At 72.3% G+C, this 55,629-nt stretch carries 53 protein-coding genes (2 of these 53 cut by a window edge); 33 read left to right on the top strand and 20 right to left on the bottom strand.

What is annotated here, in order from left to right:
• Nucleotides 1-610, bottom strand: partial view of an FAD-dependent oxidoreductase gene (locus ACF07V_RS07855; protein ID WP_392152155.1) — the 5' end (the start) only. The gene continues 1,058 nt to the left of window position 1, outside the view; 610 of the gene's 1,668 nt are visible here — the first part of the coding sequence; it begins with the start codon at nt 608-610; its stop codon lies beyond the left edge, outside the window.
• 231 nt (nt 611-841) lie between these two features.
• Here ACF07V_RS07855 and ACF07V_RS07850 point away from each other — a divergent pair, with 231 nt between their 5' ends.
• From ACF07V_RS07850 to ACF07V_RS07820, 7 genes are all read left to right on the top strand, one after another.
• Nucleotides 842-1,960 (top strand): SchA/CurD-like domain-containing protein, encoded by a 1,119-nt coding sequence (locus tag ACF07V_RS07850; RefSeq protein ID WP_392152153.1) that lies wholly within the window; start codon nt 842-844, stop codon nt 1,958-1,960.
• Nucleotides 1,961-2,070: 110 nt separating this feature from the next.
• Complete coding sequence (locus ACF07V_RS07845; RefSeq protein WP_351190717.1) at nt 2,071-2,475, top strand: cupin domain-containing protein; 405 nt, start codon at nt 2,071-2,073, stop codon at nt 2,473-2,475.
• Complete coding sequence (locus ACF07V_RS07840; RefSeq protein ID WP_392152151.1) at nt 2,472-3,740, top strand: beta-ketoacyl-[acyl-carrier-protein] synthase family protein; 1,269 nt, start codon at nt 2,472-2,474, stop codon at nt 3,738-3,740. The genes ACF07V_RS07845 and ACF07V_RS07840 overlap by 4 nt, the downstream gene beginning before the upstream one ends.
• The gene (locus ACF07V_RS07835; protein WP_392152149.1) at nt 3,737-4,987 is read left to right on the top strand and encodes a ketosynthase chain-length factor; all 1,251 of its coding nucleotides are present in this window, start codon (nt 3,737-3,739) and stop codon (nt 4,985-4,987) included. Before ACF07V_RS07840 ends, ACF07V_RS07835 begins: the two co-directional genes overlap by 4 nt.
• Nucleotides 4,988-5,013: 26 nt before the next feature.
• Nucleotides 5,014-5,271: an acyl carrier protein gene (locus tag ACF07V_RS07830; protein WP_392152147.1), complete on the top strand. Its 258-nt coding sequence runs from the start codon at nt 5,014-5,016 to the stop codon at nt 5,269-5,271.
• Nucleotide 5,272: 1 nt separating this feature from the next.
• Nucleotides 5,273-5,752: an SRPBCC family protein gene (locus ACF07V_RS07825; RefSeq protein ID WP_392152146.1), complete on the top strand. Its 480-nt coding sequence runs from the start codon at nt 5,273-5,275 to the stop codon at nt 5,750-5,752.
• A gap of 37 nt (nt 5,753-5,789) precedes the next feature.
• Complete coding sequence (locus ACF07V_RS07820) at nt 5,790-6,122, top strand: TcmI family type II polyketide cyclase (protein ID WP_030690533.1); 333 nt, start codon at nt 5,790-5,792, stop codon at nt 6,120-6,122.
• A gap of 84 nt (nt 6,123-6,206) precedes the next feature.
• On the opposite strand, the gene ACF07V_RS07815 is transcribed toward ACF07V_RS07820, so the two are convergent.
• Both ACF07V_RS07815 and ACF07V_RS07810 read right to left on the bottom strand, forming a co-directional pair.
• Complete coding sequence (locus tag ACF07V_RS07815) at nt 6,207-7,235, bottom strand: methyltransferase (protein ID WP_392152144.1); 1,029 nt, start codon at nt 7,233-7,235, stop codon at nt 6,207-6,209.
• 55 nt (nt 7,236-7,290) lie between these two features.
• Entirely contained in the window at nt 7,291-8,355 is a 1,065-nt protein-coding gene (locus ACF07V_RS07810; protein WP_392152142.1) for a nitrous oxide reductase family maturation protein NosD, read from the bottom strand.
• Nucleotides 8,356-8,677: 322 nt separating this feature from the next.
• On the opposite strand from ACF07V_RS07810, the gene ACF07V_RS07805 reads away from it, so the two are divergent.
• From ACF07V_RS07805 to ACF07V_RS07780, 6 genes are all read left to right on the top strand, one after another.
• Nucleotides 8,678-9,262 (top strand): sortase, encoded by a 585-nt coding sequence (locus ACF07V_RS07805; RefSeq protein ID WP_392152140.1) that lies wholly within the window; start codon nt 8,678-8,680, stop codon nt 9,260-9,262.
• Nucleotides 9,263-9,659: 397 nt separating this feature from the next.
• On the top strand, nt 9,660-11,096 hold the full coding sequence (locus ACF07V_RS07800) for an ATP-binding protein (protein ID WP_392152138.1): 1,437 nt from the start codon (nt 9,660-9,662) through the stop codon (nt 11,094-11,096).
• A 1-nt stretch (nt 11,097) separates the two neighbouring features.
• Nucleotides 11,098-11,505, top strand: coding sequence for a roadblock/LC7 domain-containing protein (locus ACF07V_RS07795; RefSeq protein WP_392152137.1), 408 nt, complete (start codon nt 11,098-11,100; stop codon nt 11,503-11,505).
• Nucleotides 11,502-11,858 carry a DUF742 domain-containing protein gene (locus ACF07V_RS07790; protein ID WP_392152135.1) on the top strand — a complete coding sequence of 119 codons (357 nt, stop codon included), beginning with the start codon at nt 11,502-11,504 and terminating at the stop codon, nt 11,856-11,858. The genes ACF07V_RS07795 and ACF07V_RS07790 overlap by 4 nt, the downstream gene beginning before the upstream one ends.
• Nucleotides 11,839-12,462: an ATP/GTP-binding protein gene (locus ACF07V_RS07785; RefSeq protein WP_392152133.1), complete on the top strand. Its 624-nt coding sequence runs from the start codon at nt 11,839-11,841 to the stop codon at nt 12,460-12,462. The genes ACF07V_RS07790 and ACF07V_RS07785 overlap by 20 nt, the downstream gene beginning before the upstream one ends.
• A complete protein-coding gene (locus ACF07V_RS07780) occupies nt 12,459-13,904 on the top strand; it encodes a cytochrome P450 (RefSeq protein WP_392152132.1) in 1,446 nt (481 codons plus the stop codon). Before ACF07V_RS07785 ends, ACF07V_RS07780 begins: the two co-directional genes overlap by 4 nt.
• Before the next feature lie 37 nt (nt 13,905-13,941).
• On the opposite strand, the gene ACF07V_RS07775 is transcribed toward ACF07V_RS07780, so the two are convergent.
• Nucleotides 13,942-14,973, bottom strand: coding sequence for a hypothetical protein (locus ACF07V_RS07775; RefSeq protein ID WP_392152130.1), 1,032 nt, complete (start codon nt 14,971-14,973; stop codon nt 13,942-13,944).
• A gap of 183 nt (nt 14,974-15,156) precedes the next feature.
• On the bottom strand, nt 15,157-16,221 hold the full coding sequence (locus ACF07V_RS07770; RefSeq protein WP_392152128.1) for a PucR family transcriptional regulator: 1,065 nt from the start codon (nt 16,219-16,221) through the stop codon (nt 15,157-15,159).
• Nucleotides 16,222-16,547: 326 nt separating this feature from the next.
• On the opposite strand from ACF07V_RS07770, the gene ACF07V_RS07765 reads away from it, so the two are divergent.
• Nucleotides 16,548-16,772 (top strand): hypothetical protein, encoded by a 225-nt coding sequence (locus ACF07V_RS07765; protein ID WP_392152126.1) that lies wholly within the window; start codon nt 16,548-16,550, stop codon nt 16,770-16,772.
• 19 nt (nt 16,773-16,791) lie between these two features.
• Here ACF07V_RS07765 and ACF07V_RS07760 read toward each other — a convergent pair whose 3' ends face one another.
• Both ACF07V_RS07760 and ACF07V_RS07755 read right to left on the bottom strand, forming a co-directional pair.
• On the bottom strand, nt 16,792-17,592 hold the full coding sequence (locus ACF07V_RS07760) for a crotonase/enoyl-CoA hydratase family protein (RefSeq protein ID WP_392152124.1): 801 nt from the start codon (nt 17,590-17,592) through the stop codon (nt 16,792-16,794).
• A 197-nt stretch (nt 17,593-17,789) separates the two neighbouring features.
• Complete coding sequence (locus tag ACF07V_RS07755) at nt 17,790-18,587, bottom strand: VOC family protein (RefSeq protein WP_392152122.1); 798 nt, start codon at nt 18,585-18,587, stop codon at nt 17,790-17,792.
• Between the two features lie 370 nt (nt 18,588-18,957).
• On the opposite strand from ACF07V_RS07755, the gene ACF07V_RS07750 reads away from it, so the two are divergent.
• Both ACF07V_RS07750 and ACF07V_RS07745 read left to right on the top strand, forming a co-directional pair.
• Nucleotides 18,958-20,361 carry a sulfatase gene (locus tag ACF07V_RS07750; protein ID WP_392152121.1) on the top strand — a complete coding sequence of 468 codons (1,404 nt, stop codon included), beginning with the start codon at nt 18,958-18,960 and terminating at the stop codon, nt 20,359-20,361.
• Nucleotides 20,362-20,486: 125 nt separating this feature from the next.
• Nucleotides 20,487-21,341: a formylglycine-generating enzyme family protein gene (locus ACF07V_RS07745; RefSeq protein WP_392152119.1), complete on the top strand. Its 855-nt coding sequence runs from the start codon at nt 20,487-20,489 to the stop codon at nt 21,339-21,341.
• A gap of 28 nt (nt 21,342-21,369) precedes the next feature.
• Here the strand turns inward: ACF07V_RS07745 and ACF07V_RS07740 are convergent, their stop codons facing one another.
• The gene (locus ACF07V_RS07740) at nt 21,370-22,290 is read right to left on the bottom strand and encodes a LysR family transcriptional regulator (protein ID WP_392152117.1); all 921 of its coding nucleotides are present in this window, start codon (nt 22,288-22,290) and stop codon (nt 21,370-21,372) included.
• 98 nt (nt 22,291-22,388) lie between these two features.
• On the opposite strand from ACF07V_RS07740, the gene ACF07V_RS07735 reads away from it, so the two are divergent.
• The 3 genes from ACF07V_RS07735 (at nt 22,389) to ACF07V_RS07725 (ending at nt 27,490) form a co-directional block, all read left to right on the top strand.
• Nucleotides 22,389-23,825 carry an MFS transporter gene (locus ACF07V_RS07735; RefSeq protein WP_392152116.1) on the top strand — a complete coding sequence of 479 codons (1,437 nt, stop codon included), beginning with the start codon at nt 22,389-22,391 and terminating at the stop codon, nt 23,823-23,825.
• 217 nt (nt 23,826-24,042) lie between these two features.
• Nucleotides 24,043-25,299 carry a serine hydrolase domain-containing protein gene (locus ACF07V_RS07730; RefSeq protein WP_392152114.1) on the top strand — a complete coding sequence of 419 codons (1,257 nt, stop codon included), beginning with the start codon at nt 24,043-24,045 and terminating at the stop codon, nt 25,297-25,299.
• A gap of 304 nt (nt 25,300-25,603) precedes the next feature.
• Nucleotides 25,604-27,490: an AMP-dependent synthetase/ligase gene (locus ACF07V_RS07725; RefSeq protein ID WP_392152112.1), complete on the top strand. Its 1,887-nt coding sequence runs from the start codon at nt 25,604-25,606 to the stop codon at nt 27,488-27,490.
• A 43-nt stretch (nt 27,491-27,533) separates the two neighbouring features.
• Here the strand turns inward: ACF07V_RS07725 and ACF07V_RS07720 are convergent, their stop codons facing one another.
• Nucleotides 27,534-27,698, bottom strand: a complete 165-nt coding sequence (locus tag ACF07V_RS07720) for a hypothetical protein (RefSeq protein ID WP_392152111.1) — start codon at nt 27,696-27,698, stop codon at nt 27,534-27,536.
• Nucleotides 27,695-28,249, bottom strand: a complete 555-nt coding sequence (locus ACF07V_RS07715) for a helix-turn-helix domain-containing protein (RefSeq protein ID WP_392152109.1) — start codon at nt 28,247-28,249, stop codon at nt 27,695-27,697. Before ACF07V_RS07715 ends, ACF07V_RS07720 begins: the two co-directional genes overlap by 4 nt.
• A 173-nt stretch (nt 28,250-28,422) precedes the next feature.
• Here ACF07V_RS07715 and ACF07V_RS07710 point away from each other — a divergent pair, with 173 nt between their 5' ends.
• Together ACF07V_RS07710 and ACF07V_RS07705 are read left to right on the top strand one after the other, a co-directional pair.
• Nucleotides 28,423-29,547: an aryl-sulfate sulfotransferase gene (locus ACF07V_RS07710; protein WP_392152108.1), complete on the top strand. Its 1,125-nt coding sequence runs from the start codon at nt 28,423-28,425 to the stop codon at nt 29,545-29,547.
• Nucleotides 29,544-30,890 (top strand): uracil-xanthine permease family protein, encoded by a 1,347-nt coding sequence (locus ACF07V_RS07705; protein ID WP_392152106.1) that lies wholly within the window; start codon nt 29,544-29,546, stop codon nt 30,888-30,890. The genes ACF07V_RS07710 and ACF07V_RS07705 overlap by 4 nt, the downstream gene beginning before the upstream one ends.
• Here ACF07V_RS07705 and ACF07V_RS07700 read toward each other — a convergent pair.
• The 7 genes from ACF07V_RS07700 to ACF07V_RS07670 all read right to left on the bottom strand — a co-directional run bounded on the left by ACF07V_RS07700 (nt 30,874) and on the right by ACF07V_RS07670 (nt 39,023).
• Complete coding sequence (locus tag ACF07V_RS07700) at nt 30,874-31,407, bottom strand: rhodanese-like domain-containing protein (protein ID WP_392152104.1); 534 nt, start codon at nt 31,405-31,407, stop codon at nt 30,874-30,876. The two genes, ACF07V_RS07705 and ACF07V_RS07700, sit on opposite strands and share 17 nt — an antisense overlap.
• Nucleotides 31,408-31,561: 154 nt before the next feature.
• Entirely contained in the window at nt 31,562-32,425 is an 864-nt protein-coding gene (locus tag ACF07V_RS07695; RefSeq protein ID WP_392152102.1) for a DUF1684 domain-containing protein, read from the bottom strand.
• A 246-nt stretch (nt 32,426-32,671) separates the two neighbouring features.
• Nucleotides 32,672-33,469 carry a hypothetical protein gene (locus ACF07V_RS07690; protein WP_392152100.1) on the bottom strand — a complete coding sequence of 266 codons (798 nt, stop codon included), beginning with the start codon at nt 33,467-33,469 and terminating at the stop codon, nt 32,672-32,674.
• A gap of 314 nt (nt 33,470-33,783) precedes the next feature.
• Nucleotides 33,784-34,227 carry a VOC family protein gene (locus tag ACF07V_RS07685; protein ID WP_392152098.1) on the bottom strand — a complete coding sequence of 148 codons (444 nt, stop codon included), beginning with the start codon at nt 34,225-34,227 and terminating at the stop codon, nt 33,784-33,786.
• Between the two features lie 149 nt (nt 34,228-34,376).
• A complete protein-coding gene (gene xdhC, locus ACF07V_RS07680; RefSeq protein WP_392152097.1) occupies nt 34,377-35,186 on the bottom strand; it encodes a xanthine dehydrogenase accessory protein XdhC in 810 nt (269 codons plus the stop codon).
• A gap of 1 nt (nt 35,187) precedes the next feature.
• Nucleotides 35,188-37,563 (bottom strand): xanthine dehydrogenase molybdopterin binding subunit, encoded by a 2,376-nt coding sequence (gene xdhB, locus ACF07V_RS07675; RefSeq protein ID WP_392152095.1) that lies wholly within the window; start codon nt 37,561-37,563, stop codon nt 35,188-35,190.
• Nucleotides 37,560-39,023, bottom strand: a complete 1,464-nt coding sequence (locus ACF07V_RS07670) for a xanthine dehydrogenase small subunit (RefSeq protein WP_392152093.1) — start codon at nt 39,021-39,023, stop codon at nt 37,560-37,562. Before ACF07V_RS07670 ends, xdhB begins: the two co-directional genes overlap by 4 nt.
• Before the next feature lie 474 nt (nt 39,024-39,497).
• On the opposite strand from ACF07V_RS07670, the gene ACF07V_RS07665 reads away from it, so the two are divergent.
• From ACF07V_RS07665 to ACF07V_RS07640, 6 genes are all read left to right on the top strand, one after another.
• Nucleotides 39,498-40,760 (top strand): flavin-containing monooxygenase, encoded by a 1,263-nt coding sequence (locus ACF07V_RS07665; protein ID WP_392152092.1) that lies wholly within the window; start codon nt 39,498-39,500, stop codon nt 40,758-40,760.
• Between the two features lie 10 nt (nt 40,761-40,770).
• A complete protein-coding gene (locus ACF07V_RS07660; protein WP_392152090.1) occupies nt 40,771-41,229 on the top strand; it encodes a RidA family protein in 459 nt (152 codons plus the stop codon).
• Nucleotides 41,226-41,900: a DUF1028 domain-containing protein gene (locus tag ACF07V_RS07655; protein ID WP_392152088.1), complete on the top strand. Its 675-nt coding sequence runs from the start codon at nt 41,226-41,228 to the stop codon at nt 41,898-41,900. Before ACF07V_RS07660 ends, ACF07V_RS07655 begins: the two co-directional genes overlap by 4 nt.
• Entirely contained in the window at nt 41,897-43,051 is a 1,155-nt protein-coding gene (locus ACF07V_RS07650; RefSeq protein ID WP_392152087.1) for a M20 family metallopeptidase, read from the top strand. The genes ACF07V_RS07655 and ACF07V_RS07650 overlap by 4 nt, the downstream gene beginning before the upstream one ends.
• Nucleotides 43,048-44,490: an aspartate ammonia-lyase gene (locus tag ACF07V_RS07645; RefSeq protein ID WP_392152085.1), complete on the top strand. Its 1,443-nt coding sequence runs from the start codon at nt 43,048-43,050 to the stop codon at nt 44,488-44,490. The genes ACF07V_RS07650 and ACF07V_RS07645 overlap by 4 nt, the downstream gene beginning before the upstream one ends.
• A gap of 64 nt (nt 44,491-44,554) precedes the next feature.
• Nucleotides 44,555-45,472, top strand: a complete 918-nt coding sequence (locus ACF07V_RS07640) for a LysR family transcriptional regulator (RefSeq protein WP_392152083.1) — start codon at nt 44,555-44,557, stop codon at nt 45,470-45,472.
• A 16-nt stretch (nt 45,473-45,488) separates the two neighbouring features.
• Here the strand turns inward: ACF07V_RS07640 and ACF07V_RS07635 are convergent, their stop codons facing one another.
• Nucleotides 45,489-46,106, bottom strand: a complete 618-nt coding sequence (locus ACF07V_RS07635) for a TetR/AcrR family transcriptional regulator (protein ID WP_392152081.1) — start codon at nt 46,104-46,106, stop codon at nt 45,489-45,491.
• Between the two features lie 234 nt (nt 46,107-46,340).
• Between ACF07V_RS07635 and ACF07V_RS07630 the strand changes: the two genes are divergently transcribed.
• The 5 genes from ACF07V_RS07630 to ACF07V_RS07610 all read left to right on the top strand — a co-directional run bounded on the left by ACF07V_RS07630 (nt 46,341) and on the right by ACF07V_RS07610 (nt 53,337).
• Nucleotides 46,341-47,813, top strand: a complete 1,473-nt coding sequence (locus ACF07V_RS07630) for an aldehyde dehydrogenase (protein ID WP_392152080.1) — start codon at nt 46,341-46,343, stop codon at nt 47,811-47,813.
• Between the two features lie 55 nt (nt 47,814-47,868).
• Entirely contained in the window at nt 47,869-49,236 is a 1,368-nt protein-coding gene (locus tag ACF07V_RS07625) for an aspartate aminotransferase family protein (RefSeq protein ID WP_392152078.1), read from the top strand.
• A gap of 113 nt (nt 49,237-49,349) precedes the next feature.
• Nucleotides 49,350-50,855, top strand: coding sequence for an APC family permease (locus ACF07V_RS07620; protein ID WP_392152077.1), 1,506 nt, complete (start codon nt 49,350-49,352; stop codon nt 50,853-50,855).
• Nucleotides 50,856-50,988: 133 nt separating this feature from the next.
• Entirely contained in the window at nt 50,989-52,179 is a 1,191-nt protein-coding gene (locus tag ACF07V_RS07615) for a cytochrome P450 (protein ID WP_392152076.1), read from the top strand.
• A gap of 204 nt (nt 52,180-52,383) precedes the next feature.
• On the top strand, nt 52,384-53,337 hold the full coding sequence (locus ACF07V_RS07610) for a nucleoside hydrolase (RefSeq protein ID WP_392152074.1): 954 nt from the start codon (nt 52,384-52,386) through the stop codon (nt 53,335-53,337).
• Here the strand turns inward: ACF07V_RS07610 and ACF07V_RS07605 are convergent.
• The gene (locus ACF07V_RS07605; protein ID WP_392152072.1) at nt 53,334-53,756 is read right to left on the bottom strand and encodes a MarR family winged helix-turn-helix transcriptional regulator; all 423 of its coding nucleotides are present in this window, start codon (nt 53,754-53,756) and stop codon (nt 53,334-53,336) included. The two genes, ACF07V_RS07610 and ACF07V_RS07605, sit on opposite strands and share 4 nt — an antisense overlap.
• Before the next feature lie 175 nt (nt 53,757-53,931).
• On the opposite strand from ACF07V_RS07605, the gene eno reads away from it, so the two are divergent.
• Nucleotides 53,932-55,239 (top strand): phosphopyruvate hydratase, encoded by a 1,308-nt coding sequence (gene eno, locus ACF07V_RS07600; RefSeq protein WP_392152070.1) that lies wholly within the window; start codon nt 53,932-53,934, stop codon nt 55,237-55,239.
• A 76-nt stretch (nt 55,240-55,315) separates the two neighbouring features.
• On the opposite strand, the gene ACF07V_RS07595 is transcribed toward eno, so the two are convergent.
• On the bottom strand, nt 55,316-55,629 hold the 3' portion of the coding sequence (locus ACF07V_RS07595; protein ID WP_392152069.1) for a S8 family serine peptidase. Its footprint extends 3,049 nt past the window's final position; only the last 314 of its 3,363 coding nucleotides appear in the window; the start codon falls outside the window, past its right edge; the stop codon is at nt 55,316-55,318.

The following is a 55,629-nucleotide window of genomic DNA, read 5'->3' as shown; positions in this document are numbered from 1 at the left end:
GGAACAGGTCGCCCGGGCCGGTCTGCCCGATCCCGAGCTCCTCACGGACGGGGCTGCGGGGGCCGTCCGCCGCGACGAGGTAGTCCGCCCGGATGGTGGTGTGCTCACCGGTCTCCCGGCTCTTGACCCGCGCGGTCACCCCTTCGGCGTCCTGCTCGAACGACATCAGCTCGGTCGAGTACCGCAGATCCCCGCCCAGCTCCCGCGCCCGCTCCAGCAGCACCGGTTCCAGGTCGTTCTGGCTGCACAGGCACCATTCGGCGGGGCTGAACCGCGCCAGGCCGCCACCGGGGTCGATCTCCTTGAACAGCCACTCGCCGGCGTCGCCCACCAGGGTCGGCGCCTGGAGGATCCCGTTGTTCGCCGACAGGACCTTCGCGGCCTCGTGGATCCGGTCCCGGACCCCGGCCCCGCGGAAGACCTCCATGGTCCGGACGTTGTTCCCGCGGCCGCGGGGATGGATCGAGGTGCCGGCATGGCGCTCGACGAGCGTGTGCGGCACGCCGAGACGTCCCAGGAAGAGCGAGGTGGACAGGCCCACGAGGGAGCCGCCCACGATGAGGACGGGCGTGCGGTGTCCGATCTCACCGGTCGCTTCGCTTCGGTTCATCGATGGCCTCCAGCGTCACCGGTGACGCGGGTCGGGGATGGGATGCACATGCCTGCCCTCCCGAGCCCCGGACCCTGCGCGGAGGGCACCCGAATGACGCACGGTTCACTCATCCGCTCCGTGGGGCTCGCGGAGAACGAGCGCCCGAGCCAACGTTCGGTACATGCGACCCCGGCCATCGGAGCCAGGCGGTCCCTCCCCGCACTCGCAGAACGAGAAGAGGTGCGCCGTATGACCACGGCACGCATATCGCAGTCGGTGTTCGACGGGTCCAGGCTTCGGGTGATCCTGCTGCTCGACCTGTACGACGGAGCCCAGCAGCAGTTCCTCGAGGCGTACGAGGTCATGCGCAAGCAGGTGGCCGGCGTCCCCGGACACATCAGCGACCAGCTCTGCCAGTCCATCGAGAACCCCTCGCAGTGGCTCATCACCAGCGAATGGGAGAGCGCCCCGCCCTTCCTCGCCTGGGTGAACAGCGAGGAACACGTCGAGATGGTCAAGCCCATGCACAGCTGCGTCCGGGACACCCGGTCCATGCGCTACAGCATCCTCCGGGAGACCGGCGCACAGCGGCCCCTCACGCCGGAGACGGCCACGGGCGAGCAGGTGGCGGCCCGCGTGGGCGACGGAGTGACCCGCCACGCGCTCACCTTCACCGTCAAGCCCGGCTCGGAGTCGAAGGTCGCGGAGCTCCTGGCCGGCTACGAGTCGCCCGCTGCCCAGGTCGACGAGAACACCCGGCTGCGCCGCACCTCCCTGTTCATGCACGGCAACCGGGTCGTGCGGGCCGTGGAGGTGGAGGGCGACCTCCTGTCCGCGCTGCGGCACGTCGCCCGGCAGCCCGGGGTGCGGGCCGTCGAGGAGGCCATCAACCCCTACCTGGAGCAGGACCGGGACCTCACCGACCCCGAGTCGGCCCGTGTCTTCTTCACCCGGGCGGCCCTGCCCGCCGTGCACCACGTGGTCTCCGCCCGGCCCGAACCGGCCGACCTGCGGCGCCACGCCCTGTACTACCCGGCCGTGGAAGGCCGCGGTTCGGACCTGGCCCGGCTCCTCGCCGAGCAGGACGCGGACGCAGCCGTCGACCCCGGCAGCCCCGTGTACGGCAGCACCGTCTTCCAGCGCGACGACGTCGTGGTGCGGCTCGTCGACGTCGAGGGCGACCTCGACCTCGACCCCGTCGCCGCCCTCGGCATCAAGGGCGCCGGGAAGGCGAAGGCGCTGGAGCGTCTCCTCGACGGGCCCGCGATCGGCGTGGAGGGGTCGCTGGACAGCGAGCGCAACCTCAACCGGCTCCTGTCGCACGCCGACATGCTGCCCGTCACCGATCGCCGCGCGGCCGACTCCTGAGAGGACGGCCCCGGGGCCACCGGCCCGACCCGCTCGCGAGAGCCCGGTGCACCGGGCCACCGGCACCGACCGTCCGTCACATCTCACCGCAACACTCGGAGGTATCAACCATGCTCGAGCAGACTCGGCTCATCGTGAACCTGAGCGACACGGAGCCCAACCGCAGACGCGGGGGTGACGTGCGGGCCATGCTCACGCCCGCCACGGTGAAATCGACCAGCGGCTTCATGGGGATGGCCATCGCCCAGCCGGGCGAGCGCATCGCCGAGCACTACCACCCGTACTCCGAGGAGTTCGTGTACGTCGTCTCGGGCCGGTTCGAGGTGGACCTGGACGGCGAGACCCACCCGCTCGTGCCCGACCAGGGCCTCCTGATCCCCATCGGCGTCCGGCACCGCTTCCGCAACGTCGGCGACGTGGAGGCCCGCATGGTCTTCCACCTGGGGCCGCTCGCCCCGCACCCGAGCCTCGGCCACGTCGACACCGAGGAGGCCGTCGAGGGGGCGCTCGAGTGACCCGGCGCGTGGCCGTCACCGGCATCGGCGTGGTCGCCCCGGGCGGCGCCGGAACGGCGGCGTTCTGGGACCTCCTCGCCCAGGGGCGTACGGCGACCCGCGGCATCACCCTGTTCGACCCCGCCGGCCTGCGCTCCCGCATCGCCGCCGAGTGCGACTTCGATCCGTACGCCCACGGTCTGCCCCCCGACCTGATCCAACACACGGACAGGTACGTCCAGTTCGCCGCGGTCGCCGCCGGAGAAGCCGTACGCGACTCCGGACTCGACACCGTCACCGAGGACCCCTGGCGCGTCGGCGTCAGCCTCGGCAGTGCCGTCGGCGGCACCACCCGCCTGGAGCACGACTACGTCCTGGTCAGCGAGCGCGGACAGCGCTGGGACGTGGACCACCGCGCGGCCGACCCCAAGCTGCACCTGGCGTTCTCGCCGAGCACGCTCGCCGCGGTGGTCGCCGAGCAGTTCGGGGCCCGCGGCCCGGTGCAGACCGTCTCCACCGGCTGCACCTCCGGCCTCGACGCCGTCGGCTACGCCTTCCACACCATCGAGGAGGGCCGGGCGGACGTCGTCATAGCCGGGGCGTCGGACTCGCCGATCTCCCCGATCACCATGGCCTGCTTCGACGCCATCAAGGCCACGTCCCCCGACAACGACGACCCCGAGCACGCCTCCAAGCCCTTCGACAACCGCCGCAACGGCTTCGTCATGGGAGAGGGCGCGGCCGTCCTCGTCCTGGAGGAGTACGAGCACGCCAGGGCCAGGGACGCGCACATCTACTGCGAGATCAGCGGCTACGCCACCTACGGGAACGCGTACCACATGACCGGTCTGACCGGCGAAGGACTCGAAATGGCCCGGGCCATCGACACCGCGCTCGACCAGGCCAGGATCGACCCCACGTCGATCGACTACGTCAACGCGCACGGCTCCGGCACCCGCCAGAACGACCGGCACGAGACCGCCGCCGTCAAGCGGTCCCTGGGCTCCCACGCGTACGACACGCCCATGAGCTCCATCAAATCCATGGTGGGCCACTCGCTCGGGGCGATCGGCGCGATAGAGGTCGCCGCCTGCGTGCTCGCCCTGCAGCACCAGGTGGTGCCCCCGACCGCCAACTACGAGATCCCCGACCCCGAGTGCGACCTGGACTACGTGCCGCGCACCGCCCGCCCCCGGAAGCTGAGGAACGTGCTCTCCGTCGGCAGCGGCTTCGGAGGCTTCCAGTCCGCCGTGCTCCTGACCGGGCCGGGCGGGAGGACACGATGAGCACACAGCGGCCACCGCGGGCGGTCGTCACCGGCATCGGTGTGATCGCCCCCAACGGACTGCGCTCCGACGCGTACTGGAAGTCCGTCCGGGAAGGCCTCGTCGTTCTCGACCGGATCACCCGCGAGGGCTGTGAACACCTGCCCCTCAGGGTCGCCGGCCAGGTCGAGGGCTTCGACGCCTCCGCCCTGATCGACGAGCGCTTCCTCGTCCAGACCGACCGGTTCACCCACTACGCCATGGCGGCGGCCTCGCTCGCCCTCGACGAGGCCGGCCTCAACCACGACGAAGGACCCGAGGAGCCCTTCTCCGTCGGCGTCGTCACCGCCGCGGGCTCGGGCGGCGGCGAGTTCGGCCAGCGCGAGCTGCAGAAGCTCTGGGGGCAGGGCTCCAAGTTCGTCGGCCCGTACCAGTCCATCGCCTGGTTCTACGCCGCGAGCACCGGCCAGATCTCCATCCGGCACGGCTTCAAGGGCCCGTGCGGGGTGGTCGCCAGCGACGAGGCCGGCGGCCTCGACTCCCTCGCCCACGCCGCCCGCGCCGTCCGGCGCGGGACCGGCGCGGTCGTCGTCGGAGCCGCCGAGGCGCCCCTCGCCCCGTACTCGATGGTGTGCCAGCTCGGCTACCCCGAGCTCAGCACCGTCGACGACCCGGACCGGGCCTACCGTCCCTTCACGGCGAAGGCCTGCGGCTTCGTCCCCGCCGAGGGCGGCGCCATGCTCGTCGTCGAGGACGAGGCCCACGCCCTCGACCGGGGCGCGACCGTACGGGCCACGATCGCCGGCCACGGCGCCACCTTCACCGGCGCCTCCCGCTGGGCGGAGTCCCGGGAGGGACTCGCCCGCGCCATCCGGGTCGCCCTCGACGAGGCCGGCTGCGCCCCCGAGGAGATCGACGTGGTCTTCCCCGACGCCCTCGGCGTACCGGAGGCGGACCGCGCCGAGGCCCTGGCGATCGCGGACGCCCTGGGCGCGCACGCCACGCGCGTCCCCGTGACGGCGCCCAAGACCGGCTACGGCCGGGCCTACTGCGGGGCACCCGTCCTGGACACCGCCGCCGCCGTGTTCGCCATGGAACACGGCCTGGTGCCCCCCACACCCAACGTGTTCGACATCGACTGCGACCTCGACGTGGTCATGTCCGCAGCCCGGCCCGCCGAGCTGCGCACGGCCCTCGTCCTCAGCAGGGGACTCATGGGATCCAACGCGGCGCTCGTCGTGCGCCGCGTTGGCGAACTCGCCCGGTAGTTCCGGGCGAGGAAGGAGAAACGAAGATGATCACCACCGAACTCACCTTCGGCGACCTGGCCACGCTGATGAAGCAGTCGGCCGGCGTGAGCGTCGACCCCAACCAGCTCGAAGAGGCCCCCGAGACCCCCTTCAGCGGCCTCGGCGTCGACTCGCTCGGCCTGCTCGGCATCGTCGGCGAGCTGGAGAACCGACACGGCGTGGCGCTGCCCACCGACGCCGAACGCTGCAAGACCCCGGCCGAGTTCATCGCCCTCGTCAACAACGCCCTCGCAGGAGTCTGACGTGTCAGGACACACCGACAACAGCATCACCATCGCCGCCCCCCTCGATCTCGTCTGGGACATGACCAACGACATCGAGAACTGGCCGCGGCTCTTCAGCGAGTACGCCTCCGTCGAGGTCCTCGAACGGAAGGGCGACACCACCAAGTTCCGCCTGACCATGCACCCCGACGAGAACGGGAAGGTCTGGAGCTGGGTGTCGGAACGCACCATGGACCGGGAGAACCGGAAGGTGCGCGCCCGCCGCGTCGAGACCGGCCCGTTCGCGCACATGAACATCGCCTGGGAGTACACGGAGCTGCCCGGCGGCGTCCAGATGCGGTGGGTCCAGGACTTCGCGATGAAGCCGGACGCCCCCGTCGACGACGCGTGGATGACGGACAACATCAACCGCAACTCCCGCACCCAGATGGCCCTCATCCGGGACCGTCTCGTCCTGGCCGCGCGCGAGGGCCGGGGCGCGCCGGTCACCCCGGCCTGACGGGCCGGGGGAAGGCCCGGTCCCAGAAAGGAAAACGATGCACCACGCACTGATCGTCGCCCGTATGGCGCCCGGCTCGGCGCCCGCGATCGCGGACGTGTTCGCCGACTCCGACCGCGGCGAACTGCCGCACCTGGTGGGGGTCGCCCGGCGCAGCCTGTTCCAGTTCGGCGACGTCTACCTGCACCTGATCGAGTCCGAGCAGGACCCGGCGCCCAACGTCGCCAGGCTGGCCGGACACCCCGAGTTCCGCGGCGTCAGCGAGCGTCTCTCGGCGTACGTCAGCGCGTACGACCCGACGACCTGGCGCAGCCCCAAGGACGCCATGGCGCACTGCTTCTACCGTTGGGAGCGTGACGCCGGCTCCTGAGCCGGGAACCCGGTGAAACCCGAGGCCGCCCGCCCCGCGAAAGACGCGGAGCGGGCGGCCTGAGTTCTGCCCCGGGATTCCGGATCAGCCGGGCACGGTGCACTCGAAGGCGTGGAGGTACGCGTTGACCGGGCGGATCTCGCCGATGACGAGCCCGGCGTCCGTGAGCCGCTCCACCATGCTCTGGCGGGTGTGCTTGGCGCCGCCGACGTTGAGCAGCAGCAGGAGGTCCATGGCCGTCGTGAACCTCATCGAGGGGGTGTCGTCCACGAGGTTCTCGATGACGACGACGCGGGCGCCGGGGTTCGCGGCCTTCCGGACGTTCGCCAGGCACCTGCGGGTGCTGTCGTCGTCCCACTCCAGGATGTTCTTGATGACGTAGACGTCGGCCCGGACCGGGATGGACTCGCGGCAGTCGCCGGGCTCGATCCGGACCCGGGAGGCCAGCGAACCGCCCTCCCGCAGCCGCGGATCGGCGTTGCCGACCACCGCCGGCAGGTCGAGCAGCGTGCCGTGCAGCGTGGGGTGCTTCTCCAGGAGGCTCGCCAGGACGTGGCCCTGTCCGCCGCCGATGTCCGCGACCGAGGACGCCCCGCGGAGATCGAGGAGGTCGGCGACGTCCTCGGCGGACTGCCTGCTCGACGTGGTCATGGCCCGGTTGAAGACGTACGCGGACTCGGGCGCCTCCTCGTTGAGGTACGAGAAGAACTCCCGCTCGTACACGTCCTCGAAGACGTTGCGGCCGGAGCGGACGGCCTCGTCGAGCTTGGGCCACACGTCCCAGGTCCAGGGCTCCGTGCACCACAGCGCGATGTAGCGCAGGCTGTGCGGATCGTCCTCGCGCAGCAGCCGGGACATCTCCGTGTGCGCGAAGGTGCCGTCGGGCTGCTCGGTGAAGACGCCCTGGCAGGACAGGGCGCGCAACAGCCGCCGCAGGGTGCGCGGTTCGGTCTTCACCTTGGCCGCGAGGTCCTCCGCGGTCATGGGCGTGTCTTCCAGCGCGTCGGCGACGCCCAGGCGGGCGGCCGCGCGCACGGCGGCGGCGCACGCCGCGCCGAAGACGAGTTCTCTCAGCCGCATGGGCGGCGGGGGAGCGGAATCGACGGTCGTCATCTGTTTCGCCTTGCCTTTGCTGTCGTGCGGGAGGAGTGCGGGAGGGGTTGGGGGCTCAGCACATGCCCGCGGGTTCGGAGACTCCGCAGGTGTTGTGGCGGAAGGTGTTGCTCTTGCCGATGTCCCGGTTCGCCAGGTCGGCGGTGCCGTTGCGCAGCACCACGTTGTCGTGGATCTCGATCCGCTCGTTGGGGACGCCCACGAAGCTCTTGAAGAGCACGATGCCGCCGGACAGCGGCGAGTTGCCCACGTTGTCCTCGACCCGGTTGTGCGCGACGACCGTGTCCTCGGCGCCGGTGACCACGATGCCCGAGCCCTGGAGGAAGGGCAGGCGGGGGGTCTTCGGGCACAGCTTGTTGTTCTCGTGGATGTGGTTCTGGCGCAGGGTCATCGCCCCGGCGCGCGGCGTGGACTCGTCGCCCACCACGAACACGGCGGCGCAGTTGCCCGTGGCCTCGTTGTGGTCGACGGTCAGGTTCCGCAGGCGCCGGACGGTGATGCCGATCCGGTTGCCGGAGACGCGGTTGCCGCTGACGACCGTGCCGTGGGTGTCGGTGGCTCCTCCTTCCTCGGTGACGGTGTTGGCCAGGAACAGGCCCGCGTCCCCGTTGCCCCGGGCGGTGTTGTGGCGCAGCACGCCCCGTACGGAACGCTCCTGGGCGATGCCCCAGGTGCCGTTGGACTCGGCGGTGACCCGCCGGACCTCCAGGCGGTCGGTCCACTTGGCCCACAGGCCGTTCTTGGCGAAGCCCCGGAGGGTCAGCGAGCGCACGGTCACGCCCTCGACGGGGCGGGCCTCGGTGCCGGTCACACAGATGCCGTTGCCCGCCTGCGCGCAGGTGTCGGCGCCCGGGGTGGCGGCCGGTACGAGGACGGTGGGGAAGACGGTCGAACCACGGAGCGTGAGGTGCGGCGTGGTGATGCGGACGCTCTCCCGGTACGTGCCGGGGGCGAGGATGATCGTGTCGCCGGGGCGCGCGGAGTCCACGGCCTTCTGGATCGATTCGCCCGGCTTCACCCGGTGCACCGACCCGTTGGCGGCCGAGGGTGCGGCGGCGCCGAGCCCCGAGGCCGTGAGGGCCGCGGTGCACGCCAGGAGGGCGATCTGTCGTTTCGTCATATCGCGAAGTTATGAGTGCCCGTTCCGGCCCGCCACCGCTGATCCCCCGGGCGGGCCGGGGCCGGGCGGGGCCCCCGGTGGGCGCCCGTCCGGGCGCTGGTCCGTTCGCGTGCGGGGCAGGATCACCCGGGGGGCGGTACGTCCACGACGGTGACCTGCTGTGACGGGACCGGGCGGGCCCGGCCGTGCGGCCGACCGGAGGACGGCCGAACGCGCTCCCCGTGTTGCGGGGCGTGCGCACCGGCCTTTGCCTCGTGCACGGAGCACAGCACAGGTGCCGCGCGAAGAAGCCGGCCGGAAGGCTCCACCGAAGGAGAGAAGCATGCGTCGCGTACGCACCGGTCTGCAGGTCGGTCTGATCGTCGGTGCCGTCGTCCTGTCCGCCCCCACGGCACTCGCAGCCCCCGGGGACCAGGATGTCCGGATCACCCCGCTGAACGCGGCTCCCGGAACCACCGTCACGGTCACCACCACCGCCTGCGGCAAGGAGACCTACGGCAAGGGAGAGTCGGAGGCGGGCGGCAAGTTCCATCTGCTGCCGGGCAACCGGCAGGGAGTCCTGGTGGGCGAGTTCGTGGTGCCCGAGGGCGCCTCGTCCGGCGTGGACACGGTCACACTGAAGTGCCCGCCGCGGATCAAGCAGACCGTCACGTACCGCATCTCCGGCCGGCCCCACGGCGGCGTCGAGGCGGGCTTCGGCTGGGCCGCCGGTGCCGCGGACCGGGCCGGAACCGTCACGTCGGCCGGTGCCGCCGGTGCCGCCGGGTCCGTCGCGACCGCCGCGGAGCCCGCGGACGACTCGACGGGCACCCCGCTCGCGGCGGGCGGTCTGCTGCTCGCCGGCGCCCTGGCGGGCGGCGCGGTCCACCTCCGGCGGCGCGCCCGGCGGGCCCGCGCCTCGGCCTGACGGCCGCCCGGCCCGGAGCCGTGTCCGCCCCCGATCCTCGTCGCACGCCTGTGACATGGATCGGGGGCGGATCCATAGGTACAGACGCCAGAACGTGATCGGTCCCGCGCATTTCCGTTCGGCGAATGGTCGTTTTATAGAGGGGAATTGACCGCTGGAGGCTGTCCTTCCAGCAAGGTCACATGGCGAACCCGAACTGACTATGCTCCCCGATGTGTTGCGCCGTGCTCACAGCGAGTCACCGCCGCGCAATGCATCACCTCAGTCCGTTCATTTCAGACGGTTTAGGGACCCCCTGATGGTTCGTGCAGGTTCAATTCCCAGATCCCGGCCGACCTCGGTCGCCCGGGTTTGGCTCCTCCCGCCCGGAGTTCTGGCCGTAGCCTCCGCCATAGCGTTGTTCATCTCGCCCGCGCAGATACGGACACCGGTCGCCTGGTGCGGACTCGCCGCGGTCCTCCTGACGGTCGCCACCTCGGCCACCGCCGCGCGCCGAACACGCGCGGCGGAAGCCGAGCGGCACACCCGGGCGAGGGTCGAGGCGGCGGAGCAGCACGCCCAGCGCGAGGCCGCGCTCCTCGGACGCCTGGCGGACCAGCGGGCCACCGTCCTCTGGCTCGCCGAGGAACTCCTCCCCGCGGCCGTCGCCCGGCTGCAGAAGGGCACCCCCTCCTCGGAGGTCATCAACGCCGTCGCCTTCGGGAAGCACCTCGACCCGGACTACGCCGACGCGCTCAGGGCGGCGCTGCGGACCTCCCTGGAGGCCGTGGAGGCCGAGGAGCACACCCGCGACGCCTCCCAGCGCGCCCTCGTGGCGGTCGCGCGCCGGGTCCAGGCGATCGTGCACCAGCTCACCAAGGACCTCCACGCCATGCAGATCCTGCACGGCAACGACCTCGTGGTCTCCCGGGGGCTGCAGAACGTCGACCACCGGAACGCCCTGATCGGCCGCCTCGCGGCCAGCATCGCGGTCCTCGGCGACGCCCGGCCCGGGCGCCAGTGGTCCAAGGCGATCCCGCTCTACGACATCCTGCGCGGGGCCATGTCCCGCATCGTGGACTACCCCCGGGTGAAGCTGCAGTCGGTGGCCGAGGTCGCGGTGATCGGCCCCGGCGCCGAGCCGCTGATGCACCTCCTCGCCGAACTCCTCGACAACGCCACGACGTTCTCCCCGCCGCACACCCCGGTCGAGGTGACCGCGAGCGAGGTGCCCTCCGGCATCGCGATCGAGATCGAGGACCGCGGCGTCGGCCTCACCGAAGAGGTCAGGCAGCGCGTCGAACGGGTCATGGCCCAGTCGCAGACCGGCATCAACCTGTCGGGCCTGGGCGAGCTCACCCAGATCGGCCTCCCGGTCGTCAGCCGACTGGCCCGCGAGCACGGCTGCCAGGTCGACCTGCGCACCTCCGCATACGGAGGCGTACGGGCCGTGGTGCTCGTCCCCGGCCGTCTGATCACCACCGTGCCCCAGGGCTCCCTGCTGACCCCGGAGATCCTCCGGAAGCGCCGTGCGGGTGCCCCCCTCCTGCCCCGGCCGACCCCGGCGCCCGACGCCGGCACGGACTCCGTCGAGGTCAGGAAGACCGCCAACGGACTTCCACAGCGACGACGGGAGTCCCCCTCGCCCGTGCTCCCGCAGCGACGACGCGAGTCGCCGGTGCCGACGCCGATCCTCCAGACGGGGCCCGCGCCCGCCGATCCGGCGGCCTCCCCGGCCACCTCCCGCCAGCCGGGACTGATGTGGGAGGCGTTCAACGGCACCAAGAGCGGCGACGACAGAGCGGTCGCCGACCCTTCCCCTTCCCCCAGCGATCCGTCAGATGAGGACGAGTAACATGCAGCCACTGCCGAACATGGACTGGATGCTCACGGACCTGGTGAGCAGCGTCCCGTACGTGCGACACGTGGTCGTCCTGTCGTCGGACGGCCTGTGCATCGGGCAGGCGAACACGGCCCCCGACACCGCCGACGCGATCGCCGCCGCCTGCTCCGGCATCCAGAGCCTGGCGCGGGCCATCGCGCAGATGTTCCCGCAGGGGGACGGATCGACGCACATGGTCGGGATCGAGGCCGACGGCGGCTACTTCTCCCTGATGGCGGCCGGCCCCGGGGCCTACCTCGCGGTCCTCGCCGACCCCGAGGTGGACGCCGGACTCCTGGGCAACCGCATGCGCACGCTGGTGATCCGCATCGGCCAGCACATGACCAGCCCGCCCCGTGAGGACGTCGGGCAGGCGATGTGACATCGGAGAACCAGGGCCCCTGGCGTGAAGGCACACCCGTTCCGCTCTATGTCGTTACCGGAGGCTCGGACCTCGCGGCCGGGAACTTCAACCTGGTCACCCTCATCGCGACGAGGTCCGAGCCCGACCCCGCCATGCAGCCCGAGCAATCGGCCATCCTCACCCTGTGCACGTACCCGCTCTCGGTGGCCGAGGTCTCCGCGTACCTCAGCCTTCCCTTCAGCGTCGTCACCGTGCTGCTCGCCCAACTCGTCGAGGAGGAGCGGGTCGAGGCCATCGCGCCCGTACCCGTCGCGGCCTATCCCGAACGCGGCCTACTGGAGGCGGTGATCCATGGACTACGCAAACTCTGACGTACTCGAGGCCGGCCGGCGCGACACCGCGCTGCCGCTGCCGCACGGTGCCAGAGGAGTCAAGGTCGTGGTCGTCGGCGGCTTCGGCGTCGGCAAGACGACCATGGTCGGGGCGGTGAGCGAGATCCCGCCCCTGACCACCGAGGAGACCATGACGCAGGCGGGCGTCGGGATCGACGACAACCCCGGCGCCAAAGGCAAGAAGACCACGACCGTCGCGATGGACTTCGGCCGGATCAGCATCAACCAGGAGCTGATCCTCTATCTGTTCGGCACGCCCGGACAGGAGCGCTTCTGGTTCCTCTGGAACGGCATCTTCGAAGGCGCGCTCGGCGCCGTCGTCCTCGTCGACACCCGCAGGATCGAGGTCTCCTTCGAGGTCATCACCCGGCTCGAAGACCGCCGCGTCCCGTTCGTCGTGGCCGTCAACGCCTTCCCGGAGGCCCCGCAGTACCCCCTGACAGATCTGCGCACCGCTCTGGCCCTCAGCGAATCCGTGCCCATCGTCACCTGTGACGCACGGGACCGGGCGTCCTGCCGCGACACCCTGCTCGCGCTGATGGGCTACCTGTGCACCCTCGCCGCCGCCCAGGAGACCGCATGACCGTCCCACCCACCGAACACGCCACCGCACAGCCCGGCGCCGTCCCGCCCCCGGGCTGCCCGGCCCACATCGGAGACGGCCCCGGCGGGGCCACCCGGCTCTACGGCCCCGCCGCCGCCACGGACCCGATGGGTCTGTACGAGGAGCTGCGCGCCGCCCACGGCCCGGTGGCGCCCGTCCTGCTCGACGGCGACGTCCGCGCCTGGCTCGTCCTCGGATACCTGGAGAACCGGGACGTGGCCAGCCGCCCGACCCAGTTCTCCCGCGACCCCCGCGTCTGGCACGGCTGGCGGAGCGGGGAGATCGACCCCGCCACCTCCCCGCTCGTCCCGATGATCGGCTGGCGCCCCGACTGCGTCTGCGCCGACGGCGAGGAGCACCAGCGGCTGCGCGGGGCGGTCACGGCCGGCCTCAGCCAGTTCGACCACCGGGGCGTCCGCCGCCTCATCACCCGCTTCGCCCACCAGCTGATCGACACGTTCTGCGAGAGCGGCGAGGCGGAACTGGTGGAGCGGTTCACCGAGCACCTGCCCATGCTCACCCTCATCCATCTCCTCGGGATGTCGGACGAGTCGGCCCCCGAGCTCGTGCGCGCGGCCCGTGACCTCTTCAAGGCGACCGAGACCTCGCTCGCCAGCAACGCCTACGTGCTGGAGTGCCTCGAACGGCTCGTCGTCGAGAAGCGCGCCGACCCGGGCCACGACATCGCCTCCGCGCTGATGGCCCACCCGGCGGGGCTCACCGACGAGGAGGTCCAGCACCACCTGCGGCTGATCCTGCTCGCCGGCTACGAGACGACCGCCAACCTCATGTCCAACGTCATGCGCATGGTCGTCACCGACCCCCGGTTCCGCGGCTCGCTCGCGGGCGGTCAGATGACCCTGCCGGAGGCGGTGGAGCAGGTCCTCTGGGACGAGCCGCCGCTCATGGTGTGCCCCGGCCGCTGGGCCAACGGCGACACCACGCTCGGGGGGCAGCAGATCAAGGCGGGGGACATGCTCCTGCTCGGCCTGGCCGCGGGCAACGTCGACCAGGCGATCCGTCCGGACGCCGACACCCCCGTGCACCACAACCGCGCGCACCTGTCCTTCAGCGCCGGTACGCACGAATGCCCCGGCCAGGACATCGGCCGCATCATCGCCGACGCGGGCATCGACATCCTGCTCACCCGGCTCCCCGACATCGCCCTGGCCATCCCCGAGGAGGACCTCAGCTGGCGTTCCTCCACCTGGGCCCGGCATCTCACGGCCCTGCCCGTGACCTTCGCCCCGCGCCCGCCCCAGGCCGACGACGTCCCCGCCCCGCTCCCGGCCCCGCCGGCCCGGAGCGATGGCCGGCCCGCGGCGTCCCCGGCCTCGGCGACCGACCCGGGGACGGCGGCGAGGCCCGAGCGCCGGGCCTCGTGGCTGACGCGCGTCCTGCGATTCCTGCGCCGGAAGTAGCGGAAGGGAGGAGCGCGCCGGATCGGCCCCGCTGCCCTCACTCCGGGAACGCGACGTCCCCGGAGGCGTAGCGGGGTGCTCCGGTGTACCAGGCGTGGAGGCCGGAGAGGAATCCGCAGGCTCCCCGGAGCCAGCTCTCCAGTTCGGCCCGCTCGTCGCGGTCGAGGCCTGACCGGTGGACGAGCAGCGGGAGTTCGCTCCGTCTCAGGTGCTCGAACTCCCGCAGGCGGGCGTTCACCAGATGGAGTGCGGCGGGTACGGCGGCGCGCAGGGTGATGCCCAGGGAGGTTCCGACGACCAGAACCAGATTGTTGACATCGTTCTCCTCGTGCACTTCCCTTTCATAGGACGCGATGTCGTTCGCGAGCCCCATGAAATCCATGAAGGCGTCGAGCAGGGCACGGACGGTCCGCGTGTGCCGAATCTGTTCGGGTATTCGCGCGCCGGTGGCCAATTCCACGGAATAGGGGGCCGTATAGGCGGCGAAGCTCTCCCGGCGGAACGGGGCGTAATCGATCAGGTGGGGAATGCGGCCGCTGCGGCTGTTGGCCAGTTCCTCGACTCCCGCGTCGATGTACCGCGCCAGAGCCCGGTTGAACTCCGTGCGCCAGTGAGCGAGCCTCGGCGGGAAGAGGTGCTGCTGCAGATCGGCTATGCCCCGTTCGACGGCGTTCGTCGGCTCGGGCAGCCTGGCCCCGCGCTCGGGCCGCAGGAAGGCGTGCAGCCGGGTGGTGAAGGCCCGGGCTCCGGCGAGGTCGCCGGTCTGTTTGAAGGCGGACGCGAAGTGGTCGTCCCAGGCCAGGGCCCAGATGTTGAAGCGGTGGTTGAGCCGGAGGTCGGAGAGCGAGGCGTCGGGGAGGGTCCAGGCGGTCAGCTGGTCGACGGTCATCGCGTGGAACTTGGCCCGGCTCCAGATCGGGGGCCGGGCCGGCGAGCCCGGGTGGCCCTCCAGCATCCCCATGGCGCGCGCCCAGGACTCGTTCTCCTCGTGCAGGGCCGGCAGATGCGGATTCACCCGCAGCGCGTGGGGCATCCACAGCAGGGGCACTTCGACGGCACGCACTGTCATGGGGACCGACCTCCTTCTGTGCTCGACCTGCGTCGGTGCGCCGCGAGGCCGGACGCTGCCCGCCCTGCGGCTCTCCAAACCTGCCCGCAACGGACGACCGGAAACCGACAACTGTCCACGGTCGGCGATCAGTTCGGGATCACGCGTGGAAAGGAACGATCCTTCTGGGGCAGGGGAGCGGCGCTACTGCAGCGGCTGGTCGGGCCAGTCCAGGAGGCGGGCTCCTATGACGGCCGTCTGGAGGGCGTAGCGCTGCACGGGATCGCCGGGGTCCGCGCCGGTGAGGCGGTGGATGCGGTCGAGGCGGTAGGTCATGGCCCGCACGCTGAGGCTGAGCGCGCGGGCGGCCTGGGCGGTGACGCAGCCGCTGTCGAAGTACGCCGTGAGCGTGTCCAGGAGGGGCTTCGCGCCGCCGCGGGCCTGCAGGAGCGGGCCGAGCACGGTGCGGACGAGGTCGGCCATGGCCTGCCGGTCACGGGTGAGCACCGGGTAGACGAGGAGGTCGGCGGCGTGCAGGACCGGGTCGCTCAGGTTCATGCGGGCCGCGAGGGAGAGCGCGTTGAGGGCCTCCTCGTAGGAGTGGACGACACCGCCCGCGCCCGGGTGGGGGCGGCCGATGGCGACCTGGACGCCCTCGGTCGCCGCGTACGCCTGCTTGGCGAAGTGGGTGAGCACCTCGGGCTCGTCGGCGGGCGCGACGCAGATCAGCCGCCCGTCCTTGGTGGTGAGCAGGATCCGCCGGTTGCCGAAGCGGGCGGCGAGCGAGGATTCGACGGTACGGGTGACCGCGTATCCGTCGCTGTACGGCTCCGGGCCCTGGGCGACGGCCACGGTGTGGGCGGGGGACAGGAGCAGCCCGAAGCGCTCGGCCCGCTCGGCCAGTCGGCCGAGATCGCTCCTGCCGTACAGCAGGTCGTCGATGAACTCCCGCCGGGATGCCTCCTCCTGACGCATCGCCAGCTGCTGGGCCCGGTCGTGCCCCTCGGCGAAGGCGTCCACGGCCTGTTCGACGGCGCTCAGCAGGTGGTCGGCGGCGGACTGCGTCATGCCGGGGCGCACGCGCTCGGCGGCGGACAGATGGGCGCGGACGAGGGCCCGCAGTCCGATCCCCGCCTCCGCGGCCCGCTCCCCGAGCGAGCCCAGGGTCTCGCGCTCCTCCCGGGTGAGCCTGCGGCGGGTGGCGCACACACTCGCCAGGATCTCGGCGTACCCCTCCAGGTACTCCTCGGCGGGCTCTCTCTCCGACACGTTTCCTCCCCCGTTCCCCGGCGCGTCCCTGACGTGTTCTTGACGCGCGGCGATCAAGAGTGACACGCCCGTGGGCGGGGGGAGGAACCGGCATCGGGAAGGGGCCGAACACTGCCGGAAGACGGCAGTGCGTAGCGGGTGATCAAGCCTCAGGATCACAGGGGGCCCGGTGCCGCCAAACGGGGGAGTCGGCGGCACCGGGCCCTTGGTCCCCACGGTACAAGCAGAGGGCCGGTACGGGTGCCGGAATCGACCAGAACGGGCGACCGAAGCCCGCCACCCGTACCCGGACACCGCCGGAACCGGCGGAGAGAGCGAGCGACAGCGTGGCCAGGCCGGTGCACGCGGCGATCGGCGAGAAGCCGATCCGCTGCCAGGTGTGCGACAACGACACCTTCCGCGAGCGGGAGGTGAAGCTGAACAGCACGGGCATGGAGTTCCTCAACATGGCCTGGGCGAACGAGTCGGCGACCGGCCTGATCTGCTGGGCGTGCGGCTACGTCCACCTGTTCGTCAACCGGGACATCAAGCTCTACCGGATACGGGAGTGAACCCGCCCCCCCCGCGGGCTCAGCCGGTGAACGAACCGTGCCGGCCCGCCCCGGCCGCGAAGCGCGCCGCGCCCGAGAGGGTCTCCCCGGCCGACAGGGGCACCATGCCGTGCCGCAGTTCGGCCGCCAGGGCCTCGGGCTCGGGCAGGCCGTGCTGCTCCCGGACGGACAAGCGGTCGTGGCGCAGGCACAGCTGAGGGAACCCGGCGATCTCCCGGGCGAGTTCCTCCGCCGCGGCCCGGGCCCGGCCCTTCGGCACGAGGCGGTTGGCGAGCCCGATCTCGTACGCCTCGGCGGCGGGCACCGGCCGGCCGGTGAGGATCAGGTCCATGGCACGGCTCTCGCCGATCAGCCGCGGCAGCCGGACCGTGCCGCCGTCGATCAGGGGCACGCCCCACCGGCGGCAGAACACCCCCAGCACCGCGTCCTCCTCGACCACGCGCAGGTCGCACCAGAGGGCCAGTTCGAGGCCGCCGGCGACGGCATGGCCGCTGACGGCCGCGATGACCGGCTTCGTCAGGCGCAGCCGGGTCGGCCCCATCGGCCCGTCGCCGTCGGGCGCCACCCGGTTCCCGCGCTCGGTGCCGACGGCCTTGAGGTCGGCGCCCGCGCAGAACGTGCCGCCCTCGCCCCAGAGCACCGCGACCGCGGCCTCCTCGTCGGCCTCGAAGGCACGGAAGGCGTCGGCCAGTTGCCGGGCCGTCGGGCCGTCCACGGCGTTGCGGGCGGCGGGCCGCGACAGGACCACCGTGGTGACGGGCCCTTCGCGCTCGACGCGGACGGTGTCCCGTTCCGCCGGTGTCGCTGCTGCATCGGTCATGGCGGCATTCTCACGTGGCATCCGGCCCGGCGACAGACCGGCGAGCGCGCCGGCCGCCCCGTGCCTGGAAGCTCGGCCCACGAGCCGGGCCGAGCCCACGAGCGGGGCCCAGTCGGCGAGCGGGGCCCCGCCCACGAGCCGGGCCGAGCCCACGAGCGGGATCAGTCGGCGAGCGGGGCCCCGCCCACGAGCCGGGCTCAGCCCGCGGGCGGCGTGAGGACCACGAAGTCGGCGTTCGACGGGTCGAGGCAGACCGCGAGCCGCCCGACCCCTTCCATGTCCACCGGTCCCATCTGGACGCTGCCGCCGTTCGCGCCGACCTTGGCGACCGTGGCGTCGCAGTCGGCGACGGCGAAGACGGGGTGCCAGTACGGCCGTCCGTGCGCGAGGGCGAGGTCCGCCTCGGCCACCTGCATCAGGCCGCCGTGCATGCGCTCCGCGGGAAGCCCGGCGGGGGTGATGAGGCTGTACGTCCCCGCGTCGCCGGGCAGTTGCATGTCGTCGAACCACCAGCCGAGCACGCCGCCGTAGAACTCCTTCGCGGCCGCCGCGTCGCTCGTGTACAGCTCGGTCCAGCTGAGGGAGACCGGCTCGTCGACCAGCTCCGCGCCCTTGATGTCACCCGGCTGCCAGACGGCGAACTCTCCCCCCAGCGGGTCGCTGTACTGGGCCATCCGGCCCTGCTCGCCGAAGCTCTTCGGTGCCACCCGGACCTTGCCGCCCGCGTTCTGCACCGCCCGGGTGGTGGCGTCCGCGTCGGTGACGGAGTAGTAGATCATCCAGGCCGAGCGCGCGCCCGGCTCGGTCAGTCTGCCGAGTCCGGCGACGACCTTCCCGCCCGACCGGAACATCCCGCCCTCGGCGTCCTGTCCGTCGCCCATGGGCTCGTACTCCCAGCCGAGCACGGCGCGGTAGAAGGCCGCCGCGGCCGGCACGTCGGGGGCCCCGAGGTCGAGCCAGCAGGGTGAGCCCGGCACGAAGGCGGTGGTGAGCATGGCGATTCCCTTTCGCGGATCCAGTACGCCCACCCTGGCACCGGACACCGCCTCCCGCCCCTCGGGAGGCCGCCGCTCGCCATTTCATCCGCCGTACATGGAACCGCGGATCCACTCCGCATATTGTCGTGGCCATGGCAGCAGGAATCCTCACTGCGCGCCGCCACGTCGACCAGGGGCACGTAGCGAGCGCCCTGTGTACCGTCGGCCCGGCGCGCTGAACGCGCCCCTTCCCCCCACGGGATCCCCACCTGGCGCCCCCGCCTGACTCCCGTCTCTTCCCCTTTCCACCGCGGTCCGACGGCACGTTTCCCCGTGCGTCCGGCCGCTGTGCCCCCTTGTGCAGCCGCACTTCAGAGGAATGGACATCATGAGCGAGAACCGACGCCCGCAGGTGAGCCGACGAGGCTTTCTCGGCGGCGCCGCCGCCGTCGCGGCCGCGACCGCCGTACCCGCACTCGGACAGGTCGCCGGCGCGGCCCCCGCCGCTGCCGCGGGCCGGCCGAACATCCTGCTGATCGTCACCGACGACCAGCCCAAGCACACCGAATGGGCCCTGCCCAAGACCGTCGCCTGGCTCGCCGACCAGGGCGTGAAGTTCACCAACGGCCACGTCACCACCCCGCTGTGCGCGCCCTCCCGCTCCAGCGTGTTCTCCGGCCGCCACGCCCACAACCACGGCGTGCGCAACAACAAGGCCTCGTACGCGCTCGACCAGAGCACCACCGTGCAGAAGTACCTCAAGCAGGCGGGCTACCGCACCGGCCTGTTCGGCAAGTACCTCAACTCCTGGACCCTGGCCGACAATCCGCCGCACTTCGAGGAGTTCGCCCTCCTCCAGCCCGGGTACGTCGACGCCCAGTGGAACGTCAACGGAACCGTCCAGACGATCAACGGCTACACCACGACCATCGTCAAGAACCGCACCCTGAACTTCCTCGACAAGGCCGCCACCGACACCCGGCCCTGGTTCGCCTACGTCACCCCATACGCCTCCCACGGGCCCCGCACCCCCGAGGCCAAGTACGCCGGCACCCCCGTGCCCGACTGGAACGGCCGCCCCTCGGTCCCCGAGAACGACCGCAGTGACAAGCCGGCGTACATCAAGAACGCCACCGGCACCCTCGCCGACGGCCAGACCATCCGTGCCGAGCAGCTGCGCACCCTGCTCTCCGTCGACGACGCCGTACAGGCGTTCAAGGACAAGCTCCAGGCCCTGGGCCAGCTGGACAACACCCTCGTCATCTACATCGGCGACAACGGCTTCAGCTGGGGGGACCACGGCTGGACCGCCAAGTCGGTGCCCTACCGCCCCGCGCACGAGGTGCCGTTCTACCTCTCCTGGCCGGCAGGCGGGCTCGGCGCGGGAACCCAGGACAACCGCATCGTCGCCAACATCGACATCGCGCCGACCATCCTCGACGCGGCCGGCATCACCCCGGGCGCCGCTCAGGACGGCCGGTCCCTGCTCTCCGGATACAGCCGCGACCACCTCCTGGTGGAGTGGTGGAAGCAGGGTACCGGTACCGGTGGCGCACCCACCTGGTCCTCGTACGTCGCCAAGGACAAGCAGTACACGGAGTACCACGACCTGACGACCGACGTGAACGGCACGGTGTCCGGCACCGGCCAGGTGACCTTCCGGGAGTACTACGACCTGGTGAACGACCCGTACCAGCTGACCAACAAGCTCTACCAGGCCACACCGGCCCAGGAGCAGGCTCTGGGCATTCCCGCCCTCGCGTCGCAGCTCGCCGCCGACCGCGTGGCCTGACCCGCACACAGCACCGCCCGGCCGGCCCCCTGCCACGACGCACGGGGCCGGCCGTCCCCCCTTCCGATTCCACGGGAGTCGTCATGCCCGAATGCTGCACCCCAGGTCACGCCCATCCCCCCGTCATGACCCTGGCCCCGCCCCGGCCTCCGGTCCGCTCCTCCCGGGCGGTCCGGCAGCTGCTCGCCCTGCCCGGAGGACGCTTCCTCATGGGCACCGACGATCCGGAGGGCTTCCCCGCCGACGCCGAGGGCCCCGTCCGCGAGGTGGCCGTGGAGCCCCTCCGCATCGCGGCCACGACGGTGACGAACGCCCAGTTCGCCACCTTCGTCAAAGCCACCGGACACCTCACCGAGGCCGAGCGCTTCGGCTTCTCCTTCACCTTCGGGGCCTTCCTGGGCGAGGGGGTGGCAGCCGTGTCCCCGCCCGTGCCGGGCGTCCCGTGGTGGAGAACGGTGGAAGGCGCCTCGTGGCGCCACCCCGAAGGCCCCGGCTCACACGTCACCGACCGGCAGAACCACCCCGTCGTCCATGTCTCCTGGCACGACGCCCAGGCCTACTGCGCCTGGTCGGGCACCCGTCTGCCCACCGAGGCCGAGTGGGAGTACGCGGCACGCGGCGGCCTGGAGCAGCGCCGGTACCCGTGGGGTGACGAGCTCACGTCCGACGGCCGGCCCCTGTGCAACATCTGGCAGGGCGACTTCCCGAACCTTCCCGCCGCCGGAGGGCACGCGGGCACGGTCCCCGTGAAGTCCTTCCGCCCCAACGGCTTCGGCCTCTACAACACGGTCGGCAACGTCTGGGAGTGGTGCGCGGACCGGTTCGCCCCGGGCGAGGAGACCGCACGGGCGATGCGCGGCGGCTCCTACCTGTGCCACGACTCCTACTGCAACCGGTACCGGGTGGCCGCCCGCAGCTCCAACACCCCCGACAGCTCGACCGGCAACATCGGCTTCCGGGTGGCCGCCGACCCCGACTAGGGGGTGCCCCCGCGGACGGGTGCCCGGCTCAGTCGGACCGGCCGAGCAACAGGTCCCGCACGCACCCGCGCAGCCAGGCGTGCGCCGGGTCGGCGTCGTGGCGCGGATGCCAGGCGAGACCGACCGGCAGGGGCGGCAGGTCGAGGGGGACCTCGAAGGTGACCAGGCCCAGGGGCTCGGCAAAGGAGAGACTCCGGGCGCTGATCAGGCCGACGAGGTCGGTGTCGCGGAGGACGAACAGCGACGCCGGGTACGTGCCGACGCTCGCGACCACCCGCCGCCGCAGCCCGTGCCCGGCGAGAGCGGTGTCGATCGGGCCGTGCAGCCGTCCCCGGCGCGAGACCACCAGATGGTCCGCCTCCGCCGCGAACCTCCGCCGCGTCAGGCGCCCCCGGAGCAGCGGATGCCCCGCCCGGACCACCGCGAGCATGCGGTCGTCCAGGACGTGCTCGGTGTGCACCTCGGGATGCACGGTGTCGATGACACCGATCTCCAGGTCGGCGACGCCCTCCCGCAGCGTCGGCGCGTCGATGTGACTCTCGTTCAGGAACCGCAGCCGCACCTGTGGGGCCTCACGCCCGGCACGCGCGAGCAGGGCGGGGCCGAGCAGGGCGGGATGGGAGTCCTGGCCGAGCACCGTGAACGTGCGTGCCACGGTACGGAGATCGGTGGGGCCCGAGGCCGCGAACAGCGCCCTCGCGCGCTCCACGACCGCCCCGACCTCCGCCCGTACGGACAGGGCGTACGGCGTGGGCACCATCGCGCGCCCGGCGCGCACCAGGATCGGATCGCCGAGCGCCTTGCGGATCCGGCCCAGGGTACGGCTGGTGGCGGGCTCGGAGAGATGCAGCCGCCGGGCCGCTCCCCGCACGCTCTGTTCCTCGAGAAGGACGTCGAGGGCGACGAGAAGATTGAGGTCGAGACCGGTCGGTTCCGCCGATTGCGTCATGCGCACTCATCCCTTGCGAAAGATGCACTGGAGGTAATCCATGGGTCGAGCCTACGGTGGGCGCACCTTCCCTCACCACGACGCTCCCCGGAGGAGCCATGTCCTCGCCTGCCCTCTCGCCGCCTCCCGCCGCCCCGGCCGACACCGTGCCGGGACCGCTCACGCGGTCGACCCTGCTCGCGCTGTGCGCCTGCGTCCTCGTCGCCCAGAGCATGGTCGCCGCCATCAACCTCCTCATCCCCCAACTCGCGGCCTCCTCCCTGCATCCGTCCGCGACCGAGCTGCTGTGGACGGTGGACGCGTACGTCATCGTCTTCGCCGGACTGCTCATCCCCGCCGGAGCACTCGGTGACCGCCGCGGCCGCAAGGGCGTGCTGCTCGTCGGTCTCGCGCTGTTCGCCGCGGGAGCCACGCTCAGCGCCCTGGCCGCGTCGCCCGCGCTCCTGATCGCCGGACGCGGGGTGTCCGGCGCGGGGGCCGCCTGCATCATGCCCGCGACCATGTCGATCCTCGTGCAGCTCGCCGGACCGGAACGGCGGGCGCGGGCCCTCGCCTCCTGGACCCTCGCCGTCGGCCTGGGCGGCCTCGCGGGCAACGTCGGCGGGGGAGCGGCCGGCCAGTTCCTCACCTGGCGCGCCCTGTTCTGGGTGATGGTCCCCCTGGCAGCACTGCTCGCCCTGACCGTCGCGGTCGCCGTGCCGCGCACCGAGCGCTCCCCGCACGGGCGCCCCGACCCCCGCGGCACCCTGCTGCTCGTCGCGGCCCTGGTCGCCCTCCTCGCGGGCATCATCGAAGGCCCGACGTACGGCTGGACCTCGCCCCGTATCCTCGCCTTCTTCGCCGTGGGCGTGGCACTGGCCGGTCTCTTCACCCGGTACGCGCTCCGCTCGCAGGCCGCCCTGTTCGACCCGCGGGTCTTCCGCTCCCGGCACCTGCGCGCCGCCGTCCTGGGCACGGCCACCGGCTTCTTCGGCCTCTTCTCGCTCTTCTACGCCAACTCCCAGTACCTCCAGTACGTCAAGGGGTACGGCCCCGCCGTCACCGGGCTCGCCATCGTCCCGCTCACCATCGGCATGGCCCTCTTCCCCAAGGTCGCGGCCCGCTGGCAGGCCGCCTCGGGCCCGCGCCCCGCCGTCGCCACCGGGCTGTTCCTGATCGGCGCCGGACTCCTCGGAGCCTCCACCGCCGCCGCGACCACGCCGTACGCGCTGTACGCCTGCTGGCTCCTCGTCATCTCGGCGGGAACCGGCCTGTGCATGCCCGCCCTGACCGTCGGCGTCGTCTCCGCTCTCCCCGCGCACCAGGCCGGTCTCGGCTCCGGCCTGGGCACCTCGGCCCGGGAGATGGGCGCCGCCCTCGGCGTGGCCGTCACCGGCACCGTACTCGCCGTCCACGAGGCCGACGCCCGCGCGGGATCCTTCGCCGACGCGATGAGTCCGGCGCTGCGCACGGTGGGCGCCGTCGTCCTGGTCGCCACCGTCCTGGTGACCTTCGGCTACCGGACCGGGTCCGGGGAGACGGCTGCCGCCCGCTGACGGAGGCCGCCCGCGGGCTCGCCGCCCTCACGCGCGCGTGTGTGTGGGCCGGATGGCGCAGACGGCGCGCGGCGGAGCCCGTACCGCGAGACGGTGGCCGGATCCTGGGACAGCGCAGCCTGGTGGCCGACGAGGGCCCGCAGCGCCGGTCGTCCGCCGGATCCGGGCCCGCGGCACCGTCCGCCGTTCCCGGTCCCGCAACCGAGGAGGTAGCGCAATGCCCCGACGTGTCCCCGCCGCGTACGCCGGGCGGAGTTCCACGAGCTCCGCCCGTGGCCGCACCGGCCCCCGCCCGAGGCACCGAATCCGTACGGCGGCCGCCGGGGCGGTCGTGGCGGCCGCCGTCCTGAGCGGCGCCACGACGGCACCGGTCACCGCCGCCGCCCCGTACGACGCGGGCCACGGCGACCCCGCACTGCGCAAGGCCCTCGCGGACCTCGTGGCCGCTCCGGGCGGCCCGCCCGGCGCGATCGCGGTCCTGACCCGGGACGGCGTACGGCAGGTCTACCGGGCCGGCACGGCCGAGGTGGGCACGGGCCGCCCGCCCCGGCCCGACGACCACATGCGCATCGCCAGCGTGGCCAAGGCCTTCAGCGGCGCCGTAGCGCTGAGCCTCGTGGACCGGCGCGCCCTGGACCTGGACGACACCATCGGCCGCCGGCTGCCGCAACTGCCCGCCGACTGGCACGCGGTGACCCTGCGCCAGCTCCTCCAGCACACCAGCGGACTGCCGGACTTCAGCAGGAGCCAGGCCTTCCAGGACATCGTCCGCGCCGACCCCCGCCACCACTTCGACTCCCGGCACCTCCTCGACTTCGTGGCCGACCGGCCGCTCCTCTTCCCGCCGGGCAGCCGCTACGCCTACTCCAACTCGGACAACATCGCCGTCGCCCTGATGGCCGAACAGGCCACCGGCCGCCCGTACGAGTCGCTCCTGAAGCACCTGGTGTACCGCCCGCTCGACCTGAGGGCGACCAGCCTCCCCCAGGACTACCGGCTTCCCCGCCCCTTCCTGCACGGCTACTTCACCGCCCCCGGCGAGCCGCCCGAGGACGTGAGCGAGGCGCTCAGCGCCTCCGGTGCCTGGGCGTCCGGCGGCATCGTCTCCACCCCCGCCGACCTCAGCGGCTTCATCGGCGGCTACGCCGGACCGGAGCTGCTCACCCCCACCACCCGCCGCGCCCAGCAGGACTTCCTCCCCGGCGGCTCCTCCGAACCGGCCGGCCCCGGCGTCAACGCGGCCGGCCTGGGGATCTTCCGCTACACCACCCGCTGCGGCACGGTCCTCGGCCACACCGGCAACACCCCCGGCTACACCCAGTTCGCCGCGGCGACGCGGGACGGCCGGCGCACGGTGACGGTCTCCGTCACCAGCCAGGTCACGTCCGACCCCGACCTGCTGACCCGGCTGCGCGCGACCGAGGAGCAGTTCGTCTGCGCCCTGTTGAGCGACCGGGGCCCCGGGGTCCGGTGACCGCGGGCGTAGGGGGAGCGGCTCAGGCCCGGTGGACCGCGTACCCCAGGTACGTCACCACCGGGCTGCCCTCCGGCTGAAGCACCATCTGAGTGGCGGTGGCCAGGAGGCGGATGCGGTCCGCCCTCCTGAGTGGCGGTGGCCCGGAGACGGATGCGGTCCGCCTCCTGGGCGGCGGCGGTCCGGAGACGGACGCGGACCGACCCCTTACGCGGCGGCGGGTTTCCCCCTTAGCCTCACCCGTGCGCGCAAGTTACCAGCCGGTCAATAACGTTGACGGGCGCACTCGGTCCGGAGGTCGCCAATGAGTTCCGCGCAACACCTGCTCGAAAACCGGCCGCGTTCGATCGCGCACCTCTTCCTCTCGCGGGTCGAGGCCACCCCCGAACGGGAGGCCTACCGCTACCCCGTGCCGGCCGGTCAGGGCGCTTCCGGTGCCGAGGAATGGCGCTCGCTGACCTGGGCCCAGACGGCCGAGCGGGTGAGGGCGATCGCCGCCGGCCTGCTCGCCCTCGGTCTGCGGACCGAGGAGCGCGTGGCCATCTCCTCCTCGACGCGGGTGGAGTGGATCCTCGCCGATCTCGGGGTCATGTGCGCGGGCGCCGCCGCGACGGCCGTCTACCCCAGCACCAACGCCGAGGAGACGGCGTACATCCTCGCCGACTCCGACAGCCGGGCGATCTTCGTCGAGAACGCCGCCCAACTGGCCAAGGTCGTCGAGCACGCGGACCGGCTGCCCGGGCTCGGCCTCGCGATCCTCTTCGATCCGGAGGCGGACCTCCCGCAGGTCAAAGGCCTGGAGGTGCTGTCCCTCGCCGAGCTGGAGGAGCGCGGCGCGGCGTACCTCCGGGAGCACCCGGAAGCGATCGACACGACGGTCGGGGGCATCGAGCGGGAGCAGCTCGCCACCCTGATCTACACCTCCGGCACCACCGGCCGCCCCAAGGGCGTGCGTCTGGTGCACGACTGCTGGTCCTACCAGGGCGCCGCCCAGGAGGTCAGCGGTCTCCTCGAACCCGACGACGTGCAGTTCCTCTGGCTTCCGCTGTCCCACGTCTTCGGCAAGGCGCTGATCTCCGGCCAGGTGCAGACCGGGCACGTGATCGCGGTGGACGGGCGGATCGACCGCATCGTCAGCAACCTGCCGATCGTCCGGCCCACCGTGATGGCCTCGGCGCCGAGGGTCTTCGAGAAGGTCTACAACGGCATCGCCGCGAAGGCGAGGGCCGAGGGCGGCGCGAAGTACAGGATCTTCCGGTGGGCGGCCAAGGTCGCCCGCGACCACGCCAGGACCGGGCAGGAGAGCCTGGTGGCGACGGGCAGCCGCAAGGTGCCCCTGTGGCTCGGCGCCCAGCACGCCCTCGCCGACAGGCTGGTCTACGGCAAGATACGGGCGGCGTTCGGCGGAGAGCTCCGCGGCAGCGCCTCGGGCAGCGCCGCGCTCGCCCCCGACATCGCCTACTTCTTCGCCGGCGCGGGCGTGCCCGTCCTGGAGGGCTACGGTCTGACGGAGACCAGCGCGGCCTGCACGGTCAACCCGGTCGACGACTTCCGGGTCGGCACGGTCGGCAGGCCCCTGCCGGGCACCGAGGTCCGCATCGCCGAGGACGGGGAGATCCTCCTGCGGGGGCCCGGCATCATGCGCGGCTACCACAACCTTCCCGAGAAGACGGCCGAAGTCCTGGAGAGCGACGGCTGGTTCCGCACCGGGGACATCGGCGAGATCGACGACGAGGGCTTCGTCCGGATCACGGACCGGAAGAAGGACCTGTTCAAGACCTCGGGCGGCAAGTACGTGGCGCCCACGGAGATCGAGGGCCGGTTCAAGGCCGTCTGCCCGTTCGTCAGCAACATCCTGGTCATCGGCAACGGCCGCAACTACTGCACGGCCCTGATCGCGCTCGACGAGACCGCGATCATGCCCTGGGCCGTGTCGAACGGCCTCGGGGGCCGCGGCTACGCCGAGGTCGTCTCCGCGCCGGAGGTGCGGGCGCTGATCGACGGCTTCGTCCAGCGCGTCAACGGTGACCTCCAGCGCTGGCAGACGATCAAGAAGTTCTCGCTCCTGCCGCGCGACCTGGACGTCGAACACGGTGAACTCACGCCGAGCCTCAAGGTGAAGCGGCCGGTCGTGGAGCGCGCGTACGCCGAACTCGTCGAGGCCATGTACGAGGGCGCCCGCGAGGCCTGACCCGGCCCGTCCGGTACGGCAGCCCCGAACGCCGTACCGGACGTCACCCGTCCCCCGTCGCCCCTCCACCTCCGCCATGTGCCGCGCACTTGGCGAGCAGCGTCTCCCGGTGCCCCGTGAGCCGGCACTCCAGCATCTGACGTTCCGTCACGGTGCCGAGGCGGCCGAGCTGTTCGGTGCGTACGACGGGTGGTGCCGTCCAGGTCACGACTCCAGTACCTCCACGTGGTCCCCGATCGCGACCGCCAGGATCCGGGAGCCCGGTTCGGTGGTGCGCCAGCGGTGGCGGACGCCGCCGGACAGCAGCAGCGTGTCCCCGCGGCCGAGGCGGTGGACGCGCCCCTCGGCCTCCACCTCCACCGCGCCGTCCGCGACGTACAACAGCTCGTCGTTGCGGTGCCGGAACTCGCGGTCCGCCTCGTGCGCGCCGACGAACTCAAGGGCGTGCAGCTGATGCCGGCCGCGCACCACCGGACGGACACGCGCCTCCCGGTCGAGACCGCTGTCGTCGTCGGCGCGCACCACGTCGACCGTTCGGGTCTCGTCGGAGGCCGCGAGCAGCTGGACGGCCGTGGTCCCGAGGGCGTCCGCGATCCGCTGGAGCGAGCGCATGCTGGGCCGCGCCCGGTCGTTCTCGATCTGGCTGAGGAAGGGGGAGGACAGCCCGCTGCTCCGCGCCACCTCGGCGAGCGTCAGGTCGAGTGCCCGTCGCCGGCGGCGCACGGCGGCGCCCACCCGCGGTGTGTTCGCGGCCTCCATGGATGGTCCCGTCCCTTCCCTGCGGCACCCGGTGGCGCCTGACGGCACCCTACGCGGCGCGGTGGCGAAGCCCGGAAACGGTTTCGTACTCCTGACACACGCCCGTCACACAACGCCCCTAACGTCAAAGTCGGTTGTTCTCATCAAAGAAAGTTTGAAGGAGGAGCTCCGACGTGCCCACGATCGACCAGAACTCACGCCGCCGACGTCCCACCGGCCTCATCGCCCTCGACGAGACGGCCGCGTCCGAGGGGTACACCCTCTACGCGCCGCTCACCGGCACCGGGGAGGTCCACCTGATCGACCTGCACGGCCGCACGGTCCACCAGTGGGACCTGCCGTACCGCCCCGGCCGCCACGCCCGGCTGCTCGCCGACGGAACCCTCGCCTACAACGGCGTCCTCCCGGGGGAGAAGGCCCTCTTCCCGATGTGGCACAAGTACCGCGGCGGCATCATGCTCCACGCGGCACCCGACGGAACCGTGCTGCGTGAGCACCGCGACCCCCTCCAGCACCACGACGCCCACCACCTCGACGACGGCCGGATTCTCTACACCGCCCTGGAACCCCTCGCCGGCGCCGAGGCGGCGGCGGTACGCGGCGGAGTGCCCGGCTCCGAGGCCGAGGGCGGCCTCGTGTGGGCCGACACCATCAAGGAGGTCGGCCCCGACGGCGAACTCCTGTGGTCCTGGCGCGCCGCGGAGCACCTCGACCACGAGGCCTTCCCGCTGCACGAGGCGTACGCCCGCGAGCACTGGCCGCTCATCAACAGCGTCACCCCCCTCCGCGACGGCAACATCCTCGCGAGCCTGCGCAGCGTCTCGGCCGTCGTCGTCATCAGCCGCGAGACCGGCGAGATCCTCTGGCGCAGCCGGCCCGGCACCGTCAGCCAGCAGCACGCGCCGACCGAGCTGGACGACGGCCGGCTCCTCGTCTTCGACAACGGCGTCTTCCGCCCCGGCCACGACGTCCCGTACTCCCGCGTCATCGAGATCGACCGGGCCGACGGCGGGATCGTGTGGGAGTACCACGACCCGGCCCGCGAGTTCTTCTTCGCGCCCTTCATGGGCTCCGCGCAGCGCCTGCCGAACGGCAACACGCTCGTCACCGACTCTCCGTCCGGCCGGCTGTTCGAGGTGACGAAGGACGGCTACCTGTGCTGGGAGTACGTCGTCCCGTACTTCGCCGGCTACGGCGAGAGCGAGGTCCGCAGCCTCTTCCCCTCCCAGCCCAACGCCGTCTTCCGTGCCTACCGCTACACCGCCGCCGACATCCCGTGGCTGGAGGCGACGGCATGAGAACCGCACCCGTCCCCACGCCCGCGGAGTCACGCCCGGTCGAGGCCGTCGACGCGCGCGTCCCGGTCCCGCGCCTCGTACCGCTCGCGGCCCAGCACGTCCTCGCGATGATCGCCGCCCCGGTCTCCACCGTCTTCCTCGTCGCCGGCAGCCTGAAGATGACGCCCGGAGCGACGGCCTCGCTGCTCAGCACCGTCCTGCTCCTGTGCGGCGCGGGCGCCCTGCTCCAGTCCCTCGGCGTGTGGCGGATCGGCGGCCGCCTGCCGTTCGTCATGCTGCCCGGCGGCGCCGCGACCGCGCTGTTCCTCCAGATCGCCCAGGAACACGGGCCGGCGACCGCCACCGGCGCCGTCCTCCTCGCCGCCGCGCTGCTGCTCGCGGTCCTTCCGCTGTACGCCCGGGTCGTACGGCTCTTCCCGCCGCTCGTCATGGGCGTGACCGTGCTCCTCATCGGGGTCGCGATGATCCGGGTCGCCGCCCGGCTCGTCACCGGGCCGGACGGTACGGGGGAGCCCCGCGCGGTGCTCCTCGCCGCACTCACCGTCGCGGCGACCGTCACCGCGTACGTGTTCCTGCGCGGCGTCTGGCGACAGACCTCCGTCCTCCTCGGGATGGCGGCGGGAACCGTCCTGGCGGTGGTGACCGGCCTGGGCTCCTTCAGCCCCGCGGCCGGCAGCGGCTTCGCGCTTCCCGTGTTCCTGCCCTTCGGCACACCGCGGTTCGACCTCGTGGCCGCGCTCCCGCTCCTCGTGTTCAGCCTCACCACCCTGGCCGAGATCACCGGACAGACCGTGCTCAACAGCGAGACCGTGGGCCGGACCCCCGCACCCGAGCGCGACGTTCCCCGCGTCGCCCGCGCCGATGCCCTGGTGTCCCTGGCCGGTGGACTCTTCGGCACCTCCCTCATGGTCACCAGCGCCGAGAACATCGGCATCGGCCGGCTCACCGGAGTCCGCAGCCGTTTCGTGACCGCCGGCGCCGGAGTGCTCCTGGTCGTCCTCGGCCTGGCCGCGCCCGTCTCCCGGGCCCTGGCCGGCATACCCGAGGCCGTCGTGGGCGGTTCAGCCCTCGTCGTCTACGCCGTGATCGCGGTCATGGGCGTCGAGATGCTCCGACGGGCCGATCTGTCCGGTACGGGCACGGGCTCGCTCACGGCCGCGCTCGCACTCACCGCGGGCCTGCTGCCGCTGCTCAGCCCGGACCTGTACGCGGGCTTCCCCGGCTGGGCCCGGACGATCCTGGGCAGCGGCGTCGTCGCCGGCACCCTGACGGCGGTCCTCCTCACCGCGCTGCTCGGCCGGGTCCGACCCGGAGGCACGGAGGCGGCTAACCGCGTCGATTGAAGGGAAGCCGCCCCAGAACCACCGCCAGGCCGCAGGTGTCGGTGACCGCCGAGAACACCAGGCCTCCCGCGATCGCCGCCGAGAGGAACGGGAACGCCGGATGCACGAGCAGCCCGAGGACCAGGCCGAGCAGCACCAGGGACCCGGCGGTGAACCGCACCTGGCGCTCCATCCCCCAGACGGCCCGTACGGGACCGGGCGGGTACTCGAGGCCGTGACCGGCAGCGGCCCAGGCCCGGGTGCCGCCGGCGAGGCTCGCGGCGGCGATCCCGTGCGCGGCGAGCACCTCGGCGCCCTTGTCGGAGCGGGTGCCGGAGGCGCACACCAGGAGCAGCGTCCCGTTCTCGGCGGCCAGCCGCAGGTCCGCCAGGCTGCCGTCGAGGCGCTCCAGGGGAACGTTGACGGCACCCGGCAGACGGTTGGATGCGAACTCCCCCGGGGTGCGGACGTCGACCACGTTCAGCTCGGTCAGCCGCGGCAGTGCTTCGTCGACGCCGAGGGTGCTGGAAATGCCCATGAGGAACCTGTCCTTACGAGAAACGGAACGCACCGGCGGCGCGGCCGTGTCCCGGGATGCTAGGCGAGCCGGGGCCGCGTCGCAGGTAAGCGGACCGTATCGCCACGGGGTTGCCACGACGCCGTCACCTCGTGGCAACACACCGTGCCGCCCCCTAGGGGGTGTCCGGACCGCGCTCGTCGGGGATCCGCTCCCCGGCCTCGACCGCGACGGGCAGCCGGTTCTCGGCGGGCGGCAGCGGGCAGGTCGCGAAGTCGGTGTAGGCGCACGGCAGATTGGTCGCGCGGTTGAAGTCGAGCAGGACCGTGCCGTCGGGTCCCGGGCTCTCCACCGTGAGGTTCCGGTTGGCCGCGTACGTGGTGACGCCCGAGGTCGCGTCGGTGAACAGCAGCGTGAGGCTGCCGGGCGCGTGCCCGTTGAACGCGGTCAGGCTCAACTCCTGCCCGCCCAGCCGGAAGACGACCCGGCCCGGGGCGTCGTACACGTGCTGCAGACCCTCGACGGAGGCGCCGACCGTCGTCGGCCGCGGCGCGTCGAAGGTCTCGTACCGGCCCGTGACCACCCAGCGCGGATCGGGCTCGTACGCGGGCGTGCCGTCGAAGGCGACCCGCAGCGGGTGCCCGGGGTCGCGCGGCCGGATGATGTCGTTGCCGCCGCGCTTGGCGACCTCGATCACCGTGTCGCCCCAGACGGCGTCGATGCCGCCGCGCTCCGGGACGACGCCGAACAGGTGGCGCCCCCGGACGACTTCGCCGTCGACGACGAGTTCGGTGCCCTCGTCGAGCTCGACGACGACGCCTTCGGGTCCGGTCGACCAGGTGCCCGGCGTCCCGGGGAAGGACTGCGGCTCGGTGGAGAGCCAGTGCAGACCGGTGATCGCGAGGAAGCCGTGCTCCGAGGCGAGCCGGGCGTCCTTGTCCCGGTGCCACGTCTCCCATTCCGCGGCGAAGAGCTCCGGGTCGACGGCGACGGCCTCGCCGGCGGCCTCGGGGGCATGGGTCGTGTCATGAAGGGTCATGGGTCTCCTCCTGCTGAGGTGAAGGGGGTGAAGGCAGGACGAGGCCGTCAGGGGGCGCCCAGGAGCGGTGGGGGCGTGTGCGTCGGTGTCCGGACGCCGGGTCGAGGCCTCGGTGTCAGCGGGAACACGCCATGGTCGTGACGCGCACGTAGTCCACGTGCCGGCGCGTCACGAGAAGGCTCATGGGTTCATCACAACACAACTCCCGTGCGGGGCGCCAGTGATCCCCGCACGGTCGGAGTCGGCTCAGGCGGTCCGGTTCCCCTGGTCGTCGCAGGGCAGTTCGGTGATCCTGCTGTGGGCGAGGAAGTCACGGGTGGCCTGCCGCTCGGCCTCGGTGATCGCCGTCGGCTCGACGTCGATGATGCCGCCGAAGGGCCGGTCGACGTCCCGGATGATGCACAGGGTCGTGGTCAGCAGCGCGGTGATCACCACGAGGGTGACCACCTGGCCCCGGTTGTTCCTGCGGGGCAGGCAGATGCCGAGGCCCATCACGGTGATGGTCAGGGTGGCGAGCAGGAACCAGAGGATGGCGCTGGGGATGCTGGCCGTGGCCTGGGTCAGGCGTTCCTCGCGCTCGTCGGAGCGCTTGTTGTCGGCGGCGATCAGCATCCCGAAGGCCGTCTCGCCCTCCAGGGTGCGGAAGGTCCTGCGGAAGTCCGTGGACCACACGCTGGGGGCCGGGGAGCCCTTGCCGTCGGCCATGGCCGGCCACTCCTGCTCGCGGACGGCGCGGGCATAGCAGACGGCGTCGGCCTGGATCCGGGAGCGCTGGGCCGCCGGGGCGTACTCGGCGGTCTCCACGAGCTGGTCGAGGGCGCGGGCCTCGCCGCGGGAGGCGACCTCGGCCTTGCCGTACGAGCCGTTCGCGGTGACCAGGACGAAGGCGAGGAGCAGGACGGTGAGCGTCAGGAGAGGGCCGACGAGGTCCTTGACCGCCATCCCGGTGTCGTCGTCCTCAGTGAGAAGCCGGGGCCGCAGGTACCGGTTCGCGGCGAGGCCGGCGAGCAGAGCCCCGACGGCGACGAGGATGACGAGCAGCACGGGAGGACACCTCCGGGAACGGCCGGAGTCCCTGGTGGCTCCGGCGGGGCGCGCCGATCATCGCCCGGCACGTCACGGGCCCGGAACAGCGGAAACGTTCGCTCGCCCACGCACGGGGGACAACCGTTGGGCCGCGCAGCGGATGCCCGTACGCCGAGCGGTCCGGGCCTCTTCGGGAACCGTCGGAGGAGCGGTCCGGCCCTCTTCGGGAACCGTCGGAGGAGCGGTCCGGCCCTCTTCGGGAACCGTCGGAGGAGCGGTCCGGCCCTCTTCGGGAACCGTCGGAGGAGCAGTCCGGCCCTCTTCGGGAACCGTCAGCCGAGCTCTTCGGCCAGCCCCACGACGATGCCCTCGGGGCCGCGGAGATAGCAGAGCAGGTAGACGTCCTCGTACCGCACCACCTCGCCGACGAGTTCGGCGCCGTGCGAGGCGCGCAGACGGGAGACGGTCGCGTCGATGTCGTCGACGGCGAACATGACGCGCCGGAGGCCCAGCGTGTTCACCGGCGCGTCCCTCGGTTCGGAGCGGATCGCCTCCGGCGTGTGGAACTTCGCCAGTTCGATCTTTCCGTGACCGTCCGGGGTGCGCAGTACGGCGATGTCCTCCCGGCAGCCGTCGATCCCGACGACCCGGTCGACCCACGGCCCCTCAAGCGGCCTCCTGCCTTCCAGTTCCATGCCGAGCTCGACGAAGAACGAGAGGACGTCGTCGAGGTCGTCGACGACGATGAGGACGTTGTCCATGCGCTGGACCGCCATGCGGGGCCTCCTGACACCACGGGTACGCGAACTCGTGACCCTAGCGGATGAATTGACCGTTCATGCCCGAAATGGCCGGGTGTCCCCACGCCCCAGGGGCGTGTCGGAGCGTGGGGGCACCGTGAGCGGAACCACGGCGGGCAGGGGAGTCAGTGCCCCGCGGTCTCGAAGGTGCGCAGCAGGTCGGCGGCCACGCTCACCGCGATCGTCGCCGGTTCCTTGCCGTTGATGTCGGCAAGACCGATCGGCGTCTTGATCCGGTCGATGGTGGCGTCGTCATGACCGCCCTCGGTCGCCAGGCGTTTGCGGAACCGCGCCCACTTCGCCGCCGAGCCGATCAGTCCGATGGAGCCGAGGTGGGGGGTGCGCAGGGCGGCGTCGCACAGCGCGGCGTCCTCGGCGTGGTCATGGGTCATGATCAGGACGTGGGTGCCGAGCGGCAGCTCCTCCAGGACCTCCTCCGGCAGCAGCGGCGTGTGGTGCACCCGCACCTGCGCCACCGCGTCCGCGAGCACGCCGAGCCGCTCCTCGGCGAGGGTGTCGGCGCGGGTGTCGACGAGATGGAGGTCGAGGTCCTGGCGGGCCAGGATCCGCGCCAGTTCGAGCCCCACGTGCCCGACGCCGAAGATCGCCACCGCCCGTACCACCGGCAGCGGTTCGAGCAGCACCGACACCGTGCCGCCGCAGCACTGCACGCCGTGCCGGTTGGTCACCTTGTCGTTCAGGGCGAAGTCGATCAGCTCCGGCTCCGCCTCGGACGCGGCGATCATCTCCCGGGCCCGGTCGATCGCGACGGCCTCCACGTTGCCGCCACCGATCGAGCCCCAGGTCTCGGTCCTTCCCACCACGAGTTTCGCGCCGGCGTCGCGCGGGGCGTGGCCGCGCACGGTCGCGACGGTCACGAGCACGCCGGACTCCCGGCGTGCCCGCAGCCGCGCGACCGCGGCGAACCACGTCATGTCAGGCACCGCTCAGCGCTTCCGCGCCGGCCCGGACGGCGGAGGCGCCGTCGCCCGCGCGGGCCGCCTCGATCGCCCAGTACACCGCCTCCGGCGTCGCGGGCGAGGCCAGCTCGACGCCGATCCCGCCCGGCCCGAACGCGGCCGCGGCCTGCCGCAGGGCCTCCCGTACCGAGAAGGCCAGCATCAGCGGAGGCTCGCCCACGGCCTTGGAGCCGTAGACCGCGCCCTCCTCACCGGCGTTCTCGAGGAGCGTGACGTGGAACTCCTCGGGCATCTCGGAGAAGCTCGGCAGCTTGTACGTGCTCGCCGCCTGCGTGAGGAGACGGCCGCGGTGCGGGCCGTCGCCGGCGTCCCAGCGGAGGTCCTCCAGGGTCAGCCAGCCCGCGCCCTGCACGAAACCGCCCTCGACCTGACCGATGTCGATCATCGGGGAGAGGCTGTCGCCGACGTCGTGCACGATGTCCACCCGCCGGATGCGGTACGCGCCGGTGAACCCGTCCACCTCCACCTCGGCCGCGGCCGCACCGTGGGCGAAGTACTTGAACGGCGAGCCGTGGAAGGTCTTCGCGTCCCAGTGCAGACCCTCGGTCCGGTAGAAACCGGCCGCCGACAGCTGCACCCGCTGGAAGTACGCGGTGCGGACGAGGTCGTCCCAGGCCAGCTCCCGGTCGCCGCCGAGGCCCCGCGCGACGCCCTCGACGATGCGTACGTCCGAGGCGTTCGTGCCGAGCTGGGTCGCGGCCACCTGGAGCAGCCGCTCGCGCAGCTGCTCGCAGGCGTTCTTCACCGCCGCGCCGTTGAGGTCCGTTCCCGCGCTGGCGGCGGTGGCGGAGGTGTTGGGCACCTTGTCCGTACGCGTCGGGGCGAGGCGCACCTTGTGCAGCGGGATGCCGAGGGTGGTCGCGGCCACCTGGAGCATCTTGGTGTGCAGGCCCTGGCCCATCTCGGTGCCGCCGTGGTTGATCAGGACGGAGCCGTCCTTGTAGATCAGCACCAGCGCGCCGCCCTGGTTGAAGGCGGTGAGGTTGAAGGAGATGCCGAACTTGAGGCCGGTGAGCGCGAGGGCCCGCTTGGTGTGCGGGTGCGCGGCGTTGAACGCGGCGATCTCGCGCCGGCGGTCGGCGAAGGCCGCCTTCTCCTTGACCTGCTCCCAGACGGCGGAGATCCGTTCCGGCTGGACGACGGGCTGCCCGTACGGCGTCGTCTGGCCCCTCCGGTAGAAGTTGCGCTCCCTCAGCTCCGCCGGGTCGAGGCCGAGCAGCGGCGCGCAGCGGCCCATGATGTCCTCGATCACCAGCATGCCCTGGGGGCCGCCGAAGCCGCGGAAGGCCGTGTTGGAGACCTTGTTGGTCCTGGCGATGCGACCGGTGATGCGGGCGTTGGGGAGCCAGTACGTGTTGTCGATGTGGCACAGCGCGCGGGCCACCACCGGCTCGGACAGGTCCAGGCTCCAGCCGCCGTCCGCGGTCAGGGTGGCGTCGAGGGCCTGGATGCGGCCCTCGGCGTCGAAGCCGATCCGCCACGCGGCGTGGAAGCCGTGCCGCTTGCCGGACATGGTGAGGTCCTGCGTCCGGTTGAGCCGGACCCGGACCGGGCGGCCGGTCAGCCTGGCGCCGAGCGCGGCGACGGCCGCGAAGCCGTGCGGCTGCATCTCCTTGCCGCCGAAGCCGCCGCCCATCCGCAGACACTGCACGGTCACCTCGTGACTGTGCAGCCCGAGGACGTGCGCGACGATCTCCTGGGTCTCCGAGGGATGCTGGGTGCTGCTCTGGACGAAGACCTGACCGGCCTCGTCGATGTGGGCGAGCGCCGCGTGCGTCTCCAGGTAGAAGTGCTCCTGGTCGGAGAACTGCAGCTCGCCGGCGAAGACGTGCGCGGAGTCGGCGAGGCCGGCGTCGACGTCACCGGTCTCCATCACGGGCCGGGCCCCGTGGAAGCTCTCGGCGGCGATCGCCTCCTGAAGGGTGATCAGGGAGGGCTTCTCGTCGAGTTCCACCTCGACGGCCGCGGCGCCGAGCCGGGCCGCCTCGAGGGTCTCGCCGAGCACCCAGGCCACCGCGTGCCCGTGGAACATGACCTCGTCGGGGAAGAGCGGCTCGTCGTGCTTCATCCCGGCGTCGTTGACGCCCGGCACGTCGGCTCCGGTCAGGACCCGCACCACACCGGGCACGGCGAGCGCCGGCTCGGTGCGCAGCGCGGTGATCCTGCCGTGGGCCTTCATGACCTGGACCGGGTGGGCGTGCAGCACGTCCTTGGTGCGGTGGACCAGGTCGTCGGTGTAGAGCGCGGTGCCGGTGACGTGCTGGGCGGCGCTCTCGTGCGGCATGGAGAGGCCGACGACGGGCTTCTCGGGGCGCTGGGACAACTGGCTCATGACGACACCGCCTCGGTGGTTCGCGTGTACAGCTTCAGCAGGCTCTGTCCGAGCATCGCGGAGCGGTAGGCCGCGCTCGCCCGGTGGTCGCTCATCGGCGTGCCCTCGTCCCGCAGCACCGGCGCCACGGCCTCGGCGGTCTCCGCCGTCCACGGCCTGCCCTCCAGGGCCGCCTCGGTGGCGAGCGCGCGGATCGGGGTGGCGGCGACGCCGCCCAGGCCGATGCGCGCCTTGCGGACGACGCCGTCCTGGACGTCGAGCGCGAAGGCGACCGCGACGCTGGAGATGTCGTCGAAACGCCGCTTGGCGATCTTGTGGAAGGCCGTGACCGGTGACAGCGGCAGCGGGACGCGCACCGCGCGGATCAGCTCGCCGGGACGGCGCACGCTCTGCCGGTAGCCGGTGAAGTACCCGGCGAGCGGGACCTCGCGCTCACCGTCGGCGTCGGCGAGCACCACCGACGCCTCCAGTGCGAGCAGCGCCGGCGGGCTGTCGCCGATGGGGGAGCCGGTGCCCAGATTGCCGCCGAGGGTCGCGCCGTTGCGGATGAGCCGGGAGGCGAACTGGGGGAACAGCGCAGCGAGGAGCGGGACTTCGCCGTCGAGACGGCGCTCGATCTCGGTGAGGGTCAGCGCCGCACCGATCTCGACGGAGCCGGACTCGACGCGCAGCTCCCGCAGTTCGGGAAGACGGTCGACGGCGACGACGCAACCGGCCCGCCGGGAGCGGATGTTCACCTCCACGCCCCAGTCGGTGGAGCCCGCGACCACCACCGCTTCGGGCCGCTCGCGCAGCAGCCGCAGCGTCTCGGCCAGGGTGTCCTTCCGGAGGAACACGCTGTCGTCCCGGGCGTACGCGGTGGCGACCGGTGCGGGCGGGGCCTGCTCGCGGCGCCGCGCGAGCGGGTCCTCGTCGGTGGGCGCACCGACGGCGAAGGCGGCGTCGCGGATGGGGCGGTAGCCCGTACAGCGGCACAGGTTCCCGCTCAGCGCGTGCAGATCGAAGCCGTTGGGTCCGTGCTCGGCGCCGGATCCGTCCTCCGTGGCCGCGTGGGCGCAGCGGTCGGGCCGGTAGTACTCGGCGGCCATGCTGCACACGAACCCCGGGGTGCAGTAACCGCATTGGGACCCGCCGCGGACCGCCATCTCCTCCTGGACGGGGTGCAGGGTGGGCGGTGTGCCGGGCGCGCCGGGGGTGGCGAGGCCCTCGGAGGTGACGATCTCCTGGCCGTCGAGCGAAGCGACCGGGACCAGGCAGGCGTTGACCGCCACCCAGTCGGTGGGCTTGTTCACCCCGGGGCGGGCGACGAGGACCGAACAGGCCCCGCACTCACCCTCGGCGCAGCCCTCCTTGGTGCCGGTGAGGCCGCGCTCGCGCAGGAATTCCAGCACCGTGGTGTGGGGTGCGGCCGGTGCGAGGGGTGCTTCTTCTCCGTTGACGGTGATACGCGCCGCTACCATGACGGGCCCTCGTTTCCGTGCGCGATGGGTCGGTTCATCATGTTCGCCAATGTCGGGCAGCTTTCTGTGTTCAGACGCGCCATGTCGCGGAAGCGGGCGCGGAACGGCACGCGACGGCGGCGTGCCGGGAAGCGGTGAAGGGGAAGCGGGAAAGCCGGGGCGTGCCCGTGGACGGGCACGGCGGAACGGCGTCGTCAGCAGCCGTGGGCGATGCGACCCGGAACCCAGACCGTGGTGTGGGCGAGGCGACTCAGGTCGGAGCTGGTGTTCATCCGCCGGTCGCCTCCTCTCGGTCGTCATGGGTCGAGGCTGCAAATTAATGCCCGGCGATCACCGTGGTCAAGAGCCGTCCGAGCTGTGTGCATCTCCAGATCAGATGACTCTCAACTGAAACATCTGTTGGACAGTTCCACGGGCCGCTCCAAGGATGGGCCGTGCGGTCGCACAGTCCAGTCCACGAGAGCGGAGGCACACATGCCGCATGAAGAGACCGAAGTAGTCGTCGTCGGGGCCGGCCAGGCGGGCGTGGCGATGAGCGAGCACCTGGGCGCCCACGGCATCCCGCACCTTGTTTTGGAGCGGCACCGGATCGCCGAGCGGTGGCGTTCCGAGCGCTGGGACTCCCTGGTCGCGAACGGACCCGTGTGGCACGACCGTTTCCCCGGCCTGGAGTTCAACGACCTCGCCCCCGACGCCTTCGCGTCGAAGGAGCAGGTCGCCGACTACTTCGTCGCGTACGCCGAGAAGATCGGCGCCCCGGTCCGCAGCGGTGTCGAGGTCACCTCGGTGCGCAGGCTCGCCGGCCGTCCGGGCTTCCGCGTCGAGACGCCGGAGGGCTCGATCGACGCGCGCTTCGTCGTGGCGGCGACCGGGGCGTTCCAGCGGCCCGTGATCCCGCCGGTCGTGCCGGACGGCGCCGTCCCCACACAGATCCACTCCAGCGGCTACCGCAACCCGGATCAGCTGCCCGAGGGCGCGGTCCTCGTCGTCGGGGCCGGTTCCTCCGGGGTCCAGATAGCCGACGAACTCCGCCGGTCCGGGCGCCGGGTGTTCCTCTCCGTCGGCCCCCACGACCGTCCGCCCCGCGCGTACCGCGGACGCGACTTCTGCTGGTGGCTCGGCGTGCTCGGGATCTGGGACGCGCAGACCCCTCCCCAGGGGGCCGAGCACGTCACCATCGCGGTCAGCGGCGCGCGCGGCGGTCACACCGTGGACTTCCGCGACCTGGCCGCCTCCGGCATCGAACTCGTCGGCCTGACCACGTCCTACGACGGCGGCGTGCTGCGCTTCGCGCCGGACCTCGCCGCGAACATCGCCTTCGGCGACGCCCAGTACCTGGAGTTCCTCCGGGCCGCCGACGCGTACGTCGAGCGCAACGGGCTCGACCTCCCCGAGGAGCCGGAGGCCCACGTCCTCGGGCCGGATCCGGAGTGCGTGACCGGTCCGCGGCTGTCGCTGGACCTCGCCGAGGCCGGTGTCACCTCCGTCGTCTGGGCGACGGGCTTCGCGAGCGACTACGGCTGGCTCGACGTCGACGCGTTCGACGAGGACGGCCGGCCGGACCAGCGACGCGGAGTCTCCGTCGAGCCCGGCGTGTACTTCCTGGGACTGCCCTGGCTGTCCCGCCGCGGGTCGAGCTTCATCTGGGGCGTCTGGCACGACGCCCGGTACGTCGCCGACCACATCGCACGGCAGCGCGGCTATCTCGCGTACGACCCCACCGACCGGCAGAACTGAGGAGCGGATCATGACCTCCACGACCCCCAAGGCCCCGATCGTCGCCGGCGGACACACCCGGATCCGGCCGTTCAACACCCGCGAGACCTATCCCGAGCAGAACCTCGACAACGACCTCTGCCAGGCCGTCGTCGCCGGAAACACGGTGTACGTCCGGGGCCAGATCGGCCAGGACCTCGACACCAGCGAGTCCGTGGGCGTCGGCGACGCCGAGGCCCAGGCCGAACGGGCCATGGCCAACATCAGCATGCTGCTCGAAGAGGCGGGCAGCCGGATGGAGCACCTGGTCAAGCTGACGATCTACCTGATCGACCCGCGCTACCGCGAGGCGGTGTACCGCACGGTCGGCCGCTGGACCAAGGGCGTGCACCCCATCTCCACCGGTCTCGTCGTCTCCGCCCTCGCCCGGCCGGAGTGGCTGTGCGAGATCGACGCGATCGCCGTGATCCCGCAGGAGGAATCGGCATGACCTTCTCCCTCCTCGTACGCGACGGTGCGCGCTTCGGCGTCGTGGCGAGCTCGTCGAGCCCGGCCGTCTTCGCCCGGGTCGCCCATCTGCGGCCCGGGGTCGGCGCGGCGGCCTCGCAGAACATCACCGACCCCACGCTCGGCACGGACCTCCTCGCGGGCCTCGCGGAGCACGCGGACCCGGTACGCGCCCTGGCGGGCGTCACCGGAGCCGCCCGCAACGCCGAGACCATCGAGTACCGGCAGCTGACCGTCCTCGGCCGCACCGGCCCCGGCTTCGCCCACAGCGGCAAGCGGACGCTCGGCACCCACGCCTCGGCCACCGCGGACGGCGCGGTGGCCGCCGGCAACATGCTGTCCGGCACACACATCCCCGGCGTGCTCCTCGACGCCTACGCCGCCGCCGGCGGAGCGCTCGAAGAGCGTCTCCTCGCCGCCCTGCAGGCCGCCGTCGCGGCCGGCGGCGAGGAGGGCCCGGTGCACTCCGCGGGCCTCGCGGTCGTCGCGGACGTGGACTGGCGGGTCACCGATCTGCGGGTGGACTGGGCCGACGACCCCGTCGACCGGCTCCGCGCACTCCTCGACGTCTGGCTGCCGCAGCGCGACGACTACGTGCGGCGCGGACTCGACCCCGCCTCCGCCCCCTCGTACGGCGTCCCGGGGGACCTGTGACAGCGGACATGAAGGAGGCGGCCCGGCAGACCGTGCACCGCCGCGCCGAGGAGCTCATCGCTCTCTCCGAGCGTCTGCACGCCGATCCGGAGACCGCCTGGGAGGAGCACCGGGCCGCGGCCGCCGTGCCGGAACTCCTCGACCGGGCCGGATTCGACATCACCCCGTCCTACCTGGGTCTCGAGACGGCGTTCCACGCGCGGTTCGGCGGCGGGCCCGTACGGATCGCCCTGTGCGCCGAGTACGACGCCCTCCCCGGCCTCGGTCATGCCTGCGGGCACAACCTCATCGCGGCGAGTTCCGTCGGGGCCGCACTCGGCCTCGCGGCCGTCGCCGACGACGCCGGCCTCACCGTCGAGGTCTACGGAACCCCGGCCGAGGAAGGCGGCGGCGGAAAGATCGAGCTGCTCGACCGGGGCGCCTTCGCCGGGGTCGACCTCGCGATGATGGTGCATCCGGCGCCGGTCGACGTCGCCGAGGCCCGCCCCTTCGCGGTCAGCCACTCCCGGATCTCCTACACCGGGAAGTCCGCGCACGCCGCGGCCTACCCGGAGGCCGGGGTCAACGCGGCCGACGCCTTCACCGTGGCCCAGGTCGCGATCGGCCTGCTCCGCCAGCAACTGCCCGCCTCGGCCCGGGTGCACGGCGTGGTGACCCACGCCGGGGACGCCCCGAACGCCATCCCGGAGCGCTCGACCGGACGGTGGTACGTACGGGCCGAGACGCTCGCCGAACTCGCCGCACTGGAACCCCGCGTCACGCGGGCCTTCGAGGCCGGTGCCCTCGCGACGGGCTGCGAGCTCCGGATCGAGCCGGAGAGCAGGCCCTACGCCGAGTTCCGCAACGACGAGACCGCCCTCGGCCACTACCGTACGAACGCCCTCGCCCTGGGGCGGGAGTTCGCCCCGCCCGGACAGGCCGCGCGGATGAACCGTGCCTCCACCGACATGGGCAATGTCTCCCAGGTCGTGCCGGCCATCCACCCGTACATCGGCATCGGCTCCCTGCCCGCCACCAACCACCAGCACGAGTTCGCCGCGCACTGCGTGGGCGGGACGGCGGAGCGGGCCCTGCTCGACGGGGCGATGGCGCTGGCCTGGACCGGCGTGGACCGCGCCCGCCCTCCCCGACCCTCCGAAGGACCCCGATGACCCTGACCTCCGACCCCCGGCGCACCGTCCCGCCGGACCCCGGGTACCGGACGGAACACGACATGCTCGGCGACATCGACGTCCCCGCGGACGCCTACTACGGGGCGCACACCGCCCGGGCACTGGTCAACTTCCCCCTCACCGGGGAGACCCTCGCCTCCCGCCCGCACATGATCCGCGCCCTCGCGGCGGTCAAGTGCGCCGCGGCCCGAGCCAACGCCGAGGTCGGCGCCCTGGACCCCACGCTCGCCTCGGCGATCGCGGACGCCTGCGCCGAGATCCGTGACGGGGCGCTCCACGACCAGTTCGTGGTCGACCTGATCCAGGGCGGCGCGGGCACCTCGACGAACATGAACGCCAACGAGGTCATCGCCAACCGCGCCCTGGAACTGCTGGGCCGCTCCCCAGGCGAGTACGCGGTCCTGCACCCGCTCGACCACGTGAACCTCGGCCAGAGCACCAACGACGTCTGTCCGACCGCCCTGAAGCTGGCGCTGGACGCCCACGTGGCCGAACTGCTCGCCGCCCTGGCCGGGCTGCGCGGCGCCTTCGAGGAGAAGGCCGCCGAGTTCGCCGGGGTCCTGAAGATGGGCCGCACCCAGCTCCAGGACGCCGTGCCCATGACCCTGGGCCAGGAGTTCGGGGCGTACGCCGCCACCCTCGCCGAGGACGAGCAGCGGCTCGCCGAGGTCAGACCCCTGCTGCACGAGATCGGCCTGGGCGGCACGGCGATCGGCACCGGCCTCAACGCCCGCCCCGGCTACCGGGAGCGCGCGGTGGCGGAGCTCCGGCGGCTGACCGGCATCCCGACGCTGGTGTCCTCGCCCGACCTCGTGGAGGCAACCCAGGACGTCGGCGTCTTCGTGCACCTGTCCGGTGTGCTCAAGCGCGTCGCCGTGAAACTCTCCAAGATCTGCAACGACCTGCGCCTGCTCTCCTCGGGACCGCAGGCCGGACTCGGCGAGATCAACCTCCCGGCACGGCAGGCCGGTTCGTCCATCATGCCCGGCAAGGTCAACCCGGTGATCCCGGAAGCGGTCAACCAGATCGCCTTCGAGGTCATCGGCAACGACGTGACCGTGACCCTGGCCGCCGAGGGCGGGCAGCTCCAGCTCAACGCCTTCGGGCCGGTCATCCACCGCAGCCTCGGCGCCGGCCTCGACCACCTCACCGCCGGCGTCGCCGTCCTCACCGAACACTGCGTGCGGGGCATCACCGCCAACCGCGAACGGCTCGCCGAGACGGTCGCCGCCTCCACCGGACTCGTCACCGCCCTCGGTCCCGCGCTCGGCTACGAGACCGCCTGCGCCCTCGCGGTCGAGGCCCACCACACGGGCAGACCGGCGCTCGACCTCGTACGCGAGCGGGCGCTGCTGACCGAGGAGGAACTCGACGAGCTCCTCAGCCCCGCCGCCCTCACCGGTCTGCCCGCCCTCTGAGGGCATCCCGGCCGGTGCCGCATAGGGTCGGAGGGGACAGGATCACCAGGCGCGAGGGCCACGCATGACGTCACCAGTGGGTTTCACACTCGTCCAGCTCCGCTACTTCCTCGTCGCCGCCGAACGCGGCTCGATGACGGAGGCGGCGGCGGAGCTGCACATCGCGCAGTCCGCCGTGTCCACGGCCGTCCACAACCTGGAGCAGGACCTCCGGGTCCAGCTCTTCATCCGCCGGCGGGGCCGGGGCCTGACCCTCACCCCCGCCGGGGAGCGGCTCCGGCAGCAGGCGGAGGAACTCCTCGCCCGCGCCCGCGAGGTCGCGGAGGAGGCCCGGGGAGGGGGCGAGTCCCTCTCCGGGCCGGTGGCCGTCGGCTGCTTCGTGACCCTGGCCCCCCACTACCTGCCGGCTCTGTTCAGCGAGTGCACCCGACGCCACCCGGGCATCGAGCTGGACGTCGTGGAGGCGGAGGCGGACCAGCTCGTCCAGGCCCTGGCGGCGGGGCGCATCGACTTCGCGCTCACCTACGACCTCGGTCTCGCGGCCGAGCCGGACCTGGACGGCGAGACGGTGGCCCGCGCCCCGGCGTACGTCATCGTCCCGGCCGATCACCCGCTGGCGGGACGGGACAGCGTCGAGCTGGCCGACCTGTCCGCGGAGCCGCTCGTCCTGCTCGACCTGCCCCACAGCCGCGACTACTTCCGCTCCCTGGTGGCCGCCACCGGCACCACGCCCGACGTGCGCTACCGCACGGGGAGCTACGAGACCGTGCGCTCCCTGGTGGCACGCGGGCTCGGTTACTCGGTGCTCAACCAGCGGCCGGCGACCAGCCAGACGTACGGCGGCGGGGAAGTCGCGGAGCTCCGGCTCCGGGACGGCGGACCGCCGCTCGACGTCAAGATCGCCTCGGTGCGGAGCATGACCCAGACGGCCCGCGCGCGGGCGGTCATGGACCTGCTCCGGGAGATCGCCGGCGCCCCCTGACGGGGAGCTCCAGGCGCTACAGTGCGGCGCCGCCCGTCACCGCCCGGGCGTGCGCCAGGATCAGCTCACGGGCCCGGTCGGGGCGCAGAGCGGCGTTGCGGCTGACGATGTGCAGTCCGTAGCCGTCCTCCAGGGCCACGAGCCCGTGCGCCAGGTCCGGCGCCGCCGCGGCGAGCGTGAAGACCCCGGTCGCGGCGCCCACCGCGAGGGCGGTGGTGTAGAGCGCGACCTCCCGGGCGAAGAGCGAGGCCATCAGCTCGGCGTGCCCGGGGCTGCGCCCCGCGCGCCGGTGCAGTTCGTAGAGCAGCCCGTGGACCGGATCGTCCGTCATGCTCGGCAGACCGCTGTTCAGGAGGGCCCGCAGCCGCGCCGCCGGATCGTCGGCGGGCGCCTCGTCGTAGGCCTGCTGCCGCGTGGCCAGATAGCTCTCCACGGCACCCCGGTGCACCTCAAGGACGAGGTCGTCGAGCTCGGGGTAGTAGTACAGGACCGAGCCCTGGGAGACGCCCGCGGCCTCCGCGATGTCCTTGATGCGCAGGGCTTCGAGGCCGCGCTCGGCGATGGCCCGCCCCGCGGCGGTGACCAGGGCCTCTCGGCGTGCCGTCTGGTCGCGTGGTCTGCCCGCTTTCCTCATGCCGACCATTCTCTGATGCCCGCATCAAGTTGTGCAAGAAGTTCTCGTCCAGAGCATTGACGGCCGCTTCACCAATTGTTTGAATCCCAACTCAAAGAAGTCGGTGCGGACGATCCCCGCCGGACTCCTCCCCCTCCGCCGCCCCCGCACACAGCCCGGGCCGCACCCCTCCCGTCCCCCCCCCGAACGGGCACCGGCTCGCAGACGTCCCACGACGCGATCGAAGGCCACACCATGCAGACGTACGCCCACTGGCGGCAGCGCGCCGCCGAACTCACCCCACGCACCCGCCTGTTCATCGACGGAGCGTGGACCGACCCCGCCGAGGACCACTGGCTCCCCACCGTGAACCCCGCGACCGGCAAGACCACCGCCCAGGTGGCGGCCGGGTCCGCAGCGGACGTCGACCGGGCCGTGGCCGCGGCCCGCACCTCCTTCGAGGACGGCCGCTGGTCGCGCACCGCACCCGCGGAGCGCAGGCGGGTCCTGCTCGCCCTCGCCCGCCTGATCGAGGAGCACGGCGAGGAGCTCGCCCTCTGCGACACCCTCGACATGGGCAAGCCCATCGCGGAGTCCCACGGCACCGACGTCCCCGGTGCGGCCGGCGTCTTCACCTGGTACGCCGAGGCCGTCGACAAGCTCTACGACGAGGCCGCCCCGGCCCCGCCGGGCAACCTCGCCCTCGTGCGCCGCGCCCCGCTCGGGGTCGTGGGCGCGGTGGTGCCCTGGAACTTCCCCCTCGACCTCGCGAGCTGGAAGCTGGCACCCGCCCTGGCCGCGGGCAACAGCGTCGTCCTCAAGCCCGCCGAGCAGTCCCCGCTCTCCGCCCTGCTCCTCGCGGAGCTCGCCGCGGAGGCCGGCCTGCCCGACGGCGTGCTGAACGTCGTCCCCGGCCCGGGGGGGACGACCGGGCGGGCGCTCGGCCTCCACCCGGACGTCGACACCCTCGTCTTCACCGGGTCCACCGCCGTGGCCAAGCGCTTCCTCGCCTACTCCGCCGAGTCCAACATGAAGCAGGTCTGGCCCGAGGCCGGCGGCAAGAGCCCCAACGTGGTCTTCGCCGACGCCGACCTGGACACGGCGGCGGAGCGCGCGGCCTGGGGCTTCGTCTACAACGCCGGGCAGGTGTGCTCCGCCAACACGCGCCTCCTCGTCGAGGCATCCGTCGCCGAGGAGTTCACGGCCCGCGTCGCCGAGCACGCCCGCGGCTGGCTGCCGGGCGACCCCCTCGACCCCGCGACCCGGCTCGGACCGCTCGTCGACGAGGCCCAGGCCGAACGCGTCCTCGCAGCCGTGCGCTCATCGGGCGGCACCGTCGTCTGCGGCGGCACACGGCCCGAGCGGGACGGCGCCTACCTCGACCCCACCGTCGTCACCGGCCTCGGCCCCGACGCCCCACTCGTCCGGGAGGAGCTCTTCGGCCCCGTCCTCACGGTGCTCCCCTTCCGGGACGAGGCCGAGGCGATCCGCCTCGCCAACGACTCCGCCTACGGCCTCGCCGGCTCCCTCTGGACCCGGGACCTCGGCCGCGCCCACCGGGTGGCCGACGCCCTGCGCGCCGGGACCGTCTCCGTCAACACGGTCGACGCGCTCAGCCCGTACACCCCCTTCGGCGGGTTCAAGCAGTCCGGCCACGGCCGTGACCTCTCCCTGCACTCCTTCGACAAGTACACCGGCCTGAAGACGACCTGGATCGCGTACGGCTGACCCGCCGGCGCGGCACCCGATCCGACACCCTGACCCCAGCAAGGGACACACCACCATGACCAGCGACACCGCAGACCTCATCGGCCTCGACCGGGCGCACATCATCCACCCGTACCTGCCGGGCACCGCCACCGAGCGCGTGATCATGGCCTCCGGTTCCGGCTGCCGGCTGACCGACACCGAGGGCCGCGACTACCTCGACGCCACCGGCGGCCTCTGGCTCGCCCAGATCGGCCACGGCCGCGAGGAGGTCGCCGACGTCGCCCACGAGCAGATGAAGAAGCTGGAGTACTTCACCAGCTTCTGGGAGTTCTCCAACGAGCCGGCCATCAAGCTCGCCGCCCGCCTCGCCGAGATCGCCCCCGAACCGCTCAACCACGTCTACTTCACCTCCGGCGGCTCCGAGGGCAACGAGGCGGCCATCAAGATGGCCCGCTACTACCACCACCGGCGCGGCGAGGGCAGCCGGACGTGGATCCTCGCGCGCAGCAAGGCCTACCACGGCATCGGCTACGGCGGCGGCTCGGCCACCGGCTTCCCCGTCTACCACGAGGGCTTCGCCCCGATGATGCCGCACGTCTCCCACCTCACGCCCCCGTGGCCGTACCGCAGCGAGCTGTACGGCGACGAGCCCCTCGCCCCCGAGCAGGTGACCGACTTCCTCATCCGCGAACTCGAGGAGCGCATCGCCGAGATCGGCCCGAAGAACATCGCCGCGATGATCGGCGAACCCATCATGGGCGTCGGCGGCATGCTCGTTCCGCCGGCCGACTACTGGCCCCGCGTCCGGGAGGTCCTCGACCGGCACGGCATCCTGCTCATCTTCGACGAGGTCGTCACCGCGTACGGCCGGGTCGGCGAGTGGTTCGCCGCCCAGTACTTCGACGTCACTCCGGACATCATCGTCACCGCCAAGGGCATCACCTCCGGCTACGTCCCGCTCGGCGCGCTCCTGGTCAGCGACGACCTCGCCGAGGTGCTCCTGCGCGACCACGGCTTCCCCATGGGCTACACCTACAACGGCCACCCCGTCGCCACGGCCGTCGCCACCGCCAACCTCGACATCATCGAGCGGGAAGGACTGCTCGCCCGCGCCACGAGCCTGGGCTCCTTCCTCCACGACGAACTGAAGGCGCAGCTGGGCGACCTGCCGATCGTCGGCGAGATCCGCTCCGTCGGCATGATGCTGGCCGTCGAACTGGTCCGGGACCGCGCCACCCGCGCACCCCTGCCGCTCGACCCGGCCCGGATGCCCCACGACGTCATCCGCCGCGAAGCCGGCGTGATCGTCCGCGACTCCGCCCACAGCCTGGTCCTGTCCCCGCCGCTCGTCATGACGGAGACCGAGGCCAAGGAAGTGGCCACCGCGCTGCGCGGTGTCCTGGAGCGCACCGGTCCCACCGGCGAGATCCGCCCCGCCTGACGACGCACGGGAGGCCCGGTTCCCCGCCGGGCCTCCCCGACACGGACGCCATCGGTGTCACCGCGCTCACGCGCGCCTGCTCGCAGTACCCCTCTCCCCGCTAGGAACTGCCCGTGTCCTCCCCTCTCTCCACCACCGACTCGCGCACTCCCCCCACCACCTCCGGCCTGAAGCGCAGCCTGAGGCGCCTCGACATCACCGCCCTGGGCATCGCCGCCGTCATCTCCTTCGACACCGTCGGGCAGATCGCCACCGGCGGTGGCGAGGCCGCCACCTGGACGGCGGCCCTCGCGCTCTTCTTCCTCGTCCCGTACGCCCTGCTGTTCGCCGAGACCGGCGCCGCCTTCCCGCAGGAGGGCGGCCCGTACGTCTGGGTCAAGCTCACCCTCGGCCGTTCGGCGGCCGCGCTCACCACCCTGCTGTACTGGGTGACCAACCCGATCTGGCTGGGCGGCTCCCTGGTCTTCCTCGCCGCCGAGACCTGGGACGGCTTCGTCTTCCACCTGGGCTCGGGCACCTTCGCCGACTACACGTTCAAGCTGCTGTTCGTGTGGACCGCGATCCTCACCGCCGTCGTCTCCCTGCGCCGCGGCAAATGGATCACCACCCTCGGCGCCGCGGTGAAGGTCCTCACCCTCGCGGTGTTCACCCTGACCGCGCTGCTCTACGGACTCGAACACGGCTTCCACGGACTCACCGACGCCCACTTCACCCCGACCACCGCCGGATTCCTCGCCCTCGTGCCGATCCTCCTGTTCGCGTACGTCGGCTTCGAAGCCCCCAACGCGGCCGGCGAGGAGATGCACGACCCGCAGCGCGACGTGCCCGCAGCCCTCGGACGTTCCGCGTCCGTCGCCGCCTGCTGCTACCTGCTGCCGGTGGTGGCGCTCCTCGCGGTCGTCCCCGCCCACCAGGTCACCGGCATCGGCGGCTTCATGGAAGGCGCCCGCCTCGTCTTCGGCATCTACGGCGGCGCGGCCGGCCCGCTCCTGACGCTCACCGCCGTCATGTTCGTCTTCGCCCTCCTCACCCAGGGCAGCGCGTGGATGATCGTCAGCGACCGCATGCAGGCCATGGCCGCCGCCGACGGCGGCTCCTTCACCCGCAAGCTCGGCGCCTTCCATCCGCGGCTGGGCACGCCCGTCCGCACCAACCTGCTCTCCGGAGCGGTGGCCACCGTCTTCATGATCGTGGCCATGCGGGTCGCGGAGGGCGACGCGGGTGCCGTGTTCGCCGTGGTGCTCACCGTGGCGGTCACCACCCTGCTGCTGTCGTACCTCGTGATCGTCCCCGCCCTCGTCCTGCTCCGGCTGCGCCGGCCCGAGGTCGTACGGCCCTACCGGGTCCCCTTCGGCCACCGCGGCTTCATGACCTGCGCGGCGCTCGTCTACGCCTGGATCCTCGTCGGCTCCTGGTGCGCGCTCTTCCCCGGCACCCTGGAAGCGCTCCTCGGCATCGAGTACGCCTTCGACGACATCTGGGGCATGTCCCGGGCGGCGTTCGAGGCGTTCACCCTCGGCACGGTGGCCGTCCTGCTCCTGGTCGGCGCCGCCGGCCTGGCGATCGCCCGCCGGGAGAGCCCGGACGCGGAGATTCATTGCAACGAGCCGTTGCATTAAGGCGCAGCGTCATTGCATCAATTTCGCGGCTGTGACCAGGGATTATGGCATTACATTGATTGACGGAAGTCTGAACGCAACGTAGCTTTCGGACTACTTCAACGACCTGATGCCGCGAGATCGAGGAATGACCATGAGCGAGTCCGTCCACACCGTCACCGACCTGCCGACCGAGCGCCCGTCCGGATGCCCCTTCGACCCGCCGGCCGGACTGATCGACGCCCGCAAGCACGGCCCGATCAGCCGCTACACCCACCCCGGCGGGAAACCCGGCTGGCTCATCACCGGGTACGACCTGGTCAAGTCGGTCCTGGCCGACCCGCGTTTCAGCTCGCGCAAGGACCTCATGAACGTGGTGGACTTCGAGCTTCCGCCGGCGCCGCCCGGCGAGTTCCTCCTCATGGACGAGCCGCAGCACAGCCGCTACCGGAAGCCGCTCGTCGGCAAGTTCACCGCGCGGCGGATGCGTCTGCTCGCCGAGCGCGTGGAGGAGATCACCGCCGACTGCCTGGACGCGATGGAGGCGGCCGGGCCGTCGGCGGACCTGGTGACCGCGTTCGCCAAGCCCATCCCCACCATCGTGATCTGCGAGATCCTCGGGGTGCCGTACGAGGACCGCGCTTCCTTCCAGGAGCAGATCGACAAGTTCATGGGCGGGGCGGTGAGCGACGAGGAGCTGATCGCGGCCTACACCGCGACCCAGGAGTACCTCGCGCAGCTGGTGGCCGCCAAGCGCGCGAACCCCACCGACGACGTGCTCAGCGAACTCACCGACAGCGATCTGACGGACGAGGAACTGAGGGGGATCAGCCTGATCCTGCTGGCGGCCGGCTTCGACACCACCGCCAACATGCTGTCCCTCGGCACCTTCGCGCTGCTGCGGAACCCGGAGCAGCTCGACGCGCTGCGCGCCGATCCCGCGCTCACCGACGGGGCCGTCGAGGAACTGCTGCGGTACCTGACCGTCGCCAAGTCCTTCATGAGGACGGCGCTGGAGGACGTCGAGGTGGGCGGGCAGATCATCGAGGCCGGCACGACGGTCGTCCTGTCGTACAACACCGCCAACCGTGACCCCGAGCGCTTCACCGACCCCCATGAGCTGGACCTCCGCAGGGAGCACACCGGGCACCTGGCCTTCGGCCACGGCATCCACCTGTGCCTGGGGGCCCAGCTCGCCCGCGTCGAGATGCGGGTCGCGTTCGCCGCGCTGTTCAGGCGCTTCCCGACGCTGCGCCTGGCCGTCCCGGCGGAGGAGGTCGCCCTGCGCCCGGAGACCGCGGACATCTACGGGGTGAAGAGCCTCCCGGTCACCTGGGACGCGTGACCGCGCGCGGGCGCGGGCACCCCACTGTGCCCGCGCCCGGCGCGGTTCCGCCGTCGGAAGATACGGTGCTCCGTCCGGAACGGGCCGAGGTCCCTCTCCGTCGCCGCCTGCGCCGCGCACATGGAGCGCCCGTCCCCGAGGTGCGTGGCCGGGTCAGGAGCCCGCGTCCTTCGCAAGCCCCGCCCGATGTGGCACGGTGAGGGCATGCCGGTCCCCGTGATTCTCGACTGCGATCCCGGTCACGACGACGCCTTCAACATCCTCCTGGCCGCCGCGCACCCCGCGATCGACCTGCTCGCGATCACCACCGTCGCGGGCAACCAGACGCTGGAGAAGACCACGCTCAACGCCCGCCGGGTCTGCTCGGTCGCCGGGATCAAGGGCGTGCCGATCGCGGCCGGCCGCGACCGGCCGCTGCACGGGCCGCGGCGGATCGCCGAGAACATCCACGGCGACTCCGGCCTCGACGGGCCCGGATTCGGCGAGCGCGAGCCGGACGTCCCGCAGGACCCGCGCGACGCCCTCACCCTCATCCGCGACACCCTCCTGGCGCACCCGTCGCCGGTCACCCTGGTACCGACCGGACCGCTCACCAACATCGCGGTCTTCCTGCTCGCCCACCCCGAACTCGCCGGGCGGATCGAGCGGATCGTGCTCATGGGCGGCTCGACGGGGCGCGGCAACACCACGCCCGCCGCCGAGTTCAACATCCTGTGCGATCCGGAGGCGGCGGACATCGTCTTCCGCAGCGGACTGCCGGTGACGATGTTCGGCCTCAACGCCACCCATCAGGTACGGGCCACCCCGGAGGTCGTCGCCCGGATCGCCGCGCTCGACACCCCGCTGAGCGGGCTCTGCGTCGACCTCCTCACCTACTTCGCGTCCACCTACCGCGAGGTGTACGGCTTCGACGCGCCCCCGCTGCACGATCCGCTGACGGTCGCCCACCTGATCAACCCGTCGCTGGTCAGCCTGGTGCGGGCGGCGGTGACGGTCGAGCTGAACGGCACGCACACACGGGGCGCGACGGTCGTGGACCTGCACGGGGTGACGGGCCTGCCCGCCGAGACCGCGGTCGGCATGGAGGTCGACACCGACGGCTTCTGGGATCTGATCGTGGAGGCCGTACGCGTACTCGGCGGGAGCGACCGCCGCTAGCGCGCGGCCAGCCGTTCGAGGAGCGCGGTGCTCCGTGCCAGCAACGCCCGCTCCTCGTCGGTGAGTTCGGCCTCGATGGCCTGCGCGAGCCAGCCGGCCCTGCGGCCTCGCTCCGCCTCGAGAGCGGACCGTCCCGCGTCCGACAGCTCGACCAGTGACTTCCGGCCGTCCGTGGGGTGCGCCCGGCGCGTGACCAGGTTCTGTTCCATGAGCAGTCCCACCGCACGGGCCATCGACTGGGGGCGTACCCGCTGATCGGCGGCGAGGTCGCTGGTGGTCATGGCGCCGTTCCGGTCGAGCGCGCCGAGTACGGCGGCCTGGCCGAGCGGGATGCGGTCCTCGTCCTTGACGCGTCGGGTGAGCTTGCCCATCGCGGTGCGCAGTTCGGTGGCGATGGTGGCGGCTTCCGGGGTGGGCATACGGCACTTTACCCCGGGGGTCGGCCGTGCCGTACGGCTGACCTGCACAGCAATGCTGTACAGCAAAACTGAACAGAGAAACTGAACAGCATTGCTGTAGGGTTTGGGCTGTCGGGCTCAGTGTCAGCGCGGACGCAACCGGGGCCACGGCACACCACCACGGGGAGGAACCACCATGTCCACCAAGGAAGCCGGGACCGTCGACGCCGTCATCGAGGCCGTCACCGCCCGCCGGATCATCGACAGCCGCGGCAACCCCACGGTCGAGGTCGACGTCGTCCTGACGGACGGGTCCCTGGGACGCGCGGCCGTCCCCTCCGGCGCCTCCACCGGCGCCCGGGAGGCCGTGGAACTGCGCGACGGAGACGCCGCGCGCTGGCACGGCAAGGGAGTCGACCGCGCGGTCGCCCACGTCAACGGGGAGATCGCCAGGGCCGTGCGCGGCCGGGACGCGGCGGACCAGGCGGGACTCGACGCCGCCCTGATCGCCCTCGACGGGACCGCCACGAAGTCACGGCTCGGAGCCAACGCCGTCCTCGGCGTCTCCCTCGCCACCGCCCGGGCCGCCGCCGTCGCCCACGGCCTGCCCCTCTACCGCTACCTCGGCGGCGCCGACGCCCACCTCCTGCCGCTGCCGATGATGAACATCGTCAACGGCGGCGCCCACGCCGACAATCCGCTGGACTTCCAGGAGTTCATGATCGCGCCCGTGGGCGCGGACACCTTCGCCGAGGCCGTCCGCATGGGCAGCGAGGTGTTCCACACCCTGCGCCGCGACCTGCTGGCCGCCGGGCACTCCACGGGCGTCGGCGACGAGGGCGGCTTCGCGCCGGCGCTGCGCACCGCCGAGGAGGCGCTCGACTTCGTGGTGTCGGCCGTCGAGCGCACCGGCTACCGCCCCGGCGCGGACATCGCCCTCATCATGGACCCGGCCTCCTCCGAGTTCTTCCGCGACGGGGTGTACGACTACGCGGGCGAGGGGGTGCGCCGCACCCCCTCCGAGAACGCCGACTACCTGGCCAAGCTCATCGACGCCTACCCGATCGTCTCCATCGAGGACCCGATGGCCGAGAACGACCTGGACGGCTGGCGGGAGCTGACCGCCCGCGTGGGCGACCGCTGCCAGCTCACCGGCGACGACGTGTTCTGCACGAACGAGACGCTGCTGCGCGAGGGCATCCGTACCGGCGTCGGCAACTCGGTCCTCGTCAAGGTCAACCAGATCGGGACCCTGACCGAGGCGCTGGCCACGGTGGACACGGCCCACCGGGCGGGCTGGACGGCCGTCATGTCGCACCGCTCGGGCGAGACGGAGGACACCACCATCGCGGACCTGGCGGTGGCGACCGGCTGCGGTCAGATCAAGACCGGCTCGCTCTCCCGCTCCGACCGCACGGCGAAGTACAACCAGCTGATCCGGATCGAGGAGGAGCTGGGCGACTCGGCGCGCTTCGCGGGCCGCTCCGCACTGCGCCGGGCGTGACCCGCACGACGGAGAGCGGCGTCACCACCGGGAGGTGGTGACGCCGCGTCCGGCGACCGGGGTCACCGGGAGGGGATCACTTGCCGAGCCACGCGTTGTGGACGGTCACCGTCGAGGTGTTTCCCTGCTTGTCCGTGACCTCGGCGGACAGCGCGATGCCGCTGTCCTTCGCCGGGCTCTTCACCGAGAGCAGGCCGCCCACGACCTTCGCCGGCTGCCAGGTCTTCCCGGCGTCGTAACTCACCGACACCGAGAGGGACTTCAGGTTCGCACCGGCCGCGGCGCCCTGCACGGTCACGGGGACCAGGACCGAGGCGCCCGCGGGGACCCGCGAGGCGAGGTCGACGGGGGCCGCGAAGCGGACCGTGGACACCGGCAGCGCCGTCGTGG

Origin of the sequence: Streptomyces sp. NPDC015661 (assembly GCF_043077765.1) — a bacterium.
Lineage (GTDB): Bacteria > Actinomycetota > Actinomycetes > Streptomycetales > Streptomycetaceae > Streptomyces.
The sequence above is the reverse complement of the archived record's forward strand: the minus strand, read 5'-3'. Positions and strand labels throughout refer to the sequence as shown.

What these genes read in the sequence shown, in the direction of transcription:
- ACF07V_RS07850 (WP_392152153.1), top strand. Translation starts at nt 842, where the DNA reads ATGACCACGGCACGCATATCGCAGTCGGTGTTCGACGGGTCCAGGCTT.
- ACF07V_RS07845 (WP_351190717.1), top strand. Translation starts at nt 2,071, where the DNA reads ATGCTCGAGCAGACTCGGCTCATCGTGAACCTGAGCGACACGGAGCCC.
- ACF07V_RS07835 (WP_392152149.1), top strand. Translation starts at nt 3,737, where the DNA reads ATGAGCACACAGCGGCCACCGCGGGCGGTCGTCACCGGCATCGGTGTG.
- ACF07V_RS07830 (WP_392152147.1), top strand. Translation starts at nt 5,014, where the DNA reads ATGATCACCACCGAACTCACCTTCGGCGACCTGGCCACGCTGATGAAG.
- ACF07V_RS07820 (WP_030690533.1), top strand. Translation starts at nt 5,790, where the DNA reads ATGCACCACGCACTGATCGTCGCCCGTATGGCGCCCGGCTCGGCGCCC.
- ACF07V_RS07815 (WP_392152144.1), bottom strand. Translation starts at nt 7,235, where the DNA reads ATGACGACCGTCGATTCCGCTCCCCCGCCGCCCATGCGGCTGAGAGAA.
- ACF07V_RS07810 (WP_392152142.1), bottom strand. Translation starts at nt 8,355, where the DNA reads ATGACGAAACGACAGATCGCCCTCCTGGCGTGCACCGCGGCCCTCACG.
- ACF07V_RS07805 (WP_392152140.1), top strand. Translation starts at nt 8,678, where the DNA reads ATGCGTCGCGTACGCACCGGTCTGCAGGTCGGTCTGATCGTCGGTGCC.
- ACF07V_RS07795 (WP_392152137.1), top strand. Translation starts at nt 11,098, where the DNA reads ATGCAGCCACTGCCGAACATGGACTGGATGCTCACGGACCTGGTGAGC.
- ACF07V_RS07785 (WP_392152133.1), top strand. Translation starts at nt 11,839, where the DNA reads ATGGACTACGCAAACTCTGACGTACTCGAGGCCGGCCGGCGCGACACC.
- ACF07V_RS07780 (WP_392152132.1), top strand. Translation starts at nt 12,459, where the DNA reads ATGACCGTCCCACCCACCGAACACGCCACCGCACAGCCCGGCGCCGTC.
- ACF07V_RS07775 (WP_392152130.1), bottom strand. Translation starts at nt 14,973, where the DNA reads ATGACAGTGCGTGCCGTCGAAGTGCCCCTGCTGTGGATGCCCCACGCG.
- ACF07V_RS07760 (WP_392152124.1), bottom strand. Translation starts at nt 17,592, where the DNA reads ATGACCGATGCAGCAGCGACACCGGCGGAACGGGACACCGTCCGCGTC.
- ACF07V_RS07755 (WP_392152122.1), bottom strand. Translation starts at nt 18,587, where the DNA reads ATGCTCACCACCGCCTTCGTGCCGGGCTCACCCTGCTGGCTCGACCTC.
- ACF07V_RS07750 (WP_392152121.1), top strand. Translation starts at nt 18,958, where the DNA reads ATGAGCGAGAACCGACGCCCGCAGGTGAGCCGACGAGGCTTTCTCGGC.
- ACF07V_RS07745 (WP_392152119.1), top strand. Translation starts at nt 20,487, where the DNA reads ATGACCCTGGCCCCGCCCCGGCCTCCGGTCCGCTCCTCCCGGGCGGTC.
- ACF07V_RS07740 (WP_392152117.1), bottom strand. Translation starts at nt 22,290, where the DNA reads ATGACGCAATCGGCGGAACCGACCGGTCTCGACCTCAATCTTCTCGTC.
- ACF07V_RS07735 (WP_392152116.1), top strand. Translation starts at nt 22,389, where the DNA reads ATGTCCTCGCCTGCCCTCTCGCCGCCTCCCGCCGCCCCGGCCGACACC.
- ACF07V_RS07730 (WP_392152114.1), top strand. Translation starts at nt 24,043, where the DNA reads ATGCCCCGACGTGTCCCCGCCGCGTACGCCGGGCGGAGTTCCACGAGC.
- ACF07V_RS07725 (WP_392152112.1), top strand. Translation starts at nt 25,604, where the DNA reads ATGAGTTCCGCGCAACACCTGCTCGAAAACCGGCCGCGTTCGATCGCG.
- ACF07V_RS07715 (WP_392152109.1), bottom strand. Translation starts at nt 28,249, where the DNA reads ATGGAGGCCGCGAACACACCGCGGGTGGGCGCCGCCGTGCGCCGCCGG.
- ACF07V_RS07705 (WP_392152106.1), top strand. Translation starts at nt 29,544, where the DNA reads ATGAGAACCGCACCCGTCCCCACGCCCGCGGAGTCACGCCCGGTCGAG.
- ACF07V_RS07700 (WP_392152104.1), bottom strand. Translation starts at nt 31,407, where the DNA reads ATGGGCATTTCCAGCACCCTCGGCGTCGACGAAGCACTGCCGCGGCTG.
- ACF07V_RS07695 (WP_392152102.1), bottom strand. Translation starts at nt 32,425, where the DNA reads ATGACCCTTCATGACACGACCCATGCCCCCGAGGCCGCCGGCGAGGCC.
- ACF07V_RS07685 (WP_392152098.1), bottom strand. Translation starts at nt 34,227, where the DNA reads ATGGCGGTCCAGCGCATGGACAACGTCCTCATCGTCGTCGACGACCTC.
- xdhC (WP_392152097.1), bottom strand. Translation starts at nt 35,186, where the DNA reads ATGACGTGGTTCGCCGCGGTCGCGCGGCTGCGGGCACGCCGGGAGTCC.
- xdhB (WP_392152095.1), bottom strand. Translation starts at nt 37,563, where the DNA reads ATGAGCCAGTTGTCCCAGCGCCCCGAGAAGCCCGTCGTCGGCCTCTCC.
- ACF07V_RS07670 (WP_392152093.1), bottom strand. Translation starts at nt 39,023, where the DNA reads ATGGTAGCGGCGCGTATCACCGTCAACGGAGAAGAAGCACCCCTCGCA.
- ACF07V_RS07665 (WP_392152092.1), top strand. Translation starts at nt 39,498, where the DNA reads ATGCCGCATGAAGAGACCGAAGTAGTCGTCGTCGGGGCCGGCCAGGCG.
- ACF07V_RS07660 (WP_392152090.1), top strand. Translation starts at nt 40,771, where the DNA reads ATGACCTCCACGACCCCCAAGGCCCCGATCGTCGCCGGCGGACACACC.
- ACF07V_RS07655 (WP_392152088.1), top strand. Translation starts at nt 41,226, where the DNA reads ATGACCTTCTCCCTCCTCGTACGCGACGGTGCGCGCTTCGGCGTCGTG.
- ACF07V_RS07645 (WP_392152085.1), top strand. Translation starts at nt 43,048, where the DNA reads ATGACCCTGACCTCCGACCCCCGGCGCACCGTCCCGCCGGACCCCGGG.
- ACF07V_RS07640 (WP_392152083.1), top strand. Translation starts at nt 44,555, where the DNA reads ATGACGTCACCAGTGGGTTTCACACTCGTCCAGCTCCGCTACTTCCTC.
- ACF07V_RS07635 (WP_392152081.1), bottom strand. Translation starts at nt 46,106, where the DNA reads ATGAGGAAAGCGGGCAGACCACGCGACCAGACGGCACGCCGAGAGGCC.
- ACF07V_RS07630 (WP_392152080.1), top strand. Translation starts at nt 46,341, where the DNA reads ATGCAGACGTACGCCCACTGGCGGCAGCGCGCCGCCGAACTCACCCCA.
- ACF07V_RS07625 (WP_392152078.1), top strand. Translation starts at nt 47,869, where the DNA reads ATGACCAGCGACACCGCAGACCTCATCGGCCTCGACCGGGCGCACATC.
- ACF07V_RS07615 (WP_392152076.1), top strand. Translation starts at nt 50,989, where the DNA reads ATGAGCGAGTCCGTCCACACCGTCACCGACCTGCCGACCGAGCGCCCG.
- ACF07V_RS07610 (WP_392152074.1), top strand. Translation starts at nt 52,384, where the DNA reads ATGCCGGTCCCCGTGATTCTCGACTGCGATCCCGGTCACGACGACGCC.
- ACF07V_RS07605 (WP_392152072.1), bottom strand. Translation starts at nt 53,756, where the DNA reads ATGCCCACCCCGGAAGCCGCCACCATCGCCACCGAACTGCGCACCGCG.
- eno (WP_392152070.1), top strand. Translation starts at nt 53,932, where the DNA reads ATGTCCACCAAGGAAGCCGGGACCGTCGACGCCGTCATCGAGGCCGTC.